This is a genomic window from Caballeronia ptereochthonis (assembly GCF_001545075.1).
Lineage (GTDB): Bacteria > Pseudomonadota > Gammaproteobacteria > Burkholderiales > Burkholderiaceae > Caballeronia > Caballeronia ptereochthonis.
Genome location: NZ_FCOB02000009.1, coordinates 1 through 57,671, shown reverse-complemented (window position 1 = coordinate 57,671; position 57,671 = coordinate 1). Strand labels below are relative to the sequence as shown.

47 protein-coding genes, 1 tRNA gene and 1 pseudogene (1 of these 49 running past the window's edge) are annotated in these 57,671 nt (G+C 64.8%); 23 read left to right on the top strand and 26 right to left on the bottom strand.

Annotated features, from left to right (window positions below; translation table 11 throughout):
* Positions 1 to 143 carry the end of an alpha/beta fold hydrolase gene (locus AWB83_RS11380; RefSeq protein WP_087045555.1) on the top strand. 889 nt of this gene lie to the left of the window's left edge, so the window shows 143 of its 1,032 coding nt (coding positions 890–1,032); the start codon falls outside the window, past its left edge; it ends in the stop codon at positions 141 to 143.
* Positions 144 to 1,220: 1,077 nt separating this feature from the next.
* Here AWB83_RS11380 and AWB83_RS11370 read toward each other — a convergent pair.
* From AWB83_RS11370 to AWB83_RS11360, 3 genes and pseudogenes are all read right to left on the bottom strand, one after another.
* Complete coding sequence (locus AWB83_RS11370; protein WP_244197669.1) at positions 1,221 to 2,024, bottom strand: inositol monophosphatase family protein; 804 nt, start codon at positions 2,022 to 2,024, stop codon at positions 1,221 to 1,223.
* Between the two features lie 573 nt (positions 2,025 to 2,597).
* Positions 2,598 to 3,043 (bottom strand): annotated as a pseudogene (locus AWB83_RS11365) (IS630 family transposase); the annotation flags it as partial.
* Positions 3,044 to 3,120: 77 nt separating this feature from the next.
* Positions 3,121 to 3,327: a DUF6471 domain-containing protein gene (locus tag AWB83_RS11360; protein ID WP_087045305.1), complete on the bottom strand. Its 207-nt coding sequence runs from the start codon at positions 3,325 to 3,327 to the stop codon at positions 3,121 to 3,123.
* Positions 3,328 to 3,330: 3 nt separating this feature from the next.
* Between AWB83_RS11360 and AWB83_RS11355 the strand changes: the two genes are divergently transcribed.
* Positions 3,331 to 3,810, top strand: coding sequence for a hypothetical protein (locus AWB83_RS11355; RefSeq protein WP_087045303.1), 480 nt, complete (start codon positions 3,331 to 3,333; stop codon positions 3,808 to 3,810).
* A gap of 657 nt (positions 3,811 to 4,467) precedes the next feature.
* Here AWB83_RS11355 and AWB83_RS11345 read toward each other — a convergent pair.
* The 5 genes from AWB83_RS11345 to AWB83_RS11325 all read right to left on the bottom strand — a co-directional run bounded on the left by AWB83_RS11345 (position 4,468) and on the right by AWB83_RS11325 (position 11,036).
* Positions 4,468 to 4,544: transfer RNA gene (locus tag AWB83_RS11345), tRNA-Ile, on the bottom strand.
* Between the two features lie 133 nt (positions 4,545 to 4,677).
* Positions 4,678 to 6,732: an RNA polymerase sigma factor RpoD gene (gene rpoD, locus AWB83_RS11340; RefSeq protein WP_087045299.1), complete on the bottom strand. Its 2,055-nt coding sequence runs from the start codon at positions 6,730 to 6,732 to the stop codon at positions 4,678 to 4,680.
* 460 nt (positions 6,733 to 7,192) lie between these two features.
* Positions 7,193 to 9,085, bottom strand: coding sequence for a DNA primase (gene dnaG, locus AWB83_RS11335; RefSeq protein ID WP_087045297.1), 1,893 nt, complete (start codon positions 9,083 to 9,085; stop codon positions 7,193 to 7,195).
* A gap of 33 nt (positions 9,086 to 9,118) precedes the next feature.
* The gene (locus tag AWB83_RS11330) at positions 9,119 to 9,565 is read right to left on the bottom strand and encodes a GatB/YqeY domain-containing protein (RefSeq protein WP_087045295.1); all 447 of its coding nucleotides are present in this window, start codon (positions 9,563 to 9,565) and stop codon (positions 9,119 to 9,121) included.
* Between the two features lie 244 nt (positions 9,566 to 9,809).
* Positions 9,810 to 11,036, bottom strand: coding sequence for a BaiN/RdsA family NAD(P)/FAD-dependent oxidoreductase (locus AWB83_RS11325; RefSeq protein ID WP_087045293.1), 1,227 nt, complete (start codon positions 11,034 to 11,036; stop codon positions 9,810 to 9,812).
* Between the two features lie 99 nt (positions 11,037 to 11,135).
* Between AWB83_RS11325 and tsaD the strand changes: the two genes are divergently transcribed.
* The gene (gene tsaD, locus AWB83_RS11320) at positions 11,136 to 12,164 is read left to right on the top strand and encodes a tRNA (adenosine(37)-N6)-threonylcarbamoyltransferase complex transferase subunit TsaD (protein ID WP_087045290.1); all 1,029 of its coding nucleotides are present in this window, start codon (positions 11,136 to 11,138) and stop codon (positions 12,162 to 12,164) included.
* Between the two features lie 4 nt (positions 12,165 to 12,168).
* Here the strand turns inward: tsaD and AWB83_RS11315 are convergent, their stop codons facing one another.
* Both AWB83_RS11315 and AWB83_RS11310 read right to left on the bottom strand, forming a co-directional pair.
* Entirely contained in the window at positions 12,169 to 12,813 is a 645-nt protein-coding gene (locus AWB83_RS11315; RefSeq protein ID WP_244197667.1) for a glutathione S-transferase family protein, read from the bottom strand.
* A gap of 20 nt (positions 12,814 to 12,833) precedes the next feature.
* Complete coding sequence (locus AWB83_RS11310; protein ID WP_087045551.1) at positions 12,834 to 14,063, bottom strand: MFS transporter; 1,230 nt, start codon at positions 14,061 to 14,063, stop codon at positions 12,834 to 12,836.
* Between the two features lie 105 nt (positions 14,064 to 14,168).
* On the opposite strand from AWB83_RS11310, the gene AWB83_RS11305 reads away from it, so the two are divergent.
* Positions 14,169 to 15,086: a LysR substrate-binding domain-containing protein gene (locus tag AWB83_RS11305; protein ID WP_087045288.1), complete on the top strand. Its 918-nt coding sequence runs from the start codon at positions 14,169 to 14,171 to the stop codon at positions 15,084 to 15,086.
* A gap of 6 nt (positions 15,087 to 15,092) precedes the next feature.
* On the opposite strand, the gene folE2 is transcribed toward AWB83_RS11305, so the two are convergent.
* The 4 genes from folE2 to AWB83_RS11285 all read right to left on the bottom strand — a co-directional run bounded on the left by folE2 (position 15,093) and on the right by AWB83_RS11285 (position 19,266).
* A complete protein-coding gene (gene folE2, locus AWB83_RS11300; RefSeq protein WP_087045286.1) occupies positions 15,093 to 15,899 on the bottom strand; it encodes a GTP cyclohydrolase FolE2 in 807 nt (268 codons plus the stop codon).
* Positions 15,900 to 16,043: 144 nt separating this feature from the next.
* On the bottom strand, positions 16,044 to 17,960 hold the full coding sequence (gene dxs, locus AWB83_RS11295; protein ID WP_087045283.1) for a 1-deoxy-D-xylulose-5-phosphate synthase: 1,917 nt from the start codon (positions 17,958 to 17,960) through the stop codon (positions 16,044 to 16,046).
* A gap of 86 nt (positions 17,961 to 18,046) precedes the next feature.
* Entirely contained in the window at positions 18,047 to 18,934 is an 888-nt protein-coding gene (locus tag AWB83_RS11290) for a polyprenyl synthetase family protein (RefSeq protein ID WP_087045281.1), read from the bottom strand.
* Complete coding sequence (locus AWB83_RS11285; protein ID WP_087045278.1) at positions 18,931 to 19,266, bottom strand: exodeoxyribonuclease VII small subunit; 336 nt, start codon at positions 19,264 to 19,266, stop codon at positions 18,931 to 18,933. The genes AWB83_RS11290 and AWB83_RS11285 overlap by 4 nt, the downstream gene beginning before the upstream one ends.
* A gap of 310 nt (positions 19,267 to 19,576) precedes the next feature.
* On the opposite strand from AWB83_RS11285, the gene AWB83_RS11280 reads away from it, so the two are divergent.
* Complete coding sequence (locus AWB83_RS11280) at positions 19,577 to 20,683, top strand: aromatic ring-hydroxylating oxygenase subunit alpha (protein WP_087045276.1); 1,107 nt, start codon at positions 19,577 to 19,579, stop codon at positions 20,681 to 20,683.
* Between the two features lie 100 nt (positions 20,684 to 20,783).
* Positions 20,784 to 21,653, top strand: coding sequence for a sulfurtransferase (locus AWB83_RS11275; RefSeq protein ID WP_087045274.1), 870 nt, complete (start codon positions 20,784 to 20,786; stop codon positions 21,651 to 21,653).
* Between the two features lie 6 nt (positions 21,654 to 21,659).
* Here AWB83_RS11275 and AWB83_RS11270 read toward each other — a convergent pair whose 3' ends face one another.
* The 3 genes from AWB83_RS11270 to polA all read right to left on the bottom strand — a co-directional run bounded on the left by AWB83_RS11270 (position 21,660) and on the right by polA (position 27,063).
* Positions 21,660 to 22,535 (bottom strand): dienelactone hydrolase family protein, encoded by an 876-nt coding sequence (locus AWB83_RS11270; protein ID WP_087045272.1) that lies wholly within the window; start codon positions 22,533 to 22,535, stop codon positions 21,660 to 21,662.
* 244 nt (positions 22,536 to 22,779) lie between these two features.
* Positions 22,780 to 24,144, bottom strand: coding sequence for an NAD(P)/FAD-dependent oxidoreductase (locus AWB83_RS11265; protein WP_087045270.1), 1,365 nt, complete (start codon positions 24,142 to 24,144; stop codon positions 22,780 to 22,782).
* Between the two features lie 180 nt (positions 24,145 to 24,324).
* Positions 24,325 to 27,063 (bottom strand): DNA polymerase I, encoded by a 2,739-nt coding sequence (gene polA, locus AWB83_RS11260; protein ID WP_087045268.1) that lies wholly within the window; start codon positions 27,061 to 27,063, stop codon positions 24,325 to 24,327.
* A 1-nt stretch (position 27,064) separates the two neighbouring features.
* Here polA and AWB83_RS11255 point away from each other — a divergent pair, with 1 nt between their 5' ends.
* The gene (locus AWB83_RS11255) at positions 27,065 to 27,814 is read left to right on the top strand and encodes an LOG family protein (protein WP_061171842.1); all 750 of its coding nucleotides are present in this window, start codon (positions 27,065 to 27,067) and stop codon (positions 27,812 to 27,814) included.
* A gap of 58 nt (positions 27,815 to 27,872) precedes the next feature.
* Here the strand turns inward: AWB83_RS11255 and AWB83_RS11250 are convergent, their stop codons facing one another.
* The gene (locus tag AWB83_RS11250) at positions 27,873 to 29,399 is read right to left on the bottom strand and encodes an AMP nucleosidase (RefSeq protein WP_087045549.1); all 1,527 of its coding nucleotides are present in this window, start codon (positions 29,397 to 29,399) and stop codon (positions 27,873 to 27,875) included.
* Positions 29,400 to 29,616: 217 nt separating this feature from the next.
* On the opposite strand from AWB83_RS11250, the gene AWB83_RS11245 reads away from it, so the two are divergent.
* From AWB83_RS11245 to AWB83_RS11225, 5 genes are all read left to right on the top strand, one after another.
* Positions 29,617 to 30,015, top strand: coding sequence for a hypothetical protein (locus AWB83_RS11245; RefSeq protein ID WP_087045266.1), 399 nt, complete (start codon positions 29,617 to 29,619; stop codon positions 30,013 to 30,015).
* 127 nt (positions 30,016 to 30,142) lie between these two features.
* Positions 30,143 to 31,123, top strand: coding sequence for a homoserine kinase (locus tag AWB83_RS11240; RefSeq protein WP_087045264.1), 981 nt, complete (start codon positions 30,143 to 30,145; stop codon positions 31,121 to 31,123).
* A gap of 8 nt (positions 31,124 to 31,131) precedes the next feature.
* A complete protein-coding gene (locus tag AWB83_RS11235; protein ID WP_087045262.1) occupies positions 31,132 to 31,953 on the top strand; it encodes a BPSS1780 family membrane protein in 822 nt (273 codons plus the stop codon).
* A 102-nt stretch (positions 31,954 to 32,055) separates the two neighbouring features.
* Positions 32,056 to 32,517 (top strand): MarR family winged helix-turn-helix transcriptional regulator, encoded by a 462-nt coding sequence (locus AWB83_RS11230; RefSeq protein ID WP_087045260.1) that lies wholly within the window; start codon positions 32,056 to 32,058, stop codon positions 32,515 to 32,517.
* A gap of 160 nt (positions 32,518 to 32,677) precedes the next feature.
* Positions 32,678 to 33,097, top strand: coding sequence for an organic hydroperoxide resistance protein (locus tag AWB83_RS11225; protein ID WP_087045258.1), 420 nt, complete (start codon positions 32,678 to 32,680; stop codon positions 33,095 to 33,097).
* Between the two features lie 102 nt (positions 33,098 to 33,199).
* Here the strand turns inward: AWB83_RS11225 and AWB83_RS11220 are convergent, their stop codons facing one another.
* On the bottom strand, positions 33,200 to 33,373 hold the full coding sequence (locus AWB83_RS11220; RefSeq protein ID WP_087045256.1) for a DUF3563 family protein: 174 nt from the start codon (positions 33,371 to 33,373) through the stop codon (positions 33,200 to 33,202).
* A gap of 132 nt (positions 33,374 to 33,505) precedes the next feature.
* A complete protein-coding gene (locus AWB83_RS11215) occupies positions 33,506 to 34,660 on the bottom strand; it encodes an extracellular catalytic domain type 1 short-chain-length polyhydroxyalkanoate depolymerase (RefSeq protein WP_087045254.1) in 1,155 nt (384 codons plus the stop codon).
* Positions 34,661 to 34,996: 336 nt separating this feature from the next.
* Between AWB83_RS11215 and AWB83_RS11210 the strand changes: the two genes are divergently transcribed.
* Positions 34,997 to 35,683: a phosphatase PAP2 family protein gene (locus tag AWB83_RS11210; RefSeq protein ID WP_087045252.1), complete on the top strand. Its 687-nt coding sequence runs from the start codon at positions 34,997 to 34,999 to the stop codon at positions 35,681 to 35,683.
* Between the two features lie 33 nt (positions 35,684 to 35,716).
* Here AWB83_RS11210 and AWB83_RS11205 read toward each other — a convergent pair whose 3' ends face one another.
* Together AWB83_RS11205 and AWB83_RS11200 are read right to left on the bottom strand one after the other, a co-directional pair.
* Entirely contained in the window at positions 35,717 to 36,541 is an 825-nt protein-coding gene (locus AWB83_RS11205; RefSeq protein ID WP_087045250.1) for a TOBE domain-containing protein, read from the bottom strand.
* A gap of 45 nt (positions 36,542 to 36,586) precedes the next feature.
* The gene (locus tag AWB83_RS11200) at positions 36,587 to 38,113 is read right to left on the bottom strand and encodes a CHAD domain-containing protein (protein ID WP_087045248.1); all 1,527 of its coding nucleotides are present in this window, start codon (positions 38,111 to 38,113) and stop codon (positions 36,587 to 36,589) included.
* Between the two features lie 188 nt (positions 38,114 to 38,301).
* Between AWB83_RS11200 and AWB83_RS11195 the strand changes: the two genes are divergently transcribed.
* Entirely contained in the window at positions 38,302 to 39,888 is a 1,587-nt protein-coding gene (locus tag AWB83_RS11195) for an inorganic phosphate transporter (protein ID WP_087045246.1), read from the top strand.
* Positions 39,889 to 40,221: 333 nt separating this feature from the next.
* The gene (locus AWB83_RS11190; protein WP_087045244.1) at positions 40,222 to 40,380 is read left to right on the top strand and encodes a DUF3309 family protein; all 159 of its coding nucleotides are present in this window, start codon (positions 40,222 to 40,224) and stop codon (positions 40,378 to 40,380) included.
* A 104-nt stretch (positions 40,381 to 40,484) separates the two neighbouring features.
* Here the strand turns inward: AWB83_RS11190 and AWB83_RS11185 are convergent, their stop codons facing one another.
* Positions 40,485 to 40,793 carry a hypothetical protein gene (locus AWB83_RS11185; RefSeq protein WP_087045242.1) on the bottom strand — a complete coding sequence of 103 codons (309 nt, stop codon included), beginning with the start codon at positions 40,791 to 40,793 and terminating at the stop codon, positions 40,485 to 40,487.
* A 17-nt stretch (positions 40,794 to 40,810) separates the two neighbouring features.
* A complete protein-coding gene (locus tag AWB83_RS11180; RefSeq protein ID WP_087045240.1) occupies positions 40,811 to 41,035 on the bottom strand; it encodes a hypothetical protein in 225 nt (74 codons plus the stop codon).
* A 282-nt stretch (positions 41,036 to 41,317) separates the two neighbouring features.
* Between AWB83_RS11180 and AWB83_RS11175 the strand changes: the two genes are divergently transcribed.
* The 3 genes from AWB83_RS11175 to AWB83_RS11165 all read left to right on the top strand — a co-directional run bounded on the left by AWB83_RS11175 (position 41,318) and on the right by AWB83_RS11165 (position 42,849).
* Positions 41,318 to 41,587, top strand: coding sequence for a DUF2866 domain-containing protein (locus AWB83_RS11175; protein WP_087045238.1), 270 nt, complete (start codon positions 41,318 to 41,320; stop codon positions 41,585 to 41,587).
* A 93-nt stretch (positions 41,588 to 41,680) separates the two neighbouring features.
* Entirely contained in the window at positions 41,681 to 42,118 is a 438-nt protein-coding gene (locus tag AWB83_RS11170; protein WP_087045236.1) for an MbcA/ParS/Xre antitoxin family protein, read from the top strand.
* A 5-nt stretch (positions 42,119 to 42,123) separates the two neighbouring features.
* Positions 42,124 to 42,849: an RES family NAD+ phosphorylase gene (locus tag AWB83_RS11165; RefSeq protein ID WP_087045234.1), complete on the top strand. Its 726-nt coding sequence runs from the start codon at positions 42,124 to 42,126 to the stop codon at positions 42,847 to 42,849.
* 33 nt (positions 42,850 to 42,882) lie between these two features.
* On the opposite strand, the gene AWB83_RS11160 is transcribed toward AWB83_RS11165, so the two are convergent.
* A complete protein-coding gene (locus tag AWB83_RS11160; protein ID WP_244197666.1) occupies positions 42,883 to 44,214 on the bottom strand; it encodes a DNA topoisomerase IB in 1,332 nt (443 codons plus the stop codon).
* A gap of 91 nt (positions 44,215 to 44,305) precedes the next feature.
* On the bottom strand, positions 44,306 to 45,043 hold the full coding sequence (locus AWB83_RS11155; RefSeq protein ID WP_087045231.1) for a metallophosphoesterase: 738 nt from the start codon (positions 45,041 to 45,043) through the stop codon (positions 44,306 to 44,308).
* Positions 45,044 to 45,208: 165 nt separating this feature from the next.
* On the opposite strand from AWB83_RS11155, the gene AWB83_RS11150 reads away from it, so the two are divergent.
* The 5 genes from AWB83_RS11150 (at position 45,209) to glgB (ending at position 57,368) form a co-directional block, all read left to right on the top strand.
* Positions 45,209 to 45,883 carry a DUF1345 domain-containing protein gene (locus AWB83_RS11150; RefSeq protein ID WP_087045229.1) on the top strand — a complete coding sequence of 225 codons (675 nt, stop codon included), beginning with the start codon at positions 45,209 to 45,211 and terminating at the stop codon, positions 45,881 to 45,883.
* Positions 45,884 to 46,202: 319 nt separating this feature from the next.
* Positions 46,203 to 47,909 carry a glycogen synthase GlgA gene (gene glgA / locus AWB83_RS11145; protein ID WP_087045227.1) on the top strand — a complete coding sequence of 569 codons (1,707 nt, stop codon included), beginning with the start codon at positions 46,203 to 46,205 and terminating at the stop codon, positions 47,907 to 47,909.
* 376 nt (positions 47,910 to 48,285) lie between these two features.
* Positions 48,286 to 51,684, top strand: coding sequence for a maltotransferase domain-containing protein (locus AWB83_RS11140; RefSeq protein ID WP_087045224.1), 3,399 nt, complete (start codon positions 48,286 to 48,288; stop codon positions 51,682 to 51,684).
* A 73-nt stretch (positions 51,685 to 51,757) separates the two neighbouring features.
* Positions 51,758 to 55,156, top strand: a complete 3,399-nt coding sequence (gene treS, locus AWB83_RS11135; protein WP_374729101.1) for a maltose alpha-D-glucosyltransferase — start codon at positions 51,758 to 51,760, stop codon at positions 55,154 to 55,156.
* Complete coding sequence (glgB, locus tag AWB83_RS11130; protein ID WP_087045547.1) at positions 55,143 to 57,368, top strand: 1,4-alpha-glucan branching protein GlgB; 2,226 nt, start codon at positions 55,143 to 55,145, stop codon at positions 57,366 to 57,368. Before treS ends, glgB begins: the two co-directional genes overlap by 14 nt.
* The last annotated feature ends 303 nt before the right edge of the window (positions 57,369 to 57,671 follow it).

Below are 57,671 nucleotides of genomic sequence, written 5' to 3'. Positions count from 1 at the left end.
TGCAGCTTGTGCGCAACGGCCGGCTGCTTCTTATTTCTGCGAGCGAGGACACTTGCGGGCACGGCACCAATGGACTGGCCCGCTTCTACAAGCGCGAATTGCACGAACTGCTACAAACGGCACCGCGCAGAGTCGAGGAGTAGCGCCACTACAGGCCTACCTCTGACCTGTGCGTTTCGTGCCGTCGTCCTCTGTCGCATTGAACGTCCGCTACGGAACGGGCAGTGGTCGCCGCTATAGTCTCCTTTTCGTGCAGCAACGAACGTCCCCAAATGGCCGATTGCCGATGAACCACAGTGGCAAATTGCTTCATTTCAATCACGCGTGTGAAATGAAAAGCGCCAGCGACCAGCGGTGTCTTTTACCGCGAGTGCACCGTGATCGCACATCACAGCAATCGCGACGTCGTCCGGCATCGTGTCAGCCAACTTGGCAACCAATAATGTTCGCTCACGTTCGTTAGCGTGTAGTTGGCCGGTGGCAAAATCGACAGTGGCGAGTTGCCAATTCGGTCCGCTAAACCGCCGAGCGCCGCTCACGACTCCAAGGTGCTCTCCGTGAGCCGCGTACTCTGCCCGGTCGCGGGCGCGCATTTCAGGAAGCGGTCCAACGCATCTTGAATCAACACGTGGGTGAGCCGACCGCGCATACAGTTGACCATCGTCGCATTGGAGACCTCGTGCTTGAAGGTCCCGGAGGGCTTCATCTGCTTCACGGTACGACGAGAACAGTCCGACAATGACGTTTCGATCTTTCATATTGCTGTAACCGCAAGCCCATCAAGAATTCGACCGCTTAGCTCCCTCTGGCCCGATGCAACTGGTATGCCCGGTAGCGGAAGTCGTTTTCAGCATATTCTTATAACCATGTCGGTGCCAGCCCGACAGTCGATTGCGTTCCCTCGACCAAGCGATCTGCAATCATGCACTCCGAATTAATTGATTACAGCAACGCCGCCTGCTTCCTGGTTGACACAAAGACAAACGACCGCCAGCGTGCGCTTATCAGGGCACCGCCGATTTCGACCGCTTGGATTTCGTCACCCGCGCCGCGACACGTTGCGGCCCCACAGTAGGATCGCCGCATGCGTACCACGTGGGCGGGCAGGCGGATATACGAATCGATACGGCCACGACAGTTCAAATCCTCACCCGTGAGTGTGAGCCAAAATCTACAACGTGAGCCGAAAGAGATGCGGCCTCGCCCTCGCTGCTTCACATTTACGGCTGGCCGAGCCACCGAGACGCTTCATCGTGCAGCGACTGCGTCGCGGCCGCAATGATGTTGCCTTCGAAGGTTTCATCGATGGGACCGCCAGACCATGTTGTGATAATGCCCCCGGCGCCATGAATGACGGGAACGATCGCCATGACGTCGTGGACCTGCAGGCCGTCTTCAATGACAAGGTCGACGTGACCCGAAGCGAGCATTGCATAACCATAGCAATCCGTGCCGAACCGGGTGACGCGTACTTCGCGCGCGAGCCTCACGAATGCTCGTTCAGCTTCGCCGGAAAACATGCGCGGATCCGTCGAGCACAGGCGGGCGTCGCGCAAATGCATGCACGCACTCACGGCACACGGCTCCCCGTTGCATGATGTGCGATCGGCGACGCCAATCCATCGCTCGCGCATGGCCGATACCTCAATCATGCCGCATACGGGACGTCGATCTTCGAGCATCGCGACCAGCGTCCCGAATAGAGGCAGGCCCGTCACGAAGCTCTTGGTGCCATCGATCGGATCGATGACCCAGCTGAAGCCATCTGCGATACGCCCGCCCTCTTCCTCGCCTACGAGCGTATGCGCCGGGTAACGCGATGAGATTATTTCCCGCAGCCGTCGCTCGATCGCGCGATCCGCGGTTGTGACAGGCGTTGAATCGCACTTCGTTTCGACGTCGATCTCCGTGCGGAAGTGCTGCATTGCGATGGAACGCGCTTCGTCGCCCAGTTGATCGAGAAATCGGTCGATGTTGGTGAGCGTCATGTGGTTCCCCTCTGCCATTTGCGAAACGATGCGCAAAATCCTCGCCTACGCTGTGCGGCGCGCGTTGCAGTGGGAGCGGGATCGTCGGGGCCTTTCCCATCGCGTAATCGCGTTGAAGCTTTTCGACTGGAGAGAAAGCGGTCGCCGACGCTAGAAATCGTCCGCGATCGATCATCGCTGCTATGTCCGCAGCGCTCAGAAGATCGGCCGGTCTTGGGCGCGCGATACTTGGGCGCCGTCATGTCCCCGCGTGCGATCGTCGTAGACGAGGACGCCGAACGGCAGACTCGCTCGTTGCCCCGGACTGTGTAGTGGCTGCCCATAGGCCAAAGTGTACCGGCCTGAGAACAGCGGCTTGTCCATCACGGAAGTAACCGACGCGCCAGGTATATGGATTGCTGCAATGCAGCGTCATTTCTCAGGTGACGACCTTTCGCCCGCGCTTCATGCGGGCGTTTTTTTGTCATGAAGATGCATTCGATAGGCGTTACTTAAGCGCGCGAGACTTGTCGGTGGACGCGCGGTAGTCCTTCGGCCCGCTTAGGCGGCTTCAGCCTATGCCTCGGCCACCCTGGGCCCGCCCTCGCAGAACGACAGCCATCACGGCCTCAGCTTTTTGTCGAGATCCTTGGTGCTGGTAAATACGCCACGTGCAATGACGTCGCGCTGGATGCGGGCAAACCAGTTCTCGACCTGATTCAGCCAGGACGAATACGTGGGGTGTAATGTATCGAGACCTTCGGATGGTCAACCAGAAATGTTTGAACGGCGTCGGTTTTGTGGCTGCTCACGTTGTCGCAGATCACGTGAATCTCCTCTCCTCGCGGCTGGGCCGATACGACCTCGGTGAGGAACGCAACAAACCGGGCGCTGGTATGGCGCGGCGCGGTTTTGCCCAGCACTTCACCGGTGGCGACATTCAATGCGGCAAACAGGCTCAGGGTGCCGTTGCGTTCGTATTCAAAGCCATGGCTCTCGGCGCGCCCGGGCGAGAGCGGCAACATCCGGTCCTTGCGATCCAGCGCCTGGATGGCTGTCTTCTCGTCCACGCAGAACGATGTCGACCGAGAGAGCGAAGATCAACGCCAACGCTGCACCGGCAGCGACCGATGCAACGGAGCGCTCCGCTTTGCTAGGCGGAGGTTTCCTCCTCCATCGCATCAAGACATGCAGGCATGAAGGCGGCCGAGAACCGCCTGCGGTTGATCTTCCGATTGAGCTGTGCCGCAGACTCCACGATCCCAAGGCGTTCGAGCCGCAGCGCCAACTCCTTGTAGCTGATCTTGCGCTCATTCATCGCCGACACGATGAGTTCTCCCGCCTTGCGTTCCCGCGACACGCCATGCTGATCAAATCTGAGCTTACCGAGCTTTTCGAACGCCTCGGCACTCCGCCTGCCGGCCAGAAACTCGTTCTCAACGCGAGAATGGAAGCACCGGTTCGCGAGGTGGCGTCGCGAGGTGGAAACGTCGTCACCGTTCTGGCAAGCCTGAAAATGGCGCGCGACATCCGGACCGAGAGTCGACATATCGAGTTCGCGGTGGCCGTGACCAAGGAGCACGCGAAAGACGTCCCGGAATACTACGCGCAGCCTTGTGAACTCAAGCTCAGTCTCGTAGACGAGTCGACTGGCGAAATCAGAAAGGTCGACGGGTGGAAAACCTCCTGCACCGCCGACTATTTCCTGCCGGGTGCGGGACCGCTTTCACCGGACAGCATCGACCGGCTCAACGCCGCTCTAGCTGATGAAGGCGCACTGTCGTTCTTCGAGTTGCTCGAAGCTCCATACGGGTTCTCCGCCGACCTCCTGAATCAGGCATAGAGGCTTCGGACAGCTGCCCAGAGCGGAGTCCTTCTCGCTCGAAATCGCCGCCGGTTCTCGGTTCCTGTTTGATGGCCAGGAGTTGACGATGGCGCTAGTCGGCGAGGAATCGATTGTATGCAGTCGGCAGGATGGCACGAACATCGAGCTTATAGGAGGCTGGGGAGGCTGGTTCGGGAGCTCGTGGTGCTGTGCGGCGGCTGGAGGACGTATAGAGCCGTCGAGATGAGGAAAGGCGGGATTGGGAGCCAGGACGGCGAGGAACATTCGCTGCCGGTGATCGGTTTGCGGCTCGTGGAGTGCTGAGAGCAGAGGTCACCGAAAACGTCCTGCCGAGAGAGCGGCGTTTGATTTTTCGGGGCGGCAGACCGCTGAATGAATCCGGGCATCAATTCATGAGTGTCGCGCCGGGACCGTACCATTTTCGTTACCTTGCCCTAGCGGGCGTGCGCCGCAGACAATCTCGGTTACTTTCGGCGGCAAGGCCGCTCGGCGATCGCGCGAAGGGGACGCGGAGGCGTCACGCTGCACGATCGCGAGCGGCGCGAGACTGCCAATAAAGCATAACGTGGCCCAACGGACAATAAAGCATAACCTGTCCAGATGGCCATTTTATGCTTAACGGCACACATAACGCATTGATTTTATTAAAAATTCTGGTGGGCCGGGTGGGACTCGAACCCACTATCGGTCGATTATGAGTCGACAGCTTATACCAGTTAAGCTTCCGGCCCTTCAAAGGCAGAGGGCAAAAAGAAAGCGCCGGTAGCGGCGCTTTCTGTTACTTCCGAACATTGCGCTAGGCGGCTCTCGAAGGGTAGCGAGTTTGCCTTACAACGCCTCTGAACACAAGCCCGACCCGTCGCGTCAATTGCCTTCGAGGAAAGACTTCAGCTTGTCCGAACGGCTCGGGTGACGCAGCTTGCGCAGCGCCTTCGCCTCGATCTGGCGAATCCGCTCACGCGTGACGTCGAACTGCTTGCCGACTTCCTCGAGCGTGTGATCCGTGCTCATCTCGATGCCGAAGCGCATGCGCAGCACCTTCGCCTCACGCGGCGTCAGCGAGTCGAGCACGTCCTTCACGACGTCGCGCATGCTCGCGTGCAACGCGGCATCGGACGGCGCAACCGTGTTCGTATCCTCGATGAAATCGCCGAGATGCGAATCGTCGTCGTCGCCGATCGGCGTTTCCATGGAGATCGGCTCCTTCGCGATCTTCATGATCTTGCGGATCTTGTCCTCCGGCATTTCCATCTTCTCGGCGAGCGTCGCCGGATCCGGCTCGAGGCCGGTTTCCTGCAGAATCTGCCGCGAGATGCGGTTCATCTTGTTGATCGTCTCGATCATGTGAACCGGAATGCGGATCGTGCGCGCCTGGTCCGCGATCGAGCGCGTGATGGCCTGACGGATCCACCATGTCGCATAGGTCGAGAACTTGTAGCCGCGGCGATATTCGAACTTGTCCACCGCCTTCATCAGGCCGATGTTGCCTTCCTGGATCAGATCGAGGAACTGCAGGCCGCGATTGGTGTATTTCTTGGCGATGGAAATCACGAGACGCAGGTTCGCTTCCGTCATTTCGCGCTTCGCCTGACGCGCCTTCAGTTCGCCCGCCGCCATCTGGCGATTGGTTTCCTTCAGATCCTTCAACGGCAACACGACGCGCGCCTGCAAGTCCAGCAGACGCTGCTGCTGCTCGCGAATCGCCGGAATGTTGCGCTCCAGCACCGCGCTGTACTCGTGGCCTTCCGCGACCACCTTGTCCGCCCATTCGAGGTCCGTCTCGCTGCCGGGAAAGCGCGTGATGAACTCCGCGCGCGGCATGCCGCACTTGTCGACGACCGTATGCAGGATCTGCCGCTCGACCTGACGCACTTCGTCCACCTGCGCGCGCAGTGTGTCGCACAGGCGCTCGACCGTACGCGCCGTGAAGCGGATATTCATCAGCTCGGTCTGGATGGCTTCCTGCGCCCTCAGATACGCCTTCGACTTGTAGCCTTCCTTCTCGTAGGCGCGGCGCATCTTGTCGAACCACTCGCTGATCAGCGCGAACTTCTCGAGCGACTGGGCCTTGAGGGCTTCGAGCTGCGCGGCGTTGGCGCTGGCTTGCGCGCTGCCGTCGTCGTCGTCCTCTTCCTCGTCGCTTTCCTCGTCCGCTTCCGCGTCCTCGGTCTCGATCGCTTCCGCTTCCTGCTCGGAGAAGCCGTCGGTGTCCTGGGCGTTCGGATCGATCAGGCCGTCGACGAGCTCATCGACGCGCACTTCCTCGTTCTGCACGCGCTCGGCCATCGCGAGGATGTCGGCGATGGTCGTCGGGCAGGCGGAAATCGCCATGACCATGTGCTTCAGGCCGTCCTCGATGCGCTTCGCGATCTCGATCTCGCCCTCGCGCGTCAGCAGCTCGACCGTGCCCATTTCGCGCATGTACATGCGCACCGGGTCGGTCGTGCGGCCGAACTCGGAATCGACGGTGGAGAGCGCGACTTCGGCTTCTTCCTCGACTTCGTCGTCGGACGAGGCATTCGGCGCGTTGTCGTTCAGGAGCAGCGTTTCGGCGTCGGGCGCTTGCTCATACACCGCCACGCCCATGTCATTGAACGTGCTGATGATGCCTTCGATCGCCTCGGTTTCCGTGAAGTTGTCCGGAAGGTGATCGTTGATCTCGCCATAGGTGAGGAAGCCGCGCTCCTTGCCGAGCTTGATGAGCGCGCGCAGCTTCGAGCGCCGCTCCTCGAGTTCCTCGACGGTGCCGGGCGCGCTCGACGAGAACGCGTCCTTCAGAAGCGCCTTCTCCTTCGCGCGGCGATCGCGGGCCTTGGCCTTTTCGACCTTCGCCGCGGGAGCGGCGCCAGACTCTGCGTTTTGCATTGCGTCGTCTTCGACGGATACATCGTTCAGCTTTTTCGTCATGGAGTTCGCCATACCGGCTTTAGTCTCGACTCGCGGCTGCTGGACAACAGCCGATGGAACCGTGAATACCCAATACGCGCACGCTGATTCGTCCTGCGTGCCCTGCCCGGGGCGCCATCGCGAATTCAACGAGCATGAATCGCTTCCTCGTCCTCACCGCAATAGCAGCCGCATCCCTTGCGCCCGTCTGTTCGTCGGCGTGCTTTTCCGTCCGTTTCGTGCGATTTATGCGGGACGCGCCACGTAAAAGCGCGCAACACCGCACCCCGAACAGCCGATTCAGCCAGCGCCTGCCTGCCTCCTTCCGAACCGGCCAACCGCGCCGGCCTTACCGCAAACCAACTCGAAACGCCCCTTGCCGGATGCGCTTGCGATCACCCGACCAGTTGCCGTACGTCACCGTTGAACAACAGTCAAAACCCTCAAACAGTTGACAAAAAGCAATTCGCTTTGAACTTTTTATTATAGCATTTCACCTTCCGCCGCCTTGGCTCGCGGTCCGTCCCGCCTTGATCTGCGCGACCCGCGCCGACAGCTCGGAAAACTCCGCGACCTCTTCCGCCGACAGTCTCGATTGCCGCGCCAGCTGATCCAGCCGCGCGCGATAACTGTCGTGCCGCAACTTCAGGACCGTCGCCTGCAACTCCTCCGCAAGCAGACGCTTCTGTTCCTCGACTCGCTGCGCCGCGTCCTCGTCAGATGGATCGCGCATCAGCAAATCGCGAACGTTTTCATCATAGGCGAGAATTTCCTGGAAGATATCTTCGTACGTGGGCGCATTTGCTGCATTTCTCAAGACGTCCGACAGCATCTGGAATTCCGCCTCGCCGCCCAGTTCACGCGCGTGACCGATCACCTCGCCGAAGAGTTCGCCGTGCTCGGTCATCGTCACGAGCGTGCGCTCGCCTTCCTCATCGAGCGATACCGCGATGCCCGGGTACATCACCAGATTGCGCAGCGCGCGCTGCTCCTGACCGGTCACGCGGCGGCGCTCGCTCTTCGGCACGTTGGCGCGCGCGACGGCGGCCGCGCGTGAATCGATGTCGCACAGCGCGGCGATCTCGGCGAACGGCGTATCCAGCCGGTCCGCGAGCATATGCAGGATCTGCACCCGCAGCGCATTCGCCGGCAGCACCTGCAGCAGCGGCTTCGCGTCGAAGAGCGCCTTCGCGCGGCCTTCGGGCTGCTCCAGCTCCTTGTCGTTGAGCACCTCGTTCAGCAGGAATTGCGACAGCGGCATTGCGCGGTCGACCTGCTCGCCGAATCCGTCCGTGCCGAACTCGCGCACGTAGCTGTCCGGATCGTGCTCGTTCGGCAGGAAGAGGAACTTGATCGTGCGATTGTCCGCCGCGTGCGGCAACGCCGCCTCGAGCGCGCGGCGCGCCGCGCGGCGGCCGGCCGAATCGCCGTCGAAGCTGAAAACCACGGTATCCGTCTGACGAAAGAGCTTCTGCACGTGAATCGGCGTGCAGGCCGTGCCGAGCGTCGCGACCGCGTTGGCGAAACCGAGCTGCGCCAGCGCAACCACGTCCATATAGCCTTCGACGACGAGCGCGTAGCCCAGTTCACGGATGGCGAGGCGCGCCTCGAAGAGGCCGTAAAGCTCGCTGCCCTTGCTGAAAAGCGGCGTTTCCGGCGAATTCAGATATTTGGGCTCGCCACCGTCGAGCACGCGTCCGCCGAAGCCGATCACGTTGCCCTTCACGTTGCGGATGGGGAACATCACGCGTTCGCGGAAGCGGTCGTAGCGCCGCGCCTGGCCCTGTGAATCGGTCTTTTCGCTGACGATCACGAGGCCCGCTTCCACGAGATTTTCATCCCGATAATCGGGAAACGCCGCTTCCAGGTTCTGCCAGCCGTCCGGTGCGTAGCCCAAGCCGAAGCGCGCGGCGATTTCGCCGGTCAGGCCGCGCTTCTTGAGATAAGCGATCGCGTTCGGCGCGCCGCGCAATTGCTTGCGATAGAAATCGCAAGCGGTCTGCATGACGTCCGTGAGCGCGACGCTCACGGCCTTGCTCGGCGCGTTCGCGTATCCCGCGTCGCCGCCGCTGCCGCCGCGGAAGTTGGGCGAAGGCTCCTGCGGCACCGTCAACCCCGCGCCGTGCGCGAGCTCCTTCACGGCCTCGGGAAACGTCAGCCCGGTGTGCTCCATGAGAAAGCCGATCGCGGTGCCATGCGCGCCGCAGCCGAAGCAGTGATAGAACTGCTTGGTCGGACTGACCGTGAACGACGGGCTCTTCTCGTTGTGAAACGGACAGAGACCCATGAAGTTCGCGCCGCCCTTTTTCAACTGGACGTAACGGCCCACCACGTCGACGATATCGACGCGGTTGAGCAGGTCCTGCAGGAATGCGTGCGGGATCACCGGATGGAGGCGCGGCTTGCGTGGCTCGTCGCGTTACTTGGCGAGCGCGGCCTTCACCTGCGCCGAAACGGCGGTCATGTCCGCCCGGCCGGCGAGCTTCGGCTTCAACACGCCCATCACCTTGCCCATGTCCTGCGGGCCCGCGGCGCCCGTCGCGGCGATGGCGGCCTGAACCTCGGCGGCGATCGCGTCGGCGGAAAGCTGCTCGGGCATGTACGCGGACAGCACGGCGAGCTCGGCGTTTTCCTTCGCGACGAGATCGTCGCGGCCGGCGGCCTGGAACTGGCTGATGGAATCCTTGCGCTGCTTGATCATCTTGTCGACGACGGCGGTGATGCCCGCATCGTCGAGCGTGACGCGATCGTCGACTTCACGCTGCTTGATTGCCGCGAGCAGCAGCCGAATCGTGCCGAGGCGCTCGGTTTCGCGCGCGCGCATGGCAGTCTTCATGTCGTCGTTGATCTGGTCCTTGAGGCTCATCGTTCACCCGGTGCGATTGCGAAAGTTTGGATTCCGGCCGGCGCCGGCCAGGCCGCGAAAGTAAAAGCCCGCTTGGGAACGCCTCCTCAAGCGGGACTTTTAGCGGGCCTTTCCGAGTTGCGGCGAGACGCGCCGCACCGAACCTGTTCACGCCAGCCAGAGCGGAGAGATTCCTCCGATGACCGTCTGAGTATAGCAAACGGGTTCACGTTTCGAGACTCGCCAAAACCCCGGGAAAGCGCACTCAGGCGGCCGTCGCGGCGCCCCGCGCGAACTCCGCGGCGGCCTTGCCCGCCGCGACGCCCGAGGCCCACGCCCACTGGAAGTTGTAGCCGCCGAGCCAGCCGGTGACATCCACCGCCTCGCCGATGAAATAAAGCCCCGCGACCCGCTCGCTCATCATCGTCGTCGAGGAGAGCTCGCGCGTGTCCACGCCGCCGCGCGTGACTTCCGCCTTGCGGTAGCCTTCGGTGCCGCTCGGCGTCAGCGTCCAGTTCGACAGCGACGCGCCGATCGCGCGCAAGGTGCGGTCGGGCAGATCGGCGAGACGCGCATCGACGGACACGCGCTGCGCCTCGAGCCACGCGTGCGCGAGACGCGCGGGCACGTGCTCGGCCAGAAAATTGCCGATCTGCTTCTTGGAGCCCGCTTTCGCTTCGAGCAGAAACTCGGTGGCGTCGAGATCGGGAAGCAGATCGACCTGAATCGGCTCCGACGTATTCCAGTAGCTCGATATCTGCAGCACGCCCGGCCCCGACACGCCGCGATGCGTGAGCAGCAGGTCTTCGTCGAACGCGCCGCGCGTCTTGCCTTTGCCCGTGGTGATGCGCACCGGCAGCGAAAGCCCCGACAGCGCGGCGAACGGCGCCCAGTCGGCGGAGGTGAACGTGAGCGGCACGAGCGCCGGACGCGTATCGATCAGCTTGTGGCCGAACTGCTTCGCGACGCGGTAGCCGAAGTCCGTCGCGCCGATCTTCGGAATCGACAGTCCGCCCGTCGCGATGACGAGCGCCGCCGCGCCGATCGCGTCCGCGGTCGTGTCGAGCGCGAAGCGCGTGCCGTCGTGACGAATCTCGTGCACGGCGACCGGACGCCGCCACGCGACGCCGCCCGCATCGCACTCGCCTTTCAGCAGGTCGATGATCGATTCGCTCGAGTCGTCGCAGAAAAGCTGGCCCTTGTGCTTCTCGTGCCACTTCACGCGGTACTGCTTGAGCAGCGCGAGAAAATCGCGCGGCGTGTAGCGCGCGAGCGCGGAACGGCAGAAATGCGGATTCGCCGAGAGGAAGTTGGCCGGCTGTGCGTTGATGTTGGTGAAGTTGCAGCGCCCGCCGCCGGAGATGCGGATTTTTTCGGCGAGGCGCTCGGCGTGGTCGATCAGCACGACGCGGCGCCCGGATTGAGCGGCCACGGCCGCGCACATCATGCCGGCCGCGCCCGCGCCGATGACGGCGATATCGAAGGATTCCATGGCGCGCATTCTAACCGCTGCGTCCGGATGCGTTTGGGACGGCAACACGCGCCGGGCCCGCCGCTGCTATACTTTTCTGTTACCTCTGGCGTCACTCCCATGCTCGTTCTTGGCATCGAAAGCTCCTGCGACGAAACCGGCCTCGCCCTCTACGACACCGAGCGCGGCCTGCTTTCGCACGCCCTTCATTCGCAGATCGCGATGCATCGCGATTACGGCGGCGTCGTGCCGGAACTGGCTTCGCGCGATCACATCCGGCGCGCGCTGCCGCTGCTCGAGGAAGTGCTGGAGAAGTCCGGCGCCGCGCGCGGCGACATCGACGCCATCGCGTTCACGCAGGGGCCGGGGCTCGCGGGCGCGCTGCTCGTGGGCGCGAGCATCGCCAATTCGCTCGCCATGGCGTGGGACAAGCCGACCGTCGGCATTCACCATCTCGAAGGGCATCTGCTGTCGCCGCTTCTGGTCGATGCTCCGCCGCCCTTTCCGTTCGTCGCGCTGCTCGTGTCCGGCGGACACACGCAGCTGATGCGCGTGACCGATGTCGGCGTGTACGAAACGCTCGGCGAAACGCTCGACGACGCCGCCGGCGAAGCCTTCGACAAGACCGCGAAACTGCTCGGCCTGGGCTATCCGGGCGGGCCGGAAGTGTCGCGGCTCGCGGAGTTCGGCACGCCGGGCGCGGTCGTGCTGCCGCGTCCCATGCTCCATTCCGGCGATCTCGATTTCAGCTTCAGCGGCCTGAAAACCGCCGTGCTCACGCATAGCCGCAAGCTCGGCGGTAACGTGTGCGAGCAGGCCAAGGCCGATCTCGCGCGCGGCTTCGTCGATGCGGCGGTGGACGTGCTCGTCGCCAAGTCGCTCGCGGCGCTGAAGAAGACGGGCCTCAAGCGCCTCGTCGTGGCGGGCGGCGTCGGCGCGAACCGGCAGTTGCGCGAGGCGCTGTCGGCGGCGGCGAACAAGCGCCGCTTCGACGTCCACTACCCCGATCTGTCGCTCTGCACCGACAACGGCGCGATGATCGCGCTCGCGGGCGCGCTGCGCCTGTCGCGCTGGCCGGAGCAAGCCGTGCGCGATTACGCGTTCACCGTGAAGCCGCGCTGGGATCTCACTTCGCTCGCGCGCGCCTGAGCGCTCATTTCGGCGGATTCAACGGCTGCACGATCGATTTGAAGACCGGCAGCGTCTCGCAGCGATCGCTGTGACCGATGAGCGTCGGCCAGCGCGTCGACGAGAAAATCTCGGGATGCGCCTCGCGCGTGAAGCGCAGCGCGCAAGCCACGGCGATGTCCGCGTGGCCGATCGCATCGCCGAACCAGTAGGGCGTCGGGCGCGCGGCGCGGTCCGCTTCCAGGGCATTCAACACGCGCTCGACCTGAGCCGTGCAGCGCTCGACCCACGTCTGCGATTTCTCCTTGTGCAGCGCGCGTTCGTACACGAGCGCGACGGCCTTGTCGGCGAGGCCCGTCGCGAGCGCGCAGATCTTGAGCGCCTCGCGGCGCGCAGGCCCGCTCGAGGCGACCATCGCGCGCGCGTCGCCCGCCTGTTCATCGAGGTAGTCGAGAATCATCGCGCTTTCGATCAGCACGTCGCCCGAGTCGAGCACGAGCGTCGGCACGCGGATCAGCGGATTGAACGGCGCGATCTTGTCGGCATCGCCGAACACCGACCACGTGCGGTGCTCGTACGCCATGCCGTAGAGATTCAGCGCGATGGCGACGCGCCGCACGAACGGGGAATCGTATTGGCCGATCAGGATCAAGGTGAGCGCTCCGGTCATTCGAGAGTCGGATCACCAGTTTAATGTCGCGCGGGCTTCGGAAACAACGGCCATGCGAGCGACGCGCACACGCCCGCCACGAGCCACACGATCGCCCACGATCCGGCCGCGAGCACATGGGGGATCACGAGCGGCGTCAGGAAGAAGCCCACGTAGACGGCCGTATTCGCCATGCCGAGCGCGGTGCCGGCGCGCGTGGTGCCGGCGAGCGTCGCCAGTTCGGTGTACGCGACGCCATGCCACGCGGATACGCACACGCCCGCGAAGACGAGCATCGCCGCGACCAGCCAAGGCGCATGCGCGACGCCGCACGCGGTCGCCGCCGCCAGCGCGACGAACGAAGCCGAAGCCACGATCACGGACGCCCGCAGGTACGCGCGCCGGTTTCCACGACGATCGGTGTGACGGCCGCTCCAGACGCGCATCGCCATTGCGCCGAGCTGGACGGCGCCCATCGTCGCGCTGATCGCGCTCACGCCGAAGCGGGCGGCATCGTGCATGAAGACGGTCGCGAACGTCAGCACCGCGAACTGCGGCACACACAGGATGCCTATGCCGAGCACGACGCGCCAGACCACCGGGTTCTTCAGCGGCGCGGCGCCCTCGCTTCGAGCCGCGCGATGCGTCGCGCTCGGCGGCTCATGCAGCCAGCGCCAGGCGAACGCGCCGGAGGCGGCGCACATCGCAGCCAGCGCGCCGAACACCAGCGCGAATCCATGCGATGAAGCCAGCCACGGCAGGAGCGCCGCCCCGATGCCGCCACCGAGCGGCACCGCGGTCTGGCGGATGCTCATCGCCAGGCCGCGCTCGCCTTCGCCGAACCAGGCCATCACCGCGCGTCCGCTCGATCCGTTGACGCTGCCGCCCAGCAGACCCAGCACGCACATCGCGAAGACGAGCCAGCCGAGCGTGGCCACCGGCGGCACGGCGAAGAGGCTCATCCCGACGAGGACGGCGGCCGTGGACAGCAGGCCCGTCAGCAGAACGGGACGATCGCCCCAGCGATCCGTCAGCACGCCCCACGGCAATTCCGAAAGCGCGACGCCCAGACCGAGCGCGCCGAGCACGAGCCCCAGTTCGCCGTTGCTCAGGTGATAGCCGCTGCGCAGCCAGACGGCCGTCGTCGGGATGCCGGTCGCCGCGGCCGAAAAACTCGCGTTGGCCGCGACGCCGACGCCAAGCACCTTCCAGCGATGTCCGCCGCCGAGCGCGGACGCTTTTTTCGACTTCAGTACGAGAGGGGTCGCCATCGTGCAATCCATGTGGAATTTGACTGCGACCAGTCTGACGGCTTAGGATCGTCCTGAAAATCACAAAGTTTTTCATCGATCATTCGAAAAATCAGGACGATCGCCATGAGCCAGACGACATTCGATCTCGCGGTGCTGCGCAGCTTCGTCGCGGGCATGGACCTCGGCAGTTTCGCGAAGGCGGCGGATCGCGTCGGGCGCTCCACTTCCGCCGTGAGCGCGCAGATCCGCAAGCTGGAGGAACAGGCTGGCACCACGCTCTTTCGCAAATCCGGACGCGGACTCGCGCTCACGGACGCCGGCGAAGTGATGCTCGGCTACGCGCGACGCCTCGTCGAACTGAACGACGAAGCCGCCGTGGCGATTCGCGGCGTCGATCTGGAAGGCTGGATCCGGCTCGGCTTGCAGGAGGATTTCGGCGAAGTCGTGCTGCCGGATGTGCTCGGCCGCTTCGCAAGGGCACATCCGAAGGTGCGCATCGAAGCGCGCGTGGCGCGCAATACGGAGCTGCTGGAGCGCATCGACACCGGGCAGCTGGATCTCGCGCTCGTGTGGGGCGCGGGCGGCGTGACGGACGAGAGCAACGCCGCCATGATCGCCGAGCCGATCGCTGCGCCGCCGATGCGCTGGATCGCATCGGCGGCGGTGCCGTGGCAGTACGATTCCGGCGAGCCCCTGCCGCTCATCGCGTTCGACCGGCCCTGCCTCTTTCACAGTGCGGCGGGCGCGGCGCTCGATCGCGCGGGCATCAAATGGCGGGTTGCGTTTACGAGCCCGAGTCTGTCGGGATTGTGGGCGGCAGCGGCAGCCGGTCTGGGCGTGACCGTGCGCACGACCTACGGATTGCCGTCGACCGTTCGCGCGCTCGATGCCGGCGAATCCGGCTTGCCGGCGTTGCCTTCGATTCCGTTGGCGCTGCATCGCGCGTCGGGGAGCGCATCGCCGCCGGTCGAACGGCTGGCGGCGCTGGTGACGGCTTCCGTGCGGGAAGCGCACGTTTCATCGGAAACGGCGCTCGCCTGAGACGACTCACGCGTCGCGGCGCTTGTCCCGCTCGATCACCGCGTAGGCGCTGTGATTGTGGATCGACTCGAAGTTTTCCGCCTCGAGCACGTACGCGACGATGCGCTCGTCCGCGTTCAGGCGCATCGCGACGTCGCGCACGAGGTCTTCGACGAACTTCGGATTCTCGTACGCGCGCTCGGTCACGAGCTTCTCGTCGGGGCGCTTCAGCAAGCCCCACAGCTCGCACGACGCCTCTTCCTCGGCGATGCGAATCAGTTCTTCCAGCGCGACTTCGCCCGCGAGCTCCGCCGTGATCGTCACGTGCGAGCGCTGATTGTGCGCCCCGTATTGCGAGATCTTCTTCGAGCACGGGCACAGGCTCGTCACGGGCACGAGCACCTTCATCGACAGGCGCGTCTGCCCGTCGCGCTTCTCGGCGATGAACGTCGCTTCGTAATCCAGCAGGCTCTGCACGCCGGACACCGGCGCGGTCTTCATCACGAAGTACGGCAATGTCACTTCGATGCGCCCCGAGTGCGCTTCGAGCTTCGTCAGCATCGCGGCGAGCAGCGTGCGAAGCGCGGCCTGATCGAGCGGCTCGCGATGCTCCTCGAGCAGCGCGACGAAGCGCGACATGTGCGTGCCCTTCTGTTCGGCGGGCAGATGCACGTCGAGATTCCACACGCCGACGCTCGGCTGCACGCCGTCCTGCGTGCGCACCGACAACGGATGCCGCACACCCTTTACGCCGACGCGGGAAATCGCGATCTGGCGCATGTCGGGCGTGCTTTGAACGTCGGGCATCACGAAGGCGGGATTCATCTGATTCATTTGTTTGTCCTTATGCGCCGCGCGTCATGCCGCACGCGAGCGGTTCGAAACGTTGAAGCGCACACGGCGCGGATTGAGGCCCGCGCCGTGTGCCAAAGCGATGCTGCACGGCGCACCCCGGGCGCACCGTGCGAGCGTGATGCGTCAGGCGACGCGCTTGGTCAGCTTGCCTGCGTGCGCGCTTTCGACAGCGTCGAGGAAGCGCTCGCGGATCGAGCGGGCGATGCCGGCTGCATCCAGTCCCACGCTCGCGAGCAGCTTGGCGGGATCGCCGTGATCGATGAAGGCATCGGGCAGACCGAGCTGCAGCACGGGCTTCACGATCGAGCTGGCGAGCAGCGCTTCCACGCACGCCGAACCCGCGCCGCCCATGATCGCGCCTTCCTCGATCGTCACGATGGCGTCGTGCGTCGCGGCGAGTTCGCGCAGCAGATCGGCGTCGACCGGCTTCACGAAGCGCATGTTGGCAACCGTCAGATCGAGCTCTTCGGCCGCCGCGAGCGACGGCGCGACCATCGTGCCGAACGCGCAGATCGCGATGCGCTTGCCCGAGCCGAGCTTCTGCGACGACTCGCGGCGGATCTCGCCACGGCCGACGGGAATCGCGGTCATCTGCTTGACGGTTGCGACGCCCGTGCCCGCGCCGCGCGGATAGCGCACCGCCGTCGGGTTCGGCTGCTGAAGCGCCGTGTAGAGCATCTGACGGCACTCGTTTTCGTCCGATGCGGCCATCACGGTCATGTTCGGGATGCAGCGCAGGAACGCGAGATCGTAGTTGCCCGCGTGCGTCGCGCCGTCCGCGCCGACGAGACCCGCGCGGTCGATCGCGAACACGACCGGCAGGTTCTGCAGCGCGACGTCGTGGATCAGCTGGTCGTACGCGCGCTGCAGGAAGGTCGAATAGATCGCGACGACGGGCTTCATGCCGTCCGCAGCCAGCCCGCCCGCGAACGTGACCGCGTGCTGCTCGGCGATGCCGACATCGAAGTAGCGGTCCGGGAAGCGCTTCTCGAACTCGACCATGCCGGAGCCCTCGCGCATTGCCGGCGTGATGCCGACCACGCGCGAATCCTGCGCCGCGGCATCGCACAGCCATTCGCCGAAGACCTGCGTGTAGGTCTTCTTCGACGGCGCTGTCGACGGCTTGATGCCCTCGGCCGGATTGAACTTGCCGGGGCCGTGATAGAGCACGGGATCCGCTTCGGCGAGCTTGTAGCCCTGACCCTTCTTCGTCACGACGTGCAGGAATTGCGGGCCGCGCAGTTCCTTGATGTTCTGCAGCGTCGGGATGAGCGAATCGAGATCGTGGCCGTCGATCGGCCCGATGTAGTTGAAGCCGAACTCCTCGAACAGCGTGGCCGGCACGATCATGCCCTTCGCGTGCTCTTCGAGCTTGCGGGCGAGGTCGAGCATGGGCGGGGCGGCGCGCAGCACGCGCTCGACGCCCGCGCGCGCCGCGGCATAGAAGCGGCCCGACATCAGGCGCGCGAGATGGCGATTCAGCGCGCCGACCGGCGGCGAAATCGACATGTCGTTGTCGTTCAGGATGACGAGCAGCGGCAGGTCGTCGGCGACCCCTGCGTTGTTCATCGCCTCGAAGGCCATGCCGGCGGTCATCGCGCCGTCGCCGATCACGGCGATCGAATAGCGGTTGTCGCCTTGCAGCTTGTTGGCGACGGCCATGCCGAGCGCGGCCGAAATCGACGTGCTCGAATGCGCGGTGCCGAAGGTGTCGTATTCGGATTCGCTGCGCCGCGGGAAGCCGGAGATGCCGCCGAGCTGGCGCAGCCCGGACATCCGGTCGCGGCGGCCGGTCAGGATCTTGTGCGGATACGTCTGATGGCCGACGTCCCAGACGATGCGGTCATTAGGCGTATCGAACACGTAGTGCAGCGCGATCGTCAGCTCGACCGTGCCCAGATTGGACGACAGATGCCCGCCCGTCTGCGACACGCTGTCGAGCACGTAGGCTCGCAGCTCGTCGGCGAGGGGTTGCAGTTGGCGTCGATCGAGGGCGCGCAAATCGGCCGGATCGTCGATGGATTTCAGCAGGTCGTACATCGTCGTCCCATTTTAGGAAAACTGGCGTGATTCGTTCGGCGCGGTGATTTTGCTTCGCACCGTGGGGTTCGTCACGCGTTCAACAATCAATTCACCCGGTTCACGACCAGGTCGGCAAGCTCGGCAAGACGCTGGCCGCGCGCGCCGAAAATCCGGATGGCGGCGCGCGCGTCGCGGCCGAGCTGCGCGGCGAGCTCGCGCGACGCGTCGAGCCCGATGATCGATACGTAGGTCGGCTTGTCGTGCTGCGCGTCCTTGCCGGCGGTCTTGCCGAGCGTCGCCGAATCGGCGGTGACGTCCAGGATGTCGTCGACCACCTGGAACGCGAGGCCGATCGCGGCGGCGTACTGGTCGAGCGCGGCGAGCGCGTCCGCACCCGGATGCGTGCCGGCGAGCGCGCCCATGCGCACCGACGCGCGCAGCAGTGCGCCCGTCTTCTTGCGGTGCATCGTCTCGAGTTCGGGCCGCGACAGCTTGCGGCCGACGCTTTCCAGATCGATGGCCTGGCCGCCCGCCATGCCGAGCGAGCCGCTCGCGAGCGCCAGCTCGCGCACCAGCGCGGCCTGCTGGCTGTCGTTCAGACCATTGTCCGCGGCCGTCAGCGCGACGAAGGCCTGCGATTGCAGCGCGTCGCCGACCAGCAGTGCCGTCGCTTCGTCATATTGGATGTGTACCGTGGGCTTACCCCGGCGCAGTGCGTCGTCGTCCATGGCGGGCATGTCGTCATGCACCAGCGAGTAGACGTGAATCATCTCCAGCGCAGCGCTCGCCGCTTCCACCGCCTGCGCGCTCGCGCCGGTCAGCTCGCCCGCCGCGTGGACGAGGAGCGGGCGCACCCGCTTGCCGCCGCCCAGCACGGCATAGCGCATGGCATCGTGCAGACGCGCGGGCGCGATGTCCGCGCCGGGAAGATAGTGCTCCAGTGCCGTCTCGACGCGGTCGAGCGTCGCGCGCATCCATTGTTCGAAGGTCATAGGTCGTCGTCCCCGTTGTCGTTCGTGGCTCCGGCACCCTGGGTGGCGCGCTGTACCTCGGCGGGCAGCGGCTTGAGCGTCTCGCCGTCGAGCACGCGCACCTGCTGCTCGACTTTTTCGAGCTGCTGTTGACAAAAACCCACAAGCGCCGCGCCGCGACGGTACGCCGCAAGCGATTCCTCGAGACTCAACGCGCCCTCTTCCATGCGCGCCACGAGTGATTCGAGTTCGGCCAGGGCCGCTTCATAATTCTCCGGAAGCCGTGCGGCCTCCGCGCTGGACGCGTCGGCGCCGGTTGCCTCGCCTGTTTCCTGGACAGCGGTTTTCGCCATGAATCGTGATGTGCAATTGAATTTTTGGAGCCAAGTCGCACATTCTACGGCAAAAGCCAAATTTTCGACCCGCGTCCGGTCCGCATCGAACCGTGACCGTTGCCTTCCGGCATTGTCCGTCAATCGCCTCGAGGCGTGCCATCCGCACGCGTTTGCGGGGCGATTACGCGGAACTCTCGCGACAATTTATACCCAAATCAAGACCTTAAGCACCCCAAGGAGGGGGATTTCGGTATAATCGCGGGCTCCCTAAATCGAATCTTCGATGGTTGGGTTGTTCACTGCTTTCACGTTTTCATCGGGAGTGGGAATGTCCAATCTGAGCAATGCATTGCAGCTGAAGGCTTTTCACAGCCAGCTGCCAGTCACGGCTTACTTTGACGAAGCGCTTCTTACGCGCGAACTCGACACACTTTTCAAGCAGGGTCCACGCTACGTCGGGCACGAACTCATGGTTCCCGAAGCGGGAAACTATTTCGCGCTTCCGGGCGAGGGCGAAGGGCGCGTGCTCGTTCGCAATCAGCAGAACAATATCGAGTTGCTGTCGAACGTGTGCCGCCATCGTCAGGCGATCATGCTCAATGGCCGCGGCAGCGCGGAGAACATCATCTGCCCGCTGCACCGCTGGACCTACGACCTGAACGGCCAGCTGCTCGGCGCCCCGCATTTCGCCGACAAGCCCTGTCTGAATCTCGGCCAGACGCCGCTGCAGAACTGGCAAGGCCTGCTCTTCGAGGCCGAGGGCCGCAACGTCGCGGCCGATCTCGCGAAGCTGGGCACGGCGCACCACTTCGACTTTTCGGGCTTCATGTTCGATCACGTCGAAGTGCACGAGTGCAACTACAACTGGAAGACCTTCATCGAGGTCTATCTGGAGGACTATCACGTCGCGCCGTTCCATCCGGGGCTCGGCAGCTTCGTGTCGTGCGACAACCTCGAATGGGAATTCGGCGACTGGTACAGCGTGCAGACCGTCGGCGTCCACAAGAATCTGGAGAAGCCGGGCAGCCCGACCTACCGCAAGTGGCACGACGAAGTCCTGCGCTTCCGCAACGGCACGCCGCCCGAATTCGGCGCGATCTGGATGGTGTACTACCCCGGTCTGATGATCGAGTGGTATCCGCACGTGCTGGTCGTGTCGTGGCTGATTCCGCACGGCACGCAGAAGACGACGAACATCGTCGAGTTCTATTACCCCGAGGAAATCGCGCTGTTCGAGCGTGAGTTCATCGAGGCGGAGCGCGCTGCCTATATGGAAACGGCGCGTGAGGACGATGAAATCGCCGAGCGTATGGACGCCGGCCGCCGCGCGCTGATGTCGCGCGGCGAGAACCAGGTTGGTCCGTACCAGAGCCCGATGGAATCGGGCATGCAGCATTTCCACGAGTTTCTGCGGCATCAACTCGGGGCGATCTGAACGCGGTTCAGTCATCACGAAAAGACGGGCTTTCGGGCCCGTTTTTTCTTTTAGACTATTGGCTCATCCTCGCATCACACGCGCCGATCCAGGAGCCGTCATGTCGCACACTCACCACACCACGCTCATCTCGGCGACGAATCTCGCCGAGCGGCTCGCCGCCGCGCCCGGCAGCGTGCTCGTCTTCGATTGCCGCTTCGATCTAGCCGCCCCCGAAGCGGGCGAAGCGGCCTACGCCAAAGGGCATATTCCCGGCGCGCACTATCTCCATCTGGATCGCGACCTGTCGGGCGTCAAGACGGGCACGAACGGACGCCACCCGCTGCCGGAGCGAGCCGCGCTCGTCGCCAGGCTCGCGAGCCTCGGGCTGAACGAAGGTCAGCAGGTCGTCGCCTACGACGCGCAGGGCGGCATGTACGCCGCGCGTCTCTGGTGGCTGCTGCGCTGGCTCGGGCACGACTCGGTCGCGCTGCTCGACGGCGGGTTGCAGGCATGGGAAGCCGCGGGCAAGCCGCTCGATGCCGCCGTGCCGCCGAAAGCCCAAGGCACGTTCAAGGCCGCCGCGCCGCTGCAGGTGACCATCGACGCTCAGGCGATCGAGCGCAGCATCGGCACGCGCGATCATCTGCTGATCGATGCGCGCGCCGCCGACCGCTATCGCGGCGAGAACGAGACACTCGATCCCGTCGGCGGCCACATTCCGGGCGCGCTCAATCACTTCTTCAAGGACAACCTGACGGCGGAAGGCCGCTTCAAGACCGCGCACGAGTTGCGCGAGGCGTTTAGCTCGCTGATCGGCACGACGTCGCCGGACCGCATCGTCCTGCAATGCGGCTCGGGCGTGACGGCGTGCCACAACGCGCTCGCGATGGAAATCGCGGGGCTCCACGGCGCGGCGCTCTATCCCGGCTCGTGGAGCGAATGGAGCGCCGATCCGGGCAGGCCCGTCGCGACCGGCCCGAAGCCCTGAACCGCGTTATTTGACGCCGTGCTCGCGGAACCACGCGAGCGCGCGCTTCCAGCCGTCCTCGGCGTCCGCCTTGCGGTAGCTCGGACGATAATCCGCGAAGAATGCATGCGGCGCGTCGTCATAGACGACGAACTGCGAGTTCTTCGCGGGCGGCGGATCGTTGGCGAGGGCCTGCTTCATCTGCTCGATCGTGTCCTGCGGGATGCTCTGATCCTGCCGTCCGTATAGTCCGAGCACCGGCACCTTGAGCTGACTCGCAAGATCGATCGGATTGCTCGGCGTGTACTCGGTCTTGTTGCCGGCGAGCCGCCCATACCACGCCACCGCTGCCTTCAGATTGGGATTGTGCTCGGCATAGAGCCACGTGATGCGTCCGCCCCAGCAGAACCCGGTGATGCCGACGCGCTTCGGATCGCCGCCGTTCTCGCTCGCCCATTTCACGGTCTGGTCGATATCGGAGATCGCCTGCGAATCCGGCACCTTCGACACCAGTTGCTCGTTCAGCTGCTGCATCGACTTGTACGCCGATGCATCGCCCTGACGCGTGAAGAGATCGGGGGCGATGGCGAGATAACCCCGCTTTGCGAAGCGCCGGCACACATCGGCGATATGCTCGTGAACGCCGAAAATCTCGTGAATCACGATGATGACCGGTAAATGCGTCTTTCCCGACGGCCGCGCCCGATACGCCGGCACGAGTGTGCCGTCCGCTCCGCGAATGCCGATCGCGCCTGCTTCGAGGCCGTCGCTGTCGGTGTGGATGGTTTGCGCGGACACCGGCAGCACCGCGGCCGCGAAGCCGGTGCCGAAGGTTGCCTTGATGAAGGTGCGCCGATCGAACGGAACGTGCGGAATGAGGCTCTCGACTTCTGGGTCTAGCATACGAAGCTCCCGCGGCAAGGCCGCCAAGGCGCCACGGGGCTCGCGCGCTGCGCTTTCCCCGCGCGGCGAACCGACCTGCGGCACTGAACCGGAAACCGCGCGCTCGTGTTCAAGGCGTCACGATGCGCGGCGCTGCACGACTATGAACGGGCGCGCGACAGGACGCATCGCCTTTCGCGCGATGCTTCCCGCGCGCCGCCCATTCTAAACAGCTTTGAACGAACGGCGCACCCGATCTATTCCGTCAGTGCAGCTTCACGCGGGGAGCGGTGGAGCGGCGCAGCCAGTGCGCGACGGTGTCGAGCACCATGCGCGCATAGCCGTGCAGCGCCGCGATGTGCAGCCGATAGAGCGACATGTACATGAAGCGCGCGAAAAGCCCTTCGATCAGCATGTTTCCGCCGATCAGTCCGCCCATCAGATTGCCCACCGCGCTGTAATGCCCGAGCGACACCAGCGAGCCGAAATCGCGATACGTGTAATCGGGCAGCGGCTTGCCCTGCAAAAGCCGCTCGAACGACTTGAACAGAAAGCTCGCCTGCTGATGCGCGGCCTGCGCGCGCGGCGGCACGTTGCGTTCGTTGCCGGGCCAGGGGCACGCGGCGCAGTCGCCGAGCGCGAAGACGTTGTCGTCGATTTCGGTCTGCAGCGTGCGGCGCACGATCAACTGCCCGAGACGGTTGGTCGGCAGGCCGTCGAGATTGGAAAGGATCGCGGGCGCCTTGATGCCCGCCGCCCACACCGTGAGGTTCGCGCGGATCGTCTTGCCACTCGCGGTGCGGATCGAATCGCGCGAGACTTGCGCGACGGTTTCGCCCGTCATCAGCTTGACGCCCAGCTTGGTGAGCAGCTCGGCCGTCGCCGCCGAGACGCGCTCCTGCAACGCGGGCAGAATGCGCGGCCCGGCCTCGATCAGCACGATGCCGATGTCATGCTTCGGATCGAGTTTGTGCAATCCGTACGCGGAAAGCACCTGCGCGGTGTTGCGCAGTTCCGCCGACAATTCGACGCCTGTCGCGCCGGCGCCGACGATCGCCACCTGAATGCGCGGCGCCGGATCGACGTCCGGCTCGCCCTCACCGTTCTCCACGCCCGCCGCGACCGGCTCCGGCGTGAAGTGCTCGGCGCGCATGCAAGCCGCAATCAGCCGCTTGCGAAAGAGCTCGGCCTGACCGACGGTATCGAGCGCGATGGAGTTTTCCTGCGCGCCTTCGACGCCGAAGAAATGCGTCGTGCTGCCGATGGCGATGACGAGCGTATCGTATTCCAGCTCGCGCTCGGGCAAGAGCTCGCCCGCTTCCTCGTCGCGCAGCGCGCCGATTTTGATGCGCTTGTTCGCGCGATCCAGCCCGACCAGTTCGCCCTGCTGGAATTCGAAGCCGTGCCACAAGGCTTGCGCGGCGTATTCGAGCTCCTGCGTGAACGGGTCCATGCTGCCCGCAGCGACTTCATGCAGAAGCGGCTTCCAGATATGCGTCGGGTTGCGGTCCACGAGCGTGACTTGCGCGCGTGGCGGCGCCTTGCCGTCCGTCGAGCCGAAACGGTCGCCGAGACGAGTCGCGAGTTCGAGACCGCCGGCCCCTCCGCCGACGATGATGAAGCGATGCATGGAACTCTCCCTGTGCCTTTATATTCGACGACGTGAACCTGCTACATCGGCGTTCGTACCTTCCTTGCTCGATGAACTATTGTGCGTGAGCTTCGGCGACAGTCACAAGCGCGTCACCAACATGTCGGGCATACGCGACACGCGCCACGCATGCCTTGCGAAAAGTATTTCAGTGAGCCCTCAGTGCGCTTCTTCCCAGTTGTTGCCCACGCCCACTTCCGCGACGAGCGGCACCTTGAGCTTCGCGACGCCGCACATCAGTTCAGGTAAACGCTTCCTGACTTCGGGAAGCGCCTCCTCGGGCACTTCGAGCACGAGTTCGTCGTGGACCTGCATGATCATCTTCGCGCCGATGCCCGACGCTTCGAGCCAGTCCTGCACGGCGATCATCGACATCTTGATGAGGTCGGCGGCCGTGCCCTGCATCGGCGCATTGATGGCCGCGCGCTCCGCCGCCTGACGGCGCGGGCCGCTTCCGCCATTGATCTCCGGCAGCCACAAGCGTCGGCCGAACACCGTCTCGACGAAGCCGTTCGCCTTCGCGCTCGTGCGCGTGTTTTCCATGTACGCCGCGACGCCCGGATAACGCGTGAAGTAGCGGTCGATATAGAGCTTGGCCGCATCGCGCGTGATGCCGAGATTCGACGCGAGACCGAACGAGCTCATGCCGTAGATCAGGCCGAAGTTGATGACCTTCGCGATACGGCGCTGATCGCTCGATACTTCGATCGGGGTGACGCCGAACACTTCCGATGCGGTCGCGCGGTGCACGTCCTCGCCTTCCTTGAACGCGCGCATCAGCGATTCGTCGCCGGAGATGTGCGCCATGATGCGCAGCTCGATCTGCGAGTAATCGGCGGACACGATCTTGCTGCCCGGCGGCGCGATGAACGCCTCGCGAATGCGCCGGCCTTCGCCCGTGCGCACCGGGATGTTCTGCAGGTTCGGCTCGTTCGACGACAGCCGCCCCGTCACGGCGACTGCCTGCGCATAGTTCGTATGCACGCGTCCCGTGGATGCATTCACCATGCGCGGCAGCTTGTCCGTGTACGTGGACTTGAGCTTCGACAGCCCGCGATGTTCGAGCAGCACCTTCGGCAACGGATAGTCTTCCGCGAGTTTCTGCAGCACTTCTTCATCGGTGGAAGGCGCACCGCTCGGCGTCTTCTTCACGACCGGCAGTTGCAGCTTCTCGAAGAAGATCTGGCCGATCTGCTTCGGGGAACCGAGATTGAATTCGCCGCCCGCGAGCTCGTACGCCTGCGCCTGCAGATCGATGAGACGCTTCGCGATCTCGTTGCTCTGCGCATCGAGCTTCTCGCGATCGATCAGTACGCCGTTGCGTTCCATCTTGCGCAGCACGCGGGACGTCGGAATCTCGATGTCGCGATACACGCGCAGCAAGCCTTCCTCCCGCGCCACTTGCGGATAAAGCGCGTGATGCAGACGCAGTGTGATATCGGCATCTTCGGCTGCATACTCCGATGCCTTGTCGAGCGGCACTTCATCGAAGCCGATCTGCGAAGCGCCCTTGCCCGCGACGTCCTCGTACTTGATCGTCTTCACGCCGAGATGGCGCAGCGCGAGGTTGTCCATGTCGTGCGGACGATGCGATTCCAGCACGTACGATTGCAGCAGCGTGTCGTGCTCGACGCCGCGCATCTCGATGCCATAGCTGGCGAGCACCTGCTCGTCGTACTTCAGATGCTGGCCGACCTTCTTCTTCGATGGATCCTCGAGCCAGGGCTTCAGCTTCGCGAGCACTTCATCGCGCGGCAACTGCACGGGCGCATCCGGTCCGCGATGCGCGACCGGAATATAGGCCGCGTGTCCCGGCTCGACCGAGATCGACATGCCGACGATCTGCGCGGTCATCGGATCGAGCGAGGTGGTCTCGCTGTCGAACGACGTGATCTCCGCTTCGTTGATGCGCTTCAGCCATTCATCGAACTGCTCCCACGTCTGCACCGTCTCGTAGTGATGCACGATCTCCGTGACTTCGGCAGGCGGCGTATCGGTCGGGCCTTCGACCGCATCGGCGATCTCGATTTCGCGCAGCCAGGTCTTGAAGCCGTGACGCATGAACACGTCGCGCAGTTCGTCGCGCGACTCGGGACGGCTCGCGAGCGTGCCTTCGATCGACTCGATCTGCGAAGTGAGATCGCATTCCGTGTGTACGGTAACGAGCTTTCTGGCCATCGGCAGGAAGTCCAGAGCCTTGCGCAGATTGTCTCCTACCGCACCTTTGATCTCGCCGGCATGTTCTACGATGCCATCAAGGGTTTCGTATTGCGTGAGCCATTTGAGCGCCGTCTTGGGCCCGCATTTCTCGACGCCCGGCACGTTGTCGACCGTATCGCCGATGAGCGACAAATAGTCGACGATCCGCTCGGGCGGCACGCCGAACTTCGCCAGCACGCCCGCGCGGTCCAGCGTTTCGTTGGTCATCGTATTGATGAGGGTGACATGATCCGTCACGAGCTGAGCCAGATCCTTGTCGCCCGTCGACACGATCACCTTCATGCCGCGCTTCTCGGCCTCGACCGCGAGCGTGCCGATGACGTCGTCGGCCTCGACGCCTTCGATCATCACGAGCGGCCAGCCGAGCGCGCGCACCGCGACGTGGATGGGCTCGATCTGTCTGGAGAGGTCTTCCGGCATCGAGGGGCGATTCGCCTTGTACTCGGCGTACCAGTCGTCGCGGAACGTCTTGCCCTTGGCGTCGAACACGCACGCGCTATACTCTGCATTGGTTTCGCGGCGCAGGCGCCGCAGCATGTTGACCATCCCATACAGTGCGCCGGTGGGCCCGCCGTCGGGGCCGCGCAGATCCGGCATCGCATGGTAGGCCCGGTACAAGTAACTAGAACCGTCGACCAATAGCAGGGTCTTACCTTCAAGACTTAGTTCTTCAGGCATTATGAACAAGAGAAAAGTGATTCCGAGTCTGCGATCGCTCGCAGATCAAGAGCGCGCGACGGCCAAGAAGGCTCGCGCATCGTGGCAGATGTTCACGATTATGGCAGAGTTTATCGAGGCGACCGAGTACCTCTCGGAGATCCGCCCTGCCATCAGCATCTATGGTTCGGCACGCCTGAAACCGGAGTCGCCGTACTATCAGCTCACGATCGAAATCGCACAGAAATTCTCCGACGCGGGCTTCGCCGTCATCTCGGGGGGCGGGCCGGGCATCATGGAGGCGGCGAACAAGGGCGCGCACGCGGGCAAGTCGCCTTCGGTGGGCCTGAATATCGAACTGCCGCACGAACAGTCGGGCAATCAATGGCAGGACATCTCGCTGCGCTTCCGCCACTTCTTCACGCGCAAGGTCACGTTCGTGAAGAACTCGGACGCGGTCGTGGTGATGCCCGGCGGATTCGGCACGCTCGACGAGCTCGCCGAAGTGCTCACGCTCATCCAGACGAAGAAGTCGCGCCATGTGCCGATCGTGCTCGTCGGCGCCGAGTTCTGGGCGGGCCTGCTCGACTGGTTCAAGAACACGCTTCTGACCAACGGCGTGATCAGCCCGAAGGATCTCGATCTGATGCAGGTGATCGACGATCCGGATCAGGTGCTCGATGCCGTGCTGCGGTTCTATGAAGACCGCGAAGAAGCGGTCGAGCAGCCGGCGGAAAGCAAGTCGGACGAGGATCGGATGTTCTATCTGTGATCGTGACTCGAAGCGGGCGGCTGTCGAAGCCGCTCGCTTCGTTTTCAGGTTCGATGAATCACTGAAACGCGACTTCCGCGAAGCTGCGCAGCTTCCGGCTATGCAGTTTCGACAGGCCGTTCATGCGCAACAGCTCCATCGCTTTCACGCCGATCTGCAAGTGCTGATCCACTTGCGCCCGATAGAACTGATCGGCCATCCCGGGCAGCTTCAGCTCGCCATGCAGAGGCTTGTCCGACACGCATAGCAGCGTTCCATACGGTACGCGGAAGCGGAACCCGTTCGCGGCGATCGTCGCGCTTTCCATATCGAGCGCGACCGCGCGGCTCTGCGACAACCGCCGCACCGGCTCGCGATGATCGCGCAGCTCCCAGTTGCGGTTATCGACGCTCGCGACCGTGCCCGTGCGCATCACGCGCTTGAGCTCCGTGCCTTCGAGCTGCGTGACTTGCGCGACTGCTTTTTCCAGCGCGACCTGCACTTCGGCCAGCGCGGGCACCGGCACCCACAGCGGCAGATCGTCGTCGAGCACGTGATCTTCGCGCACATAGCCGTGCGCGAGCACGTAATCGCCGAGACGCTGCGTGTTGCGCAGGCCCGCGCAGTGCCCGAGCATGATCCATGCATGCGGACGCAGCACGGCGATGTGATCGGTGATCGTCTTCGCGTTCGACGGCCCCACGCCGATGTTCACCATGGTGATGCCGCTGCCGTCCGCGCGCTTCAGGTGATAGGCGGGCATCTGCGGCAGGCGCGCGGGCGGCGTGCCTTCTTCGGGCTGCTCGCCGAGATTGGCGTTATACGTGATGACGTCGCCCGGCTCGACGAACGACGAATACTCGCTGCGATACGCGCGGGTTTCCTCGTCGTCGGCGCGCGACATCATCGTGCGGCCGAGCTTCACGAACTCGTCGATGTAGAACTGATAGTTCGTGTACAGCACGTAGTTCTGGAAATGCGTCGGCGAGGTCGCCGTATAGTGCCGCAGCCGATGCAGCGAGAAATCCACGCGCGCCGCCGTGAACAGCGCGAGCGGATGCGGCTCGCCCGGGCCCGGCTCGTACGTGCCGTTGACGATGCGATCGTCGAGCAGCGCGAGGTCGGGCGTATCGAAGATATTGCGCATCGCGAGCAGGCGGTCGCGGTCGAGATCGCCTTCGAGGTGAATGCCCTCGGCAAACGCGAAGTGGATCGGAATCGGCTGCGCCGACACGCCCACTTCGATGCCCACATGATGGTTCTTCGCCAGCAGCCGCAGTTGCTCGCGATAGTAGTCGCCGAAGAGATCGGGGCGCGTGAGCGTCGTCTCGTAGATGCCAGGGCCTGCTACGAAACCATACGAGCGCCGCGAGTCGATCTGCGTGTTCAGCTCGGTGCGCACGCGGATGAACGGATAGCACGCGCGCACGCGATGCGTGAACTGCTCGTTGCGCCGGTAGCGCGCGAACGCATCGCGCAGGAACGCGGTATTCGCTTCATAGATCGCGGAGAGCCGCGTGACGGCCGCGACGGGATCCTCGAAGGATTCGGTCGGAAAATCGTTGGCGGGTGTGCCCTGCGTGCTTTGAGTCCGGTCGTTTGTCATGATCTTGTGTCTTTCTTCAATGCCCTCGTAATGAATCGACATTAACACGGATGAATGCGCGGACCATGAAGCCCCTCATCGCATGAGTGCGTGCGATAACACCTTGCAACACCTTTTTTCGGCGCAACGTCAAAATCCCGAAACCGGCGCAAAATAAGGCGTTGCACTGAGTCAGCAATCGTTTTGCTAGAATCCGGCCATCGCCTGGAGAACCATCATGAAGCCGCACCTTTGCGCCGCCGCCGCGGCAGTCCTCGCCGCAGCAAGCCTCGGCGCATTCGCGCAGCCGGCGCAGCAAGCCGCTCAACCGGCGGCCAGGCAAATGTCGCAGGAAGAGGCCGCGGGCCTTCCGGACCTGAAAGCCATCAATCGTCCGCCCGCCAACGTCAGCTCGAAAGTCGAGATCTCGCCGCCGCGCATCCCGAGCTACCACGAACTGAGCACCAACGGCACCGAGATCACCGAATATCGCGACAAGGGCAAGCCCGTCGAAATCGACGTGCGTTCGAACTTCGGCACGCGCTACCAGATGAGCGCGCCCGCCGACACGTCGCCGCAAGTGCGCGACAACGGCAAGGCCAGCACGCGTCTGCCGTCGATCAACCTGCACTATTGATCCCGTAAGATTGCTTCGGACCCGCAGCTCGCGCGCGGGTCGCTTCCTCGCGGCGCCGCGGCTTCCTGCCTCGCGCCGCCATTCGTAGGCCCGCTGCGGGCCGTCCAACCTGACCGATGTTTCCTGCATGGCCGTATTCACCCCCGTCACCAACGCCGAGCTCCGCGACTGGCTGCAAGACTACGATCTCGGCGATGTCGTCGAATTTCGCGGCATCCAGTCGGGCATCGAGAACAGCAATTTCTTTCTCACGACGACGCACGGCGAATACGTGCTCACGATCTTCGAGAACCTCACCGCCGCGCAGCTTCCCTTCTATCTGGATCTGATGCGGCATCTTGCGTCGCATCGCGTGCCGGTGCCCGATCCGATGCCGCGCCGCGACGGCTCGCTCTTCGGCATGCTGCATGGCAAACCCACGTCCATCGTGACGAAGCTCGAGGGCGCGCCCGAACTCGGGCCCACGCCGGCGCACTGCGTCGAAGTCGGGCAGATGCTCGCGCGCCTGCATCTCGCGGGACGCGATTTTCCGCGGCATCAGCCGAATCTGCGCAGCCTGTCCTGGTGGCAGGAGAAGGCGCCGTCGATCGTCGGATTCCTGAGCCGCGAGCAGCGCGTACTCTTCGAAGGCGAACTCGCCCATCAGGCCGCGTTCTTCGGTTCGGCGGACTATGCATCGCTGCCGGAAGGCCCGTGCCATTGCGACCTGTTCCGCGACAACGTGCTGTTCGCGCACGGTAAGGAGCACGCGCGTCTGGGCGGCTTCTTCGACTTCTACTTCGCGGGCGTCGACAAATGGCTCTTCGACGTGGCCGTGACGGTGAACGACTGGTGCATCGACCTCGCGACCGGCGCGCTCGATCCCGCGCGCGTGGACGCGATGCTGCGCGCCTATCAGACCGTGCGCCCCTTCACGCCGGCCGAGGAGCGCCACTGGAACGACATGCTGCGCGCCGGCGCGATGCGCTTCTGGGTTTCGCGCCTCTATGACTTCCATCGTCCGCGCGAGGCGCAGATGCTGAAGGCGCACGATCCCGGCCATTTCGAACGCATTCTGAGCGAACGCGTCAAAGCCGCTGCCGCCCCCGCCTCTTCCGCCCAACGCTGACCAACTTTATGCGACTGATCGAAGTTCCCGCCAAGACCGGCTACGTGTGGTTCCGCCAGGGCATCTGGCTGTTCCGCCGCAACCCGTTTGCGTTTCTCACGGTGTTCTTCGCCTATCTGTTCGTGATGACGCTGATCTCGCGCGTGCCGCTCGTCGGCCCGGTGCTGCCGCTCCTGTTCATTCCGGGCGTCGCGGTCGGCTTCATGGCGGCGTGCCGCAACACGATCGCGGGCAAGCCGGTCTGGCCGACCATTCTCGTCGACGGCTTTCGCTCGTACGGCGGCGGCGTCGCGCGCAGGCTGCTTGCGCTGGGCGCGCTGTATATCGTTGCGATGGCGGTGATCTTCACGGCATCCGCGCTCGTGGACGGCGGCACGCTGCTCAGCCTCATGATGGGCGACGGCCCGACCGGCGATCCGGAAACGGTCGCGGCGAGCTTCAGCCCGCTGGCGGTGCTCGTCGCGATGGCATGCTACATCCCGGTCGCGATGCTGTTCTGGTTCGCGCCGATTCTCGTCGCCTGGCACGACGTGCCGCCCGCGAAGGCGCTGTTCTTCAGCCTCGTGTCGTGCTGGCGCAACCGCGGCGCGTTCATCTATTACGGCGTGCTGTGGATCGCCATCGCGCTCGCGGTGTCCTTCGGGCTGACCGCGCTGATGCAGGCGCTCGGCGCGGGCCAGGAGATGGCGCTCGCCGTGCTGATGCCCGCGTCCATCCTCGTCACGACGGCGCTCTACTGCTCGTTCTACGCGACCTATCGCGGCTGCTTCGGCGTGCAGTCCCCGGACGCGCCGGACATTCCCGATGCGCCCGGCACGCCCAACGCCTGACCGCATGCCGCGCGCCGTCGGTGGCGCGCGGCGATCCTTCGCGCGCGAAGCATTGTAAGTACACTAGCGGAATCGGCCACCCCGGCCTTCTGCACTCTCGCCATGACTTCGCACGACGATCCGCCCGAATTCCCGCTCGAACTCGATCAGCAACTGTGCTTCGCACTGTATTCGACCTCGCTCGCGATGACGAAGGCGTACAAGCCCTTGCTGGAGCAACTCGGCCTGACGTATCCGCAATATCTGGCGATGCTCGTCCTATGGGAATCCGACGACCTGACCGTCAAGGAAATCGCCACGCGCCTTTCGCTCGATTCCGCGACGATGACGCCGCTCCTCAAGCGGCTCGAAGCGCAGGGCTATGTCGAGCGCGTGCGCGGCGTCGAGGATGAGCGGCAGGTGCATATCCGGCTGACGGACGCCGGACGCGAACTCAAGCAATCCGCCCGCGACATTCCGGCCGAAATCTACTGCGCGTCGGGTTCCGACATCGACGCCATGCTGCGTTTGCGGGGCGATCTCGTGCGCCTGCGTATGTCACTCAACGAATATCTCGACCGTTGATCCGCGATTGATAGAGACTCGCTAACGGTGCGATCGTTATAATTTCATTTGTACACTAATAATTATCGCGATATATTTAACCCCGTAGTCGACGCAGCAAGACGAACGAACGCCAATCCTTCAGCGCCGCAAGACGGCGACGAACCTACGGAGAAAGACGATGAGCATCCTGTACAAGGCAACGGCAACGAGCACCGGTGGACGTGACGGCCGCGCGATTTCCTCGGACGAGCAACTGAATGTGAAGTTGAGCGCGCCGAAGGAACTGGGCGGATCGGGCGCGCCGGGAACGAATCCCGAACAACTGTTCGCCGCGGGTTATTCGGCGTGCTTTCTTTCGGCGATGAAGTTCGTCGCCGGCCAGCAAAAGCGCGCGGTGCCGGCCGACACGACCGTCACCGCCGATGTGGGCGTCGGCCCGAACGACGCGGGCGGCTTCAGGCTGGATATCGAGCTGCGCGTCTCGCTGCCGGGACTCGGCGCCGCCGACGCGCAAGCGCTCGTCGATGCCGCGCACAAGGTCTGCCCGTACTCGAACGCCACGCGCAATAACGTGGACGTGCGCGTGAAGGTGATCTAGGCGCGCGAGGCACGGAAACGGGAAAGCCGGCCATGGGCCGGCTTTCCGCTCGCGATTCAGGAGTCTACCGGGAAACAACCCGGCGCTTCGCGCATATGTTGCTTAGTTCGACATCCACGACGGATGACGTGCCGTCGCGCGTTGATCCAGCTTCTTCATACGATATTCGAGATCGTAGATGTCCGTGGCTTCGGCGAGATACGCGTCGTCGCGCGCACGATCGCGCTCGTCGGCGGACTTGGTCAGGAACAGGAAAATGCGGCTTAGCAGGAACATGGTGGGCCTCGCTGGAATACTAGGGTTACTACCTATGAGAGCAATTATAGGGTAATCCCTGATACAACGCCAGCCCCGCGTGCTAGAACGCTGATACTAATTTGCAACACTCGAAACGCTGCCCGCCGCATCTCAGGCGACGAACGCATCGCGCGTGGCCTCGCTGGAGCGCCGCTGGTGCTTGAAGAACTCCCACATCACTGCGGACGAATCCGGCCCTTTCGACGAGTGGAACGCCACCGTATCGTCACCGCCGGCCCATGAATGGCCGAGTCCGCGGACGATCGCGGTCTTCACCACGCGCCGGCCGTTCTTGAAGTGGTCGCTCACGACGCCATCGGGGTTCGTTTCCTGACGCGTTTCCCCCGCACGGCGATTCCCGACGGCATCAATGAACCCGTTGAGCCGGAGGAATTGCTTGGTCAGTTGCTCGGCGTTGGCGGGCGTGACGACCGAATCCAGCTCGCCATGCACGATGACGGCCGGCATGCCCGGATACTCGCGAACGTCGACGGCCGCGTCGATCAGCGCGACAGGATCGGTGCGGCTGCCGCGGCGCATGACGTCCATCGCGCCGATGGCCGAGCGCGCCTCGCCGAAGACCACGCCCGAATGCAGGCCGACGGCGGCGAACACCTGCGGATAGCGCACCGCGAGCAAGGCGGCGAGCCCCGCGCCCGCCGACATGCCGGCAAGATACACGCGCTCCTCGTCGAAATCGTGCTGCGCGACCATCGCCTTCACGAGCGACACCACCGAGGCGGCCTCGCCGCCTCCGCTGCCGGAATCGTCGTACCAGTGCCAGCAGCGGTGCGCGTGCTCATGCTTGGACTGCTCGGGATACAGCACGGCGAATCCGTACTTGTCGGCGAGCAGGTTGATGCGCGTGCCCTGCGAAAAGTCGTCGGCGTTCTGCTTGCAGCCATGCAGCATGACGACGAGAGGCAAGGGCTCCGGACCGGTCTTCGGCGGCGTGTAAAGCGCGTAGGACAGGTGGTTGATAAGGCGTCCCGCCGTCGGCGGAGCCGAGTGATACGAGCGCGCCCACTTCCCGCGCGCCCATGCGGACGCGCGCGGACGCACGCGCGATTCGCGCATCGCCGGACGCGCGCCGCCGGCGCGGGGCGTCGCCGCCTTGGCGGCACCCGACTTCAGTTTCGACTTGACGGTCTTCGCGCGCGTGGGCTTGGTCGCCGCCCGCGGTTTGGGTACGCGAATCGCTTCCACTTGGTTGGCGACCAGGCGTCTCAAGCCGCGCAACCAGAGCTTGGTAAGGCTTTTCGACATTCGGCTGGATCCTCTACAAACATGCAATCGGACGGCGCAGGCAAAAAACCCGCGCCCGGTTGTGCATTGCACAATAACACCAAATCGTTCCGGCAGTGCGCATCCTTCTCTTACATATCGGGATGAATTAACAGCAATTCAACAAAAAAGGCAAAATTAAACGAAAGTTACGCGATGTAACCGACAAGTATCTTTGGGCAATGTCGCATAATTCGGTATGTTCCCAAACGGTATACTGCTGAGGATTCGCGGCAACCCGGTTCAAGTGTGCCAATCGACTGTGCCGATTCGTGCCTGGCTGCCGCACTGCAGCAACCCCTATTCCCAAGAATACCAATGAACGTGGACTTACCTGTTTCCGCCTGGATATCGATCACTTCATTCGGCAGCGTCGGCGTCATGGGCCCCGTGGCGCTCATCGTCGCGGCCTGGCTCGCGCTTGGCTATCGCTGGAAGTACGCTTGCGCCTGGCTTGCGCTGCTCGGCGCGGCGAGCGGTCTCGTCGCGTTGAGCAAGATCGCGTTCATCGGCTGGGGAATCGGCCTGCGCAATCTCGACTTCACCGGCATCAGCGGACATGCGCTGATGTCCACGGCGGTGCTTCCCGTCGCGATATTCGTCGCGCTGCTGCCCGCGCGCGCCGCGGTGCGGGCGCTCGGCGTGGCGGCCGGACTGTTGCTGGGGGTGTGGGTCGGTGTGTCGCGCGTCGTGCTCGACGCGCATTCGATCTCGGAGGTAGTGGCAGGCTGCGCGCTCGGCGCGCTGGTCGCGCTGGCGTTCGTGCGCATCGCGTGGCGGGCCGAGTCCGGCAGGCTCGCGCCGACGCCCGTCGCGGCGAGCCTTGCGGCGGTAGTCGTCGCGTTGCACGGCGTGCCGGTGCCGACTCAGCACTGGATCACCGAAATCGCGCTCGGGCTTTCGGGCCACGAGCGTCCTTACGTGCGGGCGAGCTGGAAGGCGAAGCTCTATCGCGCGCCCGAGCGCCGCACGGAACTTCAGCCGGAACAGCGGGCGGCCGCCTGACACGGCCCCCCCCCCCGCGTCCATGCGTGAAACTCAGTCGTTCACGCCAATGATCACGCTCGACGCCTTGATCACCGCCACGGCTTTCTGACCCTGCGCGAGCCCGAGCGTGTCGACGCTCTGATTCGTGATGATCGCGGTGACGGTCGTGGCGTCGTCGAGCGACAGCGTCACTTCGGCGTTCACCGCACCCTTCGTCACGCTGGCAACCGTTCCGCGCAACTGATTGCGCGCCGACAGCTTCGCGCTCGTGTCCTCCATCAGCATCACCCACGACGCCTTGATGAGCGCAACCGCGTCGCTGCCTTCCTTCAGGCCGAGCGATTGAGTGCTTTCGTGCGTGACCACCGCGACGATCGTCTGGCCGCCCGGCAGGCCGAGTTCGATTTCGTCGTTGACCGCGCCGCGCGTGACCTTCGTCACCTTGCCGGCCAGTTGATTGCGTGCGCTCGTTTTCATTCCCAGTCTCCCGATCAGTTGCCAGTCGTGGGCGAAGCCTTCGATGGCGGCGCCGGCCCGTTGCAGAAATTTTCGATGCTCGCGCTCGACCGCCCGATAGGTCTCGATGAGACGCAGCGCGGCGGGCGTGAGCTTCGTGCCGCCGCCGCCCCTGCCGCCGCTCGCGGTCATGACGAGCGGCTCGCCGGCCAGGTTGTTCATCGTATCGACGGCATCCCACGCCGCCTTGTAGCTCATGCCGACGACCTTCGCCGCCGCGGTGATCGATCCCGAGTCGCGAATCGCGGCCAGAAGCGCGATGCGCGCCGCGCCGCCGAGCGTCTCCGTGCCGCTCTTCAGCCATACGGAGCCACCGAGTTCCAGCGGATCATGAGTCGCGGGCGATTCGGTCTTCGTCATCTGTCGCCTCTGGGAATCGTGCCGAAACAATGAAAGCGTGGCGCATTATAGCGACGCCTTCACGCGCGGACGACGCATCGAGCGCAGCAGCCGCTCGCCCTCCTGCGCGTCCTTGCGCGCCGATGCCGCGCCCCACGCGCGCGCGAAACCGCGCTGGTAATCGGTGGCTTCGGGAATGGACGCGAGCCGGTCTGCGGCGACGGCCGCGTCGTTCGCTTCGCCGAGCACGGTCTGCAATTCGCCGAGGAGGCTCGCGGTTTCCTTGCGCGTGCGCCGCGACGTGACCGAGCGGAAGAATTCGAGCGCATAGCGCAGACGCTTCGCGTGAATGCGCACGCGATGCCGCTCGCGCGCTTCGAGCGAAACGAGATCGGGCACGCGCGCGATGCGCCGATAGTCCTTGCGCATGCGTTTCTCGGCGTAGCTCACGAACCGCATCGGCTTTTCGTCCTCCTGCGACGCGAAACGCGCGAGCCATTCGATGAACGCGAGCGTGAGACGCGCGTATCGCTTCGACGCCAGCGCGTCGCGCACGGTGTCGCGCGCGACGCGGCGCTTCACGTCGGCGGCGGCGATGAGCGCCTGCCAGCGCGCGGGGTTGTCGTCCGAGTCGGCGTAGGCGGCAAGCGTCTTGTCGGTGAACACGTCCCAGTCGCGTGCATCGGCGAGCAGGTCGCCAAACCACTTCAGATCGGGCGCGATGCGCGTGTTCCAGGTGTCGTCGACATCGTCGCGAAACAGCTTCAGAAGCGTCTTCAGCCGCCGCTGTGCTACGCGCAGCTGATGCACGTGCTCGGCGCCGAGACCCGCGCGCGCCGCGTCCTCATTGCCGAACCACTGCCCGGCCACCGACGCCGCGATCGCGACGAACGCCTCGCGGCGCGTCGCCGAGCGCGGCAGATCGAGCTTCGCCGCATGTACGGGCTGGCTCTCCGGCTCATGTGCTTCGCCCGGCGCGATGAAAAACGGCGCCGCGTCGATGACTTCGCCCGCGAGCGTGAAGACCGCATCGAGCGAGCCGTTCGCCGCCGGCGCCGCGAGGCGCAGTTCCGGCCGCCCTCCTTCGCACGTTTCGAGCGTCGCGAGAATGTCCGCGCCGCCCGCGCCGATGCGCCATTCGACACGCTCGACTTCGCCCTCGGGCTCCGGCCTCCGATCCGGCACGGCGACCGTCTCGCCGCTGTCGCCTTCGAGCGTCACGGCGGTATCCGGCGCGACGAACCGATGCGCCTTCGCAAGCGGTCCCCGCAACGCCTCCTCGGCTTCGGCGAATTCGCGCAGCGACGCCGCCAGATCCTCGCCCGCGGGCCGCGCGAAGGTCCGATAGCGCGTGAAGCCGGGCATCGGCGTGCTTTCCTCCTGCACCGCGCACAAAAGTCGCGCGCCGTCGAGCGTTTCGACCGACAGCCGCCAGCCCGGCGGCTTCAGCGGGATATCCCGTGCGGCAAGCCGCGTGCGAACGGACGTTGCACCGGCGAATGCGGGTATCTGCTCCAGCGCGGCCACGAGCCGGCCGGGCGTTCCGTCATCCGAGCGATGCGATTGCAACGCAACCTCGACCCACACCGTCATGAAGTCTCCCTGAGCGATCCCGCGTCGCCCGTCAATTCATACGAAATGCCTATCGTTTCCGGAGTCATGAAATCGACACATGCTCCGTGAAACATGACCAGTTGTGCTTCCCGAACGCTTCTCGCTTTCTTCTTCCGCCTTCCCTTAGAACTCGCGCAAGCCGCACGCCCAAGACTCAAGGACGCGACATGAACCGCATTGCCTTTCCTCAATCCCGAGAAGCCCGCACGCCCGGACAGCGCTTCGCGCTGCTGATCTTCCTGCTCGCCATCGCGGCGGGCGCCGTGTACTGCGTCATGCATTTGCTCGATGATCTCGCGCCGGTGCGCGAATCGTCGGCGTTTCCGTACATCCTGCTCGGCATCGCGCTTCTCATCGCGCTCGGCTTTGAATTCGTCAACGGCTTTCACGACACCGCCAATGCCGTCGCAACTGTAATCTACACGCACTCTTTGACACCCAACCTGGCGGTCGTCTGGTCGGGCGCATGGAATTTCATCGGCGTGCTGATTTCGAGCGGCGCGGTGGCGTTCGGCATCCTGCAATTGCTGCCGGTCGAGCTGATCATCGGCGTGGGCAGTTCGCAAGGCTTCGCGATGGTCTTCGCGCTCCTGATCGCGGCGATAATCTGGAACCTCGGCACTTGGGCGCTCGGCCTTCCTTCTTCGAGTTCGCACACGCTGATCGGTTCGGTGATCGGCGTCGGTCTGATGAACCAGATGCTGCACGGCGCCAGCGGCACGTCGGGCGTCGACTGGAGCCAGGCGGTGTCGGTCGGCAAGTCGCTGCTGTTCTCGCCGATTGTCGGCTTCGTCCTCGCGGGCTTTCTGCTCTACGTGCTGAAGCTCGTCGTGCGTGTGCCGGCGCTCTACAAGGAGCCGGAGAAGAACACGCCGCCGCCGTTCTGGATCCGCTGCCTGCTGATCCTCACCTGCACGGGCGTATCGTTCGCGCACGGCTCCAACGACGGCCAGAAGGGCATGGGCCTCATCATGCTGATCCTGATCGGCACGGTGCCGACCGCGTATGCGCTCAACAAGGCCGTGACGGCGAACGAGATGCAGACCTTCCTCGCGGTGAGCCACAGCGCCTCCGATGTTCTGCAGCGCTACGGCAACGGCGTCGCGCCCGCCGCCGACGCGCGCGGCCAGGTCGAGAAGTATGTCCAGACGAAGACGCTCGCGCCGGACACGATCGCATCGCTCAAGCATGTGATCGACTCGATCGAATCGCAGATCCGTCCGGGCCAGACGATGGCCGGCGTGCCGCAGGGCAGCGTCCGCAACGTGCGCAACGAGATGTACATCGCGTCCGAAGCGCTGCGCATCATGGAAAAGCAGAAGGCGCCCGCGTTCTCCAGCGACGATGACGCCGTGCTCACCAACTACAAGAAGCAGCTCGATCACGCGACCAAGTTCATTCCGACGTGGGTGAAGGTGGCGGTCGCGGTGGCGCTCGGCCTGGGCACGATGGTCGGCTGGAAGCGCATCGTCGTGACGGTCGGCGAGCGCATCGGCAAGTCGCATCTGACGTATGGACAGGGCGCATCGGCGGAGCTCGTCGCGATGCTGACCATCGGCGCCGCCGATGTCTACGGCCTGCCGGTCAGCACGACGCACGTGCTGTCGTCGGGCGTTGCGGGCACCATGGCCGCGAACGGCTCCGGCCTGCAATGGCGCACCGTGCGCAGCCTCGCGCTCGCGTGGATCCTGACGTTGCCCGTGTCGATCGCGCTCGCAGGCTTCCTTTTCTGGGCGTTCCGCGGGATTTTCTAGGCTTCGAGACGTTCGTCGGCGCGATCGAACGGCGCGGAAAACCCTTCAAACGGCTTTCCCGCGCCGTGCAAGTTTTGCCCGCCTGCTGCAGTTCCCCTCTCCTTTTCGACAATCCGCCCGCCGGCGCGCCCGTTTCGGGAGCGCGGCGCGCCCTGTCGCGCAGGGCCTTCGCGGCTACTGGCACAGCCATTGCTCGGATCCTGTCGTCGATCGCACTTCTGATCGGACGGCGGTCACGAGCCGCCGACCCCTCGGCGTATGAATGTCTGGCAGTTGGGAGGCCGCGCCGGGCGCCGATCCGTCATTGCGATCATTTGAACAAGGAGAAGTCAAATGACGATCGGAACCATCCTGCTGATCATACTGATCCTGCTGCTGATCGGCGCCATTCCATCCTGGCCGCACAGCCGCAGTTGGGGCTACGGGCCGAGCGGGATAGTCGGCGTCGTGCTGATCGTGGTGATCGTGCTCTTGTTGATGGGACAGCTATGACGTCCCGCGCGGTCATGCCCGTCTGAACGCCCGCCGCCATCACCCGAAAAAAAGGGGCGCTCCCGCTGGGGCGCCCCTTTTTCACGTGTGCTTTGCAGTGAGCCTCAAACCCGCATCACTTGTCCGTTCGGCTCGATCTTGCGCGGAATGACCGGCTCGGTCTGCTTCGGCGACGACGCCTTCGGACGCGGCGCCGCCGACGGCGGCTCGATCGCGGCCTTGTCGGCCACTTGCTTGACCGACGTCGCGCTCTTGCGCTTCTTCTTCGCAGCCGTTTGCGTGGCGGCGTGCGTCTTGCTCTTGCCCTTCACGGCCTGTGCTTCGGGAGGATTCCATACTTCCGTGTAGCGCTCGGCCGCAAACAGCGACGACGAGCCGACGAGAAGTAGAAGGATCAGGAATACGCGCTTCAAGAGATTCGCTCCAACGGTTAGTGGCCCGCTCTGCGCGAGAGGATGGCGTCGAGCGACCGCCCGGATGTCTCCAGTTCGCGCAACGCGGCATCGAGGCGCTCAAGCGAGCGTGCGACGGACCGTCCGTTCTCCTCGAAATCGGGCTCGCCTCGCGTCGCGTCGAACGCCGCGTTGACGGCGCGCGTCGCGCGCATGAAACGTTCGAGCGCGGCGGCTTCGAGCGGATCGTTGCGTGGGTTCATCGGCAAGCTCCCCAGTTGCAGACAAGCTGTACGAATATACAGTAAGCCGCCGTCGCGGCAAACAAGCCGCACGCGGCGTGGCAAAAATGCCTAAGCGCCTCTTGACCTGAGCGCCGGCACTGTCCTCGGCCGCGAGCGGCGGCATTTCGCCACGCCTCGCCGCAGCCTCTTTCGGAATTAAGTCGCGCTTAATTCTCGCCCGACACACTCGACTCGCGATCCGGCTCCGCTGGAGCCGTCCCTGCCGGACGGCCCGAGCCGCCAACCGATGAGGAATGTTCCATGCCCGCGAATCACGCCGCGCGTCAATCTTTCGCCAATCTCGCGCCCACGATGCGCAAGCAGCACGCGCTCGCGTTGCGCAGATGCCGTCTTTCCGCGCCGGTCGAACCGCCCTGGGGGCCGGCGTATCGAATGGTCGAATGGGAGGCGAAGAACGATCCGCGCGTGCAGCGCCGCGTGTTCCCCGCCGATTGCACGCCCTCGCAGATCGCCGACGCGCTCAGATCCCACGTGCCAGGCCGCCGCTACGGCCCGGACGACGACGACTGATCCGGCGCTTCGAGCAAAAACGGTCATGTCACGCTTGTATTAATCCATATATGGACTAATATCCTGTACAAGTTCTTTTTGAGACTTAACGACATGCCCAATGCCGCACGCGCTGCCTCGACGGCGGCCGGCCATCCGGTTTCGCGCCCGGCGCTGGATTCGGGCGACCTGTCCGCCGCCGGCCTACGCGCCTTCTTCAACATCGCCCGCGACTGGTCGCTTTCCGCCGAAGAGCAGATCGTCCTGCTCGGCTCGCCGGGGCGCTCCACCTACTTCAAATGGAAGAACGCGCCGCAGTCCGCCCGGCTCGGACGCGACACGCTGGAGCGCCTCTCGCTGATTCTCGGCATCTACAAGGCGCTGCAGATCCTCCTGCCCGACCCCAAAGCCGCCGACACCTGGATCAGGCGCGCCAACGCCGCGCCGCCCTTCGGCGGACGTCCGGCGCTCGAGCGCATGCTGGCGGGCAATATCAGCGATCTCGTCGCCGTACGCCAATACCTCGACGCAATGCGAGGCGGCTGGGCGTGATGGGGATGGCATTCAGCAAGGACGCATCCGACTGGCGCGAACGATGGCCGCATGGCGTGCTCGACTGGTCGCCCGCGTATCGCGTGATTCCCACGCGCTTTCCCGCCGTCAATCTGTTCGACCGGGTCGCGTCGCCGCAGGATTTCGAGGCGCTCTACGCGCTCGAGGCGATGACCAACGACCGCCTGCGCACCGAAGTAGGCGAACTGGATCTCGTGCCGCCCGACGAGCGCTGCTTCGGGCCGGGCTGCGGGCCGATCATGGCGGCGTTCACCCATCTGAACCCGAACGGCAGCCGCTTTTCGGACGGCAGCTATGGCGTGTTCTACTGCGCCCGCGAACGGCAGACGGCGATTGCCGAGACGCGCTATCACTCGGGCCTCTTTCTCGCCGCGACCAGGGAAGCACCGTTGCGCCAGCAGATGCGGCTCTACACGGTAGTGGCGCACGGCGAAGTCGTGGACCTGCGCGGCGACGCGATCGCGCAAGCCGGCCTCGATACGCGCATCCTCGACCCCGACGATTACAGCGCCGGCCGGATTCTCGGCCGTGCGGCGCGGGCAGCCGGCGCATCGGGCATCGCGTATCCGTCGGTGCGCGACAGCCAGGGCGAGTGCCTCGCGGCGCTGCGCACGACGATGCTGCGCGACTGCCGTCACGCCGCGTATCTCGAGTACGACTGGAACGGCGAAGCGATCGACTATGTGTTCGAGCTGAATCAGGTCGGCTGAGCGGGCAAACGTTTCAACCGGTTTCGGCCGGCTTCAACCGATCGCGACCGCCGTCTGCGAGCGCGTGCGCGCGAGTTTCTTCGACGCCGGGCGCGCGGCCTTCGGCGCCGGCTTCTTCGCAACCTGCTCCAGCGCCTGCGACGCCGCGCGCTTGCCGCTCCTCTTCAGCGCACCGGCGCGCGCCTTGCGGCCCGATTCCGCAAGCAGGCGGGTCAGGCGCGCGTCGCCCGCATCGGCGCCCTTGGGGTGCTTGCGCGCCGCCTCGCGGGCGCGGCGCTTCGCGTCCCTTTCCAGAAAGATCGCGAGCGCGGCTTCGTCGGTCCTGAGTCCGCGGCGGCGCGACGCGGGCATCGTGCCGGCGAGTTCGCCCGCCTCGAACGCCTCGATCACCGCCGGATGCACGTAGCACTTGCGGCACACGGCAGGCGTGTTGCGCAGCAACTGCGCGACTTCCCTGATCGTGCCGACGACGTGCCTGCGCGCCTCGGTCACGGTCTCCCATTTCAGCCTTCCGAGCGCCGCGAGCGCGAACACGCTGCCCGCCCACGTGCGGTAATCCTTCGCGGTGAAGTCCGCGCCGGTGATGTCGCGCAGATACTCGTTGATATCCGACGAACTGACCGAACGGCGCGTGCCGTCGGCATCGAGATACTGGAACAGGTCCTGCCCCGGCAGATCCATGCAGCGCCTGACGATGCGCGCGACGCGCGCGTCGCTCACCGCGACGTCGTGCTCGATGCCGCTCTTGCCGCGAAACTTCAAGCGCAGCATGCCCGCCGACACTTTCAGATGGCGCTTCCTGAGCGTCGTCAGTCCGTAGGAGCGGTTCTCGCGCGCGTATTCCTCGCTGCCGACGCGGATCAGCGTCGTATCGAGCAACCGGACGACGGTCGCGAGCACCTTGTTGCGCGGCATGCCCTCGAGCGACAGATCGCGGGCGACGCGGGCGCGCAGCTTCGGAAGAATCGCGCCGAAGGCGAGCAGGCGCTCGTACTTGTTGGCGTCACGCGTTTCGCGCCATTGCGGGTGATAGCGATACTGCTTGCGCCCGCGCGCGTCGCGGCCGGTCGCCTGCAGATGGCCGCGGGCGTCGGGGCAGATCCAGACGTCGGTATAGGCGGGCGGAATGGCGAGCGCGTCGATGCGGCGGACTTCGGCGTCGTCGTCGATGCGCTTGCCCTGGGTGTTGAAGTACGCGAACGCGCCGTCGATCCATTCACGAGTGTAGCCGCGGCGCGAGTCGTCCATATAGCGCAGACCGGGCGGCAAATCCCCGGGGCAGCCTTGCCCGCCGCCCGTCAGGCTGTCGCTGGCTGCGCCGCCGCCCGCTTCGTCGGTTCTCGCATTTTGTCCGATCCTCGCCACAGTGCGCCTCGCCAGAATGGCCTTCGATTCATGGCGAAGCATCGAGCAACGTGCGTGCCGGACGACCCGGCTGCGCGTGCAGGCGGGTGGTTCAGGGCAGCGCGAGCGCTCGCGCGCCTTCGGAGGCGGCCCAGCGCTCCTTCACGGACCAGCGTTCGTCCGTGCCCGCCTGGACGATCGTGAGCCGCCCTTCCGACGCAAAGGCGCCGGTATCGATGAAGATTTGCGAACCGATCTGCTTGACGGCGCGCATCGGCGTATGGCCGCAGTAAGTCGGCGACAGGCCGTGCTGGCGCGCGGGGTCTGCCTGGCCGAGCGCGAGCCCGCGGCCCCACAGCAACTGGTTGCGCACGTCGTCGGAGAAATCGGCGGCGTCGAGATCGGCGTCGCTGCCGAAAAATTCCGCGTGCAGCACGTTGAAGCGCCGCGCGCCTTCGCCGACGATGCGCACGAGCGGCAACTTCGCGAGCCGCACCGCGAGCTCGGCGAGCTGATCGTCGCCGAGGGTTTCCGCCCACGCGCCGCCGATGGCGTACCAGGCGTGGCGGCGCATCACGCCGGTCGCGACCGCGATCAGCGAATCCTCGTGATTGCCGAGCACGGGATAGAACCACGGCTTGTCGATGAGGTCGATCGCCGCGAGCGAATCCGTGCCGCGATCGACCAGATCGCCGACGGAGAACAGCCTGTCCCGCGCACTGTCGAAACCGATCTCGTGCAGCAAGTAGCGCAGCGCATCGACGCAGCCATGCAGATCGCCGACCACGAAGTCGCGGCCGACGTCATTGGCGGGATGCCTGCAGACGATGGGATAAGTAGGACCATTCATGCGTCGATCTTAGCGCCGCTCGGTTACGGCGTGTGAGGGGTTGGTCGCTTTCGCGAAGCGATTTCGGTGTCCGTGCCGGGCGCGGCCGCGGGCCATTCTCATGCACGCGTTCAGCGGCCATCTGCGCAATAATCGCAGGCGTCGAGCGCGTTTTCCTCTCCGTCCATGTCCGCGAGCAAGAATAAGAGGCACCTTCTCCCGTCTGTGCTGCGCAATCGCCCGCGGGCCGTCATCGGCTTGCTGGTCGGCGGCGTCGTCGCCGCGCTCGTTCCGGCGCACGCGCGACCCACGGCGCGTGCGCTGATCGGCTGGGACTCGGCCGTGTGGCTCTATCTCGTGCTGATCTGGCTGCGGATGGCGACCGCGGGCCAGACCGACGTGCAGGCGCTCGCCGAGCGCGAGGACGAAAACGCCGCCACCGTCCTGATGATCGTGAGTATCGCGGCGGTCGCGAGCATCGTGGCGATCGTCGTCGAGCTGGCGTCGGCGAAAAGCCTCGGCTTCAGGGCCGTCCCGAATTATCTGCTCACCGGCGCGACGATGCTCGGCGCCTGGTTCCTCATCCCGACGATGTTCACGCTGCACTATGCGCGGCATTACTACCAGTCGCCCGAGAACGATCCCGCGCTCAGGTTTCCCGACCAGCATCTCCAGCCCGGCTACTGGGACTTCCTTTACTTCTCCTTCACCATCGCGGTCGCCTCGCAGACCGCCGACATCGCGCTCTGCTCGACCGATGCGCGCCGCACCGCGCTCGCGCAATCGGTGCTGTCGTTCTACTTCAACCTCGCGGTGCTCGGCCTCTGCGTCAACATCGCGGCGAGCATGGTGGGCGGATGAGGCGCGCTCGCGCGCCCGCGCATCACGCCGCTGTCACGGGCGCGCCATAAGCTGATCCGAGCCCGCATGTAAAAACGCGGCGCGCGCCGCTGTCAGTTTTACACCCGGCACGACCCCGCCGTTTCACGCATCGCCGGGCGAGCGAGCCGAGCGGTCTCGTCCTGCCTGGGCGGAATTCGACGTGTTGCATCGCACACACGTCCGCGGCCAATGGCACACCGATTGCTGCAATGCGCCGGCCATTCCAGACGCGTTCCCCAGATCAGCATTCGCCTGCGCGGCGCATCGACCGCGCAATCCTCCCGCTCAGGAGCCCACTTTGCCTTTGAATGTTCTGCTGGTCGCCTCCGAAGCCGTGCCGCTCGCCAAGACCGGCGGACTCGGCGACATGGTCAGCGCGTACGCTGCCGCGCTGCGCGAAGCCGACGTCGATGCCACCATCCTGCTTCCCGCCTATCCGAATGCCGTCGCCCGGGCCGAAGCGCTGAGCCGCGTCGGCACGCTGACCGGCCTGCCCGGCGGCGACGCCACGCTCCTGCGCGGACGCCTGCCCGACACCCGCGTGCCCGTGCTGCTGCTGCGCTGCGACGCGCTCTATGCGCGCACCGGCCTCTATCAGGACGCGCAGGGCCGCGACTATGCGGACAACGCGATTCGCTTCGCGACGCTGTCGGCCGCCGCGGTCAGGATCGCCCAAGGCGTGCGCAACGTGAAGAGGCCCGACATCGTTCATGCGCACGACTGGCATACCGGCCTCACGCCGCTCCTGATGAAGCACGCGGGCGTGCACGCAAAGAGCGTATTCACGATCCACAATCTGGCATTCCAGGGAAACTACGCGCTCTCGCTTGGCGCGCGGCTCGGGGTGCCGGAGAAGTGGCTCGCGCACGCGCTCAGCGACCCGAAGAGCATCGAGTTCTACGGCGCCCTCAGTCTGATGAAAGCGGGCATCGTCCACGCGGACCGCGTGACCACCGTCTCCGAAACGTATGCGCGCGAAATCCTCACGCCCCGTTTCGGCCATCTCATGGAGGGCGTGCTGCAGAGCTGTGCGGACAAGCTGTCGGGTGTCGTGAATGGAATCGATGAAAACACGTGGAACCCCGCCGCCGACCCGCACATCGAGCGCAACTATTCGTTCGACGACATGCGCGGCAAGCATGCCTGCAAGCGCGCGCTGCAACGAAAATTCGGCCTGCCCGTCGATCCGTTCGCGCCGCTCATGGCGATCGGCAGCCGCATGACGGGACAGAAGCTCGCGGACGTCGTGCTCGAGGCGCTGCCGCGTCTGCTGGAGAAACATCGGCGCCTGCAGCTGGCGGTGCTCGGCAAGGGCGAGGCGTACATCGAGGCGGGTTTCAGGAAGCTCGCGCAGGAATGGCCGGATCGCGTCGGCGTGCATATTGGATATGACGAGCGCCGCGCGCATGCGCTGCATGCGGGCGCGGACATCCTGCTGCACGGCAGCCGCTTCGAGCCGTGCGGGCTCACGCAGATGTACGCGATGCGTTACGGCACGCTGCCGGTCGCCTCGCGCGTGGGCGGCCTCGCCGATACGATCGTCGATGCGGCGCAAAACGCGGATCATCACGATCGCAACGTGCTGCGGCCATCGGTGTATCTGCGTGACGGCACGCACGACATGCCCATCGCGCAGGCCTCCGCACGACGGGCCTCGCACGCACCCACGGGCTTTCTCTTCGACGGCGAACGCGCCGACGATGTCATCCATGCGGCGAGCCGCGCCATCGATGCCTACATGCGTCCGCATATCTGGCGCGCGCTGCAGCGCAACGCGATGTCATGCGATTTCGGATGGAACGAAGCCGTCACGAAAATGGTCGCACTGTACGCCGGCCTGAGCGACGACCGCGGGAAGTCCCGGTGGGAAGCACGTCCGGGCCGCACGGCACTGCGCTCGCGCCGCGTTCCCGATGTCATGCAGGCGCCCGCGCCGCTGCCCGTGCAGGCGCAGGACGAGCGCGCGCTCGCGGGCGACAGGACGTTCGTCGCGCGCAGCGCCTGAGCACGGCCATCGCTTGTTCCGCAGAAGTGACGTAATGTAGGAGCCGGCCCGGCCGCGCGCCGGGCGCGGCACGCAACGTGCTCCCACCCCCCGTGCGATGACCGAAGGAAGACCCTTGAGGATGCACGGAGGAAGCCTCTCGGGACCGTGGCGCCACCGCGAGCGCGAGCAGCGCCCGATGCACGGCGCATCGCGAGACGCGGTCAGGCTGGCGTCGATTCGAACGGCGTCGAGGTGTAATCTGAGTTCTGCCTGAAGTCCGCGTGCGAGCTTCGTGACACGCGGACCGGCGCTTCAGCTAGTTCGGCCCGTGAGCGTGATCGCGATCGATGTCCGCATCCCCGCCACCGCAAGACGACTCTGGAAAAGACGAACGATGGAAAACCATCAAGCTCATCATGCGTATGCGCCGCGTATTTACTTCATCGATCCCCTGCTCGTCGGTCCCCTGGCGAACTGGCCCGCCCAGTTCGAGCATGCGGCCGCGCTCGGCTTCGACCATGTCCTGATCGGCTCGCCGTTCGTGCCCGGCAGCAACGGGCATCGCGAGGCCGTCGCCGATCATCATCGCCTGCATCCCGTCTTCGACTCCGATGCGAGCGCAGCCGACGGCCTGCGCCAGCTCGCCGACGCCGCGAAAAAGCACAAGCTCACGCTGCTCGTCGACATCGTGATCGACCGGGTGAGCGCGGAAGGCGGGCTCTATCAGGACAACAGGCACTGGTTCCAGCCCTTCGAGAGCGCGGATGCGCGGCTCGATCCGCGCAAGCCGCCACGTCATCGCGATGTCGCCTACGCCAATTTCGCCGATGGCGAAGCGGCGCATCATCTGACCGAATGGTGGGCGAAGGAGTTGAACGTGATCGCCGATGCGGGCGTCGGCGGCTTTCGCTTCGATTCACCCCACGCGGTGCCCGCGCACGTGTGGCGCCGGCTCGGCGCGGCGGTGCGGGAGAAGCATCCGGCTACACGCTGGCTTGCGTGGACGGTCGGCGTCACGCGCCACGATCTGCACGGCCTGAGCGACGCGGGCTTCGACGCCGTGTTCAGCTCGACGCGCTGGTGGGACTTCCGGAGCGCATGGCTGTTCGACGAGCACGCGGCGCTCTCGCGCATCGCATCGCCGGTCGCGTTTCCCGAAGACCCGTTCGGCGCGCGCCTCATCAGCGATCTCTCCGACACGAGCGACACCGCGCTCATCGAACGCGCCTACACGCGCGTGCTCGACACCGCCGCCGCGCTCGGCACCGGCTGGATGGTGCCGATGGGCTTCGAATACGGCGTCGGCCTGCCAATGTCGCCGCAATACGGCATCGCCGCCGAGTACGAGCGTGCGAAGAACGAGAAGCGGATCGATCTGACGGCGCGCATCAGGCGCGCGAACGACCTGCAGCGCAACGTCGGCACGCTTTCGAGCGTCGGCGAGCTGCGCTCGCTGACGGGCCCCGGCACGCCGTACGCCGCGCTGATCCGCGCCGATGGCGGCGACCTGCGCCACAGCGAGAACGCCGTGCTCGCCGTGATCAATCCCGACCTCGTCGCGCCCGTGCATGTCGATACGCTGCATCTGCTCGAATCGGTGCCGGGCAACTACACGCGCTTCGCCCACATCGACGATGCATTGGGCAAGGCCGAGCGTCTCGCGCCCTTCATGCTGAAGGCGGGCGAAGTGCGGCTCTTTCGCGCGGAAGCCGAACCGTTCATCCTGCTTGCGCAGCCGCAAGTCAAACGCGGCGCGAAGGCCGCCGACAAAAAGGCGGTCGCCGAGGCAGTCGCGGCGCCGCGCGTGTCGATCGAGAGCGTGACGCCTTCGGTCGATCACGGCCGCTTCCCGGCGAAGCGCATCGTCGGCGAGGCGGTGGAGATTCAGGCCGCGATCTTCGCGGAGGGCCACGACAAGATCGCCGCGGCCGTGCAATGGCGCGCCGCCGACGAAACCGACTGGCACGAAGCGCCGATGGCCGCCGTGCAGCCGGCGGGCCTCGACCTGTGGTCGACGCGCATTCCGCTCGAACGCGTGGGCCGTCACGAGTTCGTCGTGACGGCATGGCGCGACGATTACGCGTCGCTCGTCGATCACATGCAGAAGAAGCTGAAGGCCGGCCAGGCCGTGGATCTGGAAGTCGAGGAAGCGAGACATCTGTTCGCGCTGATCCTCGCGGAAGTGAAGACCGTCGACGATGCCGACAGCGCGCCGCTCGAAGCGATCGTCAAGGAGTTCACGAAGGCCGACGACGCGCGCAAGCTCGAGCTCGTGCTCGCGCCCGCCACGGCGAAGGCCGTTGCCGCGGCAAGGCACCGGCCGTTCCTGTCGCGCGATCCGGTCGTGTATCGCGTCGATGCCGAGCGCGCCGCCGCGCGTTTCGCGAGCTGGTACGAGATCTTCCCGCGCTCGATGAGCGACGACGAGAACCGGCACGGCACCTTCATCGACGTGATCGGCAAGTTGCCGCGCATCCGCGAGATGGGCTTCGACGTGCTGTATTTCCCGCCGATTCATCCGATCGGCGTCGCGAACCGCAAGGGCAAGAACAACACGCTGACCGCGCAGCCGGGCGATGTAGGCAGTCCGTATGCGATCGGCGGCAAGGAAGGCGGGCACGACGCCTTGCATCCCGAGCTCGGCAATCTCGATGACTTCAAGCGCATGCTCGAAGCCGCGCATGAGCACGGGCTGGAAATCGCGCTCGACTTCGCGGTGCAGTGCTCGCCCGATCACCCGTGGCTCAGGGAGCATCCGACCTGGTTCGCCTGGCGCCCGGACGGCACGCTGCGTTATGCGGAGAACCCGCCGAAGAAGTATCAGGACATCGTGAACCCGGACTTCTACGCGCAGGACGCGAAGCCCGATCTGTGGCTCGCATTGCGCGACGTGTTCCTGCACTGGATCGAGGCGGGCGTGCGCATCTTCCGCGTCGACAATCCGCATACGAAGCCGTTCCCGTTCTGGGAATGGGTGATCGGCGACGTGCGCGGGCGGCATCCCGACGTGATCTTCCTCTCCGAAGCCTTCACGCGCCCGCGCGTGATGAACCGCCTCGCGAAGCTCGGCTTCTCGCAATCGTACACGTACTTCACGTGGCGCGAGAGCAAGCGCGATTTCATCGATTACATGCACGACCTCACGCAGACCGACGCGAAGGAATACTTCCGGCCGAACTTCTTCGTGAACACGCCCGACATCAATCCGCGCTTCCTGCAAAGCTCGGGGCGTCCCGGCTTCGTGATTCGCGCGGCGCTGGCCGCGACGCTGTCCGGCCTGTGGGGCGTGTATAGCGGCTTCGAGTTGTGCGAGTCGGCGGCGCTGCCCAACAGCGAGGAATATCTCGACTCCGAGAAGTACCAGTTGCGCGCGTGGGACTGGAACCGGCCCGGCAACATCGTGACCGAGATCACGGCGCTCAATCGCATCCGCCGCGCGAACCCGGCGTTGCAGACGCATCTCGGCGTGAGCTTCCTGCCCGCGCATAACGATCACATCCTGTTCTTCGAGAAGGCGAACGCGGCGCGTGACAACGTCGTGCTCGTCGCGATCAATCTCGACCCGTTCAACGAGCAAGGCGCGGACATCGAGCTGCCGTGGCAGACGCTCGAACGCTGGGGCGTGCACGAAGGGGATGCGGTCGCGGTCGAGGATCAGGTGACGGGCGAGCGATTCGAATGGCACGGACGGCGCCAGCATGTGCGGCTCAATCCGCATTCGTTGCCGTTCGCCATCTGGCGCATCTCGCCGACGTGGGGCTTGCCGAAGCCTCAGCCCGGCGAGGAAGGATGAATCATCGACGGCGAACGAGAGCACAACGATAACAAGGGCGGCAGTCAGTCCGTACGGACATTGGAGCGAAACCGTGGATACAAGGGTGAAGCGCAACAAGAAGGCGTCGATTCTCAGCGACGATCCGCTCTGGTACAAGGACGCGATCATCTATCAGGTTCACATCAAGTCATTCTTCGATGCGAACAACGACGGCATCGGCGATTTCCCCGGCCTGCTCGCGAAGCTCGATTACATCGCGGAACTGGGCGTCGATGCGATCTGGCTCTTGCCGTTCTATCCATCGCCGCGTCGCGACGACGGCTACGACATCGCCGATTACCGCAACGTGCATCCGGACTACGGCACGATCGCGGATGTCAAGCGCTTCATTCAGGAGGCCCACGCGCGCGGGATCCGCGTGATCACGGAACTGGTCATCAATCACACGTCGGACCAGCATCCGTGGTTCCAGCGCGCGCGTCATGCGAAGCCGGGCTCGAATCACCGTAACTACTACGTGTGGTCCGACACGGACAAGAAGTACGAAGAGACGCGCATCATCTTCATCGACACGGAGCCGTCGAACTGGACGCATGATCCGGTAGCGGGCCAGTACTACTGGCACCGCTTCTATTCGCACCAGCCAGACCTGAACTTCGACAATCCCGCCGTGATCAAGGAAGTGCTCGGCGTGATGCGCTTCTGGCTCGACATGGGCATCGACGGCCTGCGGCTGGATGCGGTGCCTTACCTCGTCGAGCGCGAAGGCACCAACAACGAGAACCTGCCCGAGACGCACGCGATACTCAAGAAGATCCGCGCGACCATCGACGCCGAGTATCCGAACCGCATGCTGCTTGCCGAAGCGAACCAGTGGCCGGAAGACGTGAAGGAATACTTCGGCGACGAGGACGAATGCCACATGGCGTTCCACTTCCCGCTGATGCCGCGCATCTACATGTCGATCGCGAGCGAGGACCGCTTTCCGATCACCGACATCATGCGGCAGACGCCCGATCTCGGCACGACGAATCAATGGGCGATCTTCCTGCGCAACCACGACGAGCTCACGCTCGAAATGGTCACGGACTCCGAGCGCGACTACTTGTGGAACACATACGCGAGCGATCGCCGCGCGCGCCTGAACCTCGGCATTCGCCGACGTCTCGCGCCGCTGATGGAGCGCGATCGCCGGCGCATCGAGCTCATCAACTCGCTGCTCTTCTCGATGCCGGGCACGCCCGTGATCTATTACGGCGACGAGCTCGGCATGGGCGACAACATCCATCTGGGCGACCGCGACGGCGTGCGCACGCCGATGCAATGGTCGTCCGATCGCAACGGCGGCTTCTCGCGCGCCGATCCGGAGCAACTCGTGCTGCCACCGGTGATGGGCTCGCTCTATGGCTATGACGCGGTCAATGTCGAATCGCAGAGCCGCGATCCGCATTCGCTCCTGAACTGGACCCGCAAGATGCTCGCCGTGCGCCGCTCGAAGCATGCCTTCGGACGTGGCGCCATCCGCTTTCTGCGGCCCGCGAACCGCAAGATTCTCGCCTATTTGCGCGAGCTCGAAGGCGAGCCGCCGATTCTCTGCGTGGCGAATCTCTCGCGCGCGCCGCAAGCGGTGGAGCTCGATCTGTCGGAATTCGCGGGCTCCGTGCCGCTCGAAATGACCGCGGATTCGCCCTTCCCGCCGATCGGCCAGCTCACCTATCTGCTGACGTTCCCGCCCTACGGCTTCCTGTGGTTCCAGCTTTGCCCGGGAAACATGCGGCCTTCGTGGGCGCAGGCGCCGTCCGAGCAATTGCCGGAGTTCGTCACGATGGTGATCCGCGCGGGCCAGACCGGCCCGACGCCGGAGAACGTGCGTCTGCTCGAATCGGAAGTGCTGCCGAACTACCTGAGCAAGCGCCGCTGGTTCGCATCGAAGGACCAGAAGCTGAATGCGGTTCGCTTGGCCGCGCTCACGACCATCGATGGCGCGGGCTTCGCGTTCACCGAAATAGAAGCCGATGTAGGCGATCATTGCGAGCGCTATGTGCTGCCGCTTTCGATCGCCTGGGGCACGGAAACCACCTCGCCGCTCTATATGCAGCTCGCATTGGCTCGCGTGCGGCGCAATCGCAACATCGGGCATCTGACGGATGCGTTCTCCGTGCCGCAATTCACGTATGGCGTGTTGCACAAGCTCAAGGAGCGCGCCGTCGTGCCGACTGTGCAGAAGAGCGAGATCCGCTTCCTTCCGACGGAACGGCTCGACGAACTCAGCTTCGATCCGGCGGACCCGCCCGAGATCCGCTGGCTCGCGGCCGAGCAGAGCAACAGCTCGCTCGTGATCGCGGACAAGATCGTGCTGAAGCTCGTGCGGCGCGTCGTCGGCGGCATTCATCCGGAAGCGGAAATGAGCCGCTATCTGACGAAGCTCGGCTATGCGAACACCGGCCCGCTTTACGGCGAAGTCGTGCGCGTGGATCCGCAAGGCGTGCCGCATACGCTCGTCATCCTGCAGGGCTTCATCGACAATCAGGGCGATGCGTGGAATTACGCGCTCGACTATCTGCGTCGCACGGTCGACGAGCTCGCCGTCGCGGTGGAATCCGAAGAGCACACGCCGGAGCGCGATGCCCAGACGGAAGGCTTCGTGGGCTACGGCAACATCGCGGGCGTCATCGGCAAGCGGCTGGGCGAGCTGCATGTCGCACTCGCGAGCCCGACCGACGACGAAGCCTTCTCGCCCCAGCGCGCCACGCCCGGGGACGTGCAAGGCTGGATCGACGGCACGCTGAAGCTGCTCGATTCCGCGCTCGACATCATTGCGCAGAAGATCGGCGAGTTCAGCGAGCACGACCGCTTCCTCGCGCAGAGCCTGCTCGATCGACGCCACCTGCTCGTCGATGCGGTGAAGAAGCTCGTTGCGCCCGATGCTGACGCGCTGTGCATCCGCATCCACGGCGACTTCCACCTGGGCCAGGTGCTGATGGCGCAGGGCGATGCGTATCTCATCGACTTCGAGGGCGAGCCTGCCCGCGCGCTCGACGAGCGCCGCAGGAAGACGAGCCCGCTGCGCGATGTCGCGGGGCTGCTGCGCTCGCTTTCGTATGCGAGCGCGGCGGCGCAGTCGACGACCGAGAACGCGCCCGCGCAGACCGCGGATCGCAAGCGCGCGCTCTTCGAGCGGCTGCGCACGTTCGCCGAGGAGAGCTTCTTGCGTGAGTACGTGGAGGCGATCGCATCGTCGCCCGAAACGATCGCGGCCGAGGACGTGTTTCAACCGTTGCTCGATCTTTTCCTGATCGAAAAGGCCGCTTACGAAATCCGCTACGAAGCAGCGAACCGGCCGACCTGGATCGGCCTTCCGTTGCGGGGTCTCGCGTCGCTCGCGAGCCGCTTGCTGGGAGACACGGGCGAGCCGCCCGCGCCGGGCACGCGGCCCGTGTTCGGAGCAACCAAGGACAATCCGGATGGAACCCATCATGAACACTCGTAGCGATCCGGCGGATACCAGGAATCCGGCGCACGGCCTCAATCCGCTCGATATCGACGCACTCGTCGAGGCGCGGCATCCCGATCCGTTCTCGATGCTCGGCCTGCATCAAACCGATCTGGGACATGTCGTGCGCGCGTTTCTGCCGGGCGCATCGGCGGCGAACGTCGTCGATGCGGCGAGCGGCGAGCATCTCGCCTCGCTCGCGCGCATTCACGATGCGGGGCTTTACGCGGGCTTCGTCGAGAGACCGGCGGCGTATCGTCTGCAGATCGACTGGCACGGCACGCCGCAGGAGACGCATGACACGTATTCGTTCGGCCCCGTGCTTTCCGACGAATGGCTCGCGCGCCTCTCGCAGGCGGACCCGTACGCGGTGCTCGAGTGCCTCGGCTCGCGGCCGGTCAGGCATGGCGACGTCGCGGGCGCGCGCTTCGCGGTGTGGGCGCCGAATGCGCGGCGCGTGTCGGTGGTCGGCGACTTCAACACATGGGATGGCCGTCGTCATCCGATGCGCCTGCGTCACAACGCGGGCGTATGGGAGCTGTTCGTGCCCGGCATCGGCGCGGGCACGCGCTACAAGTACGAGATCGTCACGCGCGACGGCCACACGCTGCCGCTCAAGGCCGACCCTTGCGCGATGCAGAGCGAGAAGCCGCCCTCGACGGCATCGGTCGTCGCGGATGCCGACGCGATCGATCATTACGCATGGACCGATGCCGAATGGATGGCCACGCGCGGCGGCAAGCAGACGCCGCAATCGCCGATCGCGATTTACGAGGCGCATGCCGAATCGTGGCTGCGTGTGCCGGAGGAAGGCAATCGCGGCATGAACTGGCACGAGCTCGCGGAGCGCCTGATTCCGTACGCGAAGGGCATGGGCTTCACGCACCTCGAATTCATGCCGATTGCGGAGCATCCGTTCGGCGGGTCGTGGGGTTACCAGCCGCTCGGTCAGTTCGCGCCGTCCGCCCGCTTCGGCACGCCCGAGCAGTTTGCGGAATTCGTGAACCGTGCGCACGAAGCGGGGCTCGGCGTGATCATCGACTGGGTGCCCGCGCACTTTCCGAACGACTCGCACGGCCTGGTGCAATTCGACGGGACGCCGCTCTACGAGCATGCGGACCCGCGCGAGGGCTATCACCAGGACTGGAACACGATGATCTACAACCTCGGCCGCAACGAGGTGAGCGCGTTCCTGATCGCATCGGGCCTTGCGTGGCTGAAGCGCTATCACGTCGACGGCTTGCGCGTGGACGCGGTCGCGTCGATGCTTTATCGCGACTATTCGCGCAAGGCGGGCGAGTGGGTGCCGAACATCTACGGCGGGCGGGAGAACCTCGAATCGATCGCGTTTCTCAAGCGGCTGAATCAGGAGGTACGGCATATTCCGGGGGCGATCACCGTGGCGGAGGAATCGACCGCGTGGCCTGGCGTGACGGCGAGTGTGGAAAGCGGCGGCCTGGGTTTCGACTTCAAGTGGAACATGGGCTGGATGCACGACACGCTGCACTACATGCAGGAGGATCCGGTCTACCGCCGGTACCACCATCATCTTTATACGTTCGGGATGGTGTATGCGTATTCCGAGCGCTTCGTGCTGCCGCTATCGCACGATGAGGTCGTGCATGGCAAGGGCTCGCTGATCGGCAAGATGCCGGGTGACAGGTGGCAGAAGTTCGCCAACCTGCGTGCGTATTTCGGCTTCATGTGGACGCATCCGGGCAAGAAGCTGTTGTTCATGGGTGGCGAGTTCGGGCAGTTTGCGGAGTTCAATCACGACGAATCGCCGCATTGGCATCTGCTCGATGACTCGCTGCATGGCGGCTTGCAGAAACTCGTGCGCGACTTGAATCTGCTGTATGCGAGCGAGCCTGCCTTGCACAAGCTGGATAGCGATTCGCGCGGCTTCGAGTGGATCGTGGGCGACGACAATGCGAACAGCGTGTATGCGTATCGGCGCACGGATGCGGAGGGGCGCGATCTGATCGTGGTGTGCAATATGACGCCGGTGCCGCGGCTTGCATATCGGATCGGGTTTCCGCGGCGCGGGCGGTGGAGCGAGATATTCAATTCCGATGCGTCGGTTTATGGCGGGTCGAATATGGGGAATGGAGGGGTTATTCATACGGATGACTATCCGAGTCATGGGCGGGAGCAGTCGGCGGCTTTGACCTTGCCTCCGTTGGCTACTATTGTGTTGCGGGGTGATTGAGGGGAGGTTCTTGGCTCGGCTTGTTCTTTCGTGTTCGGGGAATCCTGAATTCTTAGTGGTCTATTAGCGTTGCCCCTATGCGGGGCGGCAGTCACTTTCTTTGCTGCTGCAAAGAAAGTAACTGTATTGAAGGTCAAGTGCAAAGGCACAAGGAATCATGGAGCTTGCGCATGCCGGCGACGAAGGCGACCTTGGTCTTCTTGCCTTTGGCACGCAGCCGATCGCAAAACGCCTTGATGTCGGGATTGGCCCGTTGGGCGGCCACGCAGGCCATGTAAAGGGCCCGGCGCACGATGTGGCGCC

Coding starts and splice junctions, on each gene's coding strand:
- AWB83_RS11355 (WP_087045303.1), top strand. CDS start 3,331: ATGCTGATCAAATCTGAGCTTACCGAGCTTTTCGAACGCCTCGGCACT.
- rpoD (WP_087045299.1), bottom strand. CDS start 6,732: ATGGCGAACTCCATGACGAAAAAGCTGAACGATGTATCCGTCGAAGAC.
- AWB83_RS11330 (WP_087045295.1), bottom strand. CDS start 9,565: ATGAGCCTCAAGGACCAGATCAACGACGACATGAAGACTGCCATGCGC.
- AWB83_RS11325 (WP_087045293.1), bottom strand. CDS start 11,036: ATGGAATCCTTCGATATCGCCGTCATCGGCGCGGGCGCGGCCGGCATG.
- tsaD (WP_087045290.1), top strand. CDS start 11,136: ATGCTCGTTCTTGGCATCGAAAGCTCCTGCGACGAAACCGGCCTCGCC.
- AWB83_RS11315 (WP_244197667.1), bottom strand. CDS start 12,813: ATGACCGGAGCGCTCACCTTGATCCTGATCGGCCAATACGATTCCCCG.
- AWB83_RS11310 (WP_087045551.1), bottom strand. CDS start 14,063: ATGGCGACCCCTCTCGTACTGAAGTCGAAAAAAGCGTCCGCGCTCGGC.
- AWB83_RS11305 (WP_087045288.1), top strand. CDS start 14,169: ATGAGCCAGACGACATTCGATCTCGCGGTGCTGCGCAGCTTCGTCGCG.
- folE2 (WP_087045286.1), bottom strand. CDS start 15,899: ATGAATCAGATGAATCCCGCCTTCGTGATGCCCGACGTTCAAAGCACG.
- dxs (WP_087045283.1), bottom strand. CDS start 17,960: ATGTACGACCTGCTGAAATCCATCGACGATCCGGCCGATTTGCGCGCC.
- AWB83_RS11290 (WP_087045281.1), bottom strand. CDS start 18,934: ATGACCTTCGAACAATGGATGCGCGCGACGCTCGACCGCGTCGAGACG.
- AWB83_RS11285 (WP_087045278.1), bottom strand. CDS start 19,266: ATGGCGAAAACCGCTGTCCAGGAAACAGGCGAGGCAACCGGCGCCGAC.
- AWB83_RS11280 (WP_087045276.1), top strand. CDS start 19,577: ATGTCCAATCTGAGCAATGCATTGCAGCTGAAGGCTTTTCACAGCCAG.
- AWB83_RS11275 (WP_087045274.1), top strand. CDS start 20,784: ATGTCGCACACTCACCACACCACGCTCATCTCGGCGACGAATCTCGCC.
- AWB83_RS11270 (WP_087045272.1), bottom strand. CDS start 22,535: ATGCTAGACCCAGAAGTCGAGAGCCTCATTCCGCACGTTCCGTTCGAT.
- AWB83_RS11265 (WP_087045270.1), bottom strand. CDS start 24,144: ATGCATCGCTTCATCATCGTCGGCGGAGGGGCCGGCGGTCTCGAACTC.
- polA (WP_087045268.1), bottom strand. CDS start 27,063: ATGCCTGAAGAACTAAGTCTTGAAGGTAAGACCCTGCTATTGGTCGAC.
- AWB83_RS11255 (WP_061171842.1), top strand. CDS start 27,065: ATGAACAAGAGAAAAGTGATTCCGAGTCTGCGATCGCTCGCAGATCAA.
- AWB83_RS11250 (WP_087045549.1), bottom strand. CDS start 29,399: ATGACAAACGACCGGACTCAAAGCACGCAGGGCACACCCGCCAACGAT.
- AWB83_RS11245 (WP_087045266.1), top strand. CDS start 29,617: ATGAAGCCGCACCTTTGCGCCGCCGCCGCGGCAGTCCTCGCCGCAGCA.
- AWB83_RS11240 (WP_087045264.1), top strand. CDS start 30,143: ATGGCCGTATTCACCCCCGTCACCAACGCCGAGCTCCGCGACTGGCTG.
- AWB83_RS11235 (WP_087045262.1), top strand. CDS start 31,132: ATGCGACTGATCGAAGTTCCCGCCAAGACCGGCTACGTGTGGTTCCGC.
- AWB83_RS11230 (WP_087045260.1), top strand. CDS start 32,056: ATGACTTCGCACGACGATCCGCCCGAATTCCCGCTCGAACTCGATCAG.
- AWB83_RS11225 (WP_087045258.1), top strand. CDS start 32,678: ATGAGCATCCTGTACAAGGCAACGGCAACGAGCACCGGTGGACGTGAC.
- AWB83_RS11220 (WP_087045256.1), bottom strand. CDS start 33,373: ATGTTCCTGCTAAGCCGCATTTTCCTGTTCCTGACCAAGTCCGCCGAC.
- AWB83_RS11215 (WP_087045254.1), bottom strand. CDS start 34,660: ATGTCGAAAAGCCTTACCAAGCTCTGGTTGCGCGGCTTGAGACGCCTG.
- AWB83_RS11210 (WP_087045252.1), top strand. CDS start 34,997: ATGAACGTGGACTTACCTGTTTCCGCCTGGATATCGATCACTTCATTC.
- AWB83_RS11205 (WP_087045250.1), bottom strand. CDS start 36,541: ATGACGAAGACCGAATCGCCCGCGACTCATGATCCGCTGGAACTCGGT.
- AWB83_RS11200 (WP_087045248.1), bottom strand. CDS start 38,113: ATGACGGTGTGGGTCGAGGTTGCGTTGCAATCGCATCGCTCGGATGAC.
- AWB83_RS11195 (WP_087045246.1), top strand. CDS start 38,302: ATGAACCGCATTGCCTTTCCTCAATCCCGAGAAGCCCGCACGCCCGGA.
- AWB83_RS11190 (WP_087045244.1), top strand. CDS start 40,222: ATGACGATCGGAACCATCCTGCTGATCATACTGATCCTGCTGCTGATC.
- AWB83_RS11180 (WP_087045240.1), bottom strand. CDS start 41,035: ATGAACCCACGCAACGATCCGCTCGAAGCCGCCGCGCTCGAACGTTTC.
- AWB83_RS11175 (WP_087045238.1), top strand. CDS start 41,318: ATGCCCGCGAATCACGCCGCGCGTCAATCTTTCGCCAATCTCGCGCCC.
- AWB83_RS11170 (WP_087045236.1), top strand. CDS start 41,681: ATGCCCAATGCCGCACGCGCTGCCTCGACGGCGGCCGGCCATCCGGTT.
- AWB83_RS11165 (WP_087045234.1), top strand. CDS start 42,124: ATGGCATTCAGCAAGGACGCATCCGACTGGCGCGAACGATGGCCGCAT.
- AWB83_RS11155 (WP_087045231.1), bottom strand. CDS start 45,043: ATGAATGGTCCTACTTATCCCATCGTCTGCAGGCATCCCGCCAATGAC.
- AWB83_RS11150 (WP_087045229.1), top strand. CDS start 45,209: ATGTCCGCGAGCAAGAATAAGAGGCACCTTCTCCCGTCTGTGCTGCGC.
- AWB83_RS11140 (WP_087045224.1), top strand. CDS start 48,286: ATGGAAAACCATCAAGCTCATCATGCGTATGCGCCGCGTATTTACTTC.
- glgB (WP_087045547.1), top strand. CDS start 55,143: ATGAACACTCGTAGCGATCCGGCGGATACCAGGAATCCGGCGCACGGC.